The following is a 56503-nucleotide window of genomic DNA, read 5'->3' as shown; positions in this document are numbered from 1 at the left end:
CAGCGCCTGCGACAGGCGGGCATCGCCCTGCACAACATTGATGAGATCGAAAACCACCCGGCGCTCGGCACCCATGACCAAGTCGAGGTTCCGAAGCCCGACATCGAAATCAACCACAACCACATTCTGTCCGCTCTGAGCGAGAGCGGCGCCGAGCGCGGCGGTTGATGTCGTCTTGCCGACGCCACCCTTGCCGGAAGTGACAACCAGAACCTTGGACATGAATACTCCAGAAAAACGTCTCTTCGGTCTGCGCCTGCCCATAACAGGCCAACGCGGGCCGATATCTTATTCTATGAATGTTTTATGCGTCGCGGCAACCTGCGAATAGGGGTGCTTTCATGGCAACCCGCATCACGTGATTGCCCGGATCACACGGGGAGTGCCAGAACACGGACACGGTCTTCATCCAGAGCGGCCTGCGCGGCCTGTCCCAGAAGGGCGGGATCGATGTCTTCCGTCACGGCATAATAGCCATCGAGCGCCAGGAGTTCGGCCTGCATGCGGCTGGCGAAAATACGGCTCTGGGACTGTCCGCCCACGCCCGCAATCGCTCGTCCACGCAAGGTTCCGTAAACGTGGATGGAGCCCGCAGCCACGATTTCAGCACCAGAAGACACCGATCCGAGGATGATCACGTCACCTTGCATATGCTGAATGCTCTGGCCCGACCGCACGGTCTGATCGATAATGAGCGTCCCACCGCCCGAAACCGGCCCTGCGGCACTGGTGGACGGGTCTTCCGGAATTTCGACTTCCCCGGCAGGGCGGCCACCATCCAGCATTTCCGGCCAGTCCCAGTGCGCGACAGCCGGCCAGTGACGGCTTCCTCCTTCAAGACCGATGATCCGGACACCCCGGCCCCCAATATCGTCCAAAAGCGTCGCCAGACCCGGCGTGTTTTCATCAAGAAGACCCAGATCCAGAATGATCGGTTTTCCGGTGAAAAGCCCCCCGGACCGGGCAACCTGATAGTCTAGACCGTCCAGCCAGAGGGGGAGGGGGGCCTCGGGTGACAGGACAAGCGCGAGGAAGGAACGGCCACGGGCACGGATGCGCATGGGGGCGGTTGAGGAGGGTACGGAAACGGGATCGGGCATCGTGAAAATCGTCGGACCTGTGTAGGGCAGTCGGTGAGGCTCTTGTGAGCGGGTATCGGCTGACTTAGAAAGTGGCAATGCGTATCCTGCATCACCTTCCACTTTCTCCGCAATGCCGTCTCGTGAGGCTTGCCCTCACCGAGAAGCGACTCCCGTTCGAACCCGTCATTGAACGGGTGTGGGAGCAGCGCGAGGAATTTCTGCATCTCAACCCCGCAGGCGAAGTGCCTGTGCTGGTTGAGGAAAATGGTCTGGCCGTGCCTGGCGGACGTGTCATCTGCGAATATCTGGAAGACGCCTATCCCGATACGCCGCTTCTGGGGCGGACCTTTGCCGACCGTGTTGAAACGCGGCGGCTTGTGGACTGGTTCGATACCCGTTTTGCACAGGAGGTCACCCGGAACCTTCTGGGCGAGAAGGTGGACAAACGCCAGTTCGGGCGTGGCCATCCGGACGGTAATGCGCTGCGGGCCGGTTATGCGAACATGCGTTTTCATCTCGATTATATCGGCTGGCTGGCGGAAACGCGCTCCTGGTTGGCGGGGCCTGCGCTGTCGCTGGCGGATTTCGCGGCTGCGGCGCATCTGTCGGCGCTCGATTTCATCGGCGACGTGAACTGGTCCAAAGCGCCCGCGGCTAAGGACTGGTATGCCCGGGTGAAATCCCGGCCCTGTTTCCGGGGCCTGCTGTCTGACAAGGTCAGCGGCATCACGCCGCCCGCGCATTACGCCAATCTGGATTTCTGAGAACCGCTATGATGAACCCCGATGTGATTGTGCTCGGAGCCGGTGCAGCGGGGCTGATGGCGGCGGCTGTGGCCGGGCAGAACGGTGCGCGGGTTTCGGTTCTGGATCATGGGCCGGAACCGGGGCGCAAAATCCTGATCTCGGGCGGCGGGCGGTGCAATTTCACGCATCTTGAAACCGGCCCGAACTGTTTCATTTCCCAGAACCGACATTTCGCCCGCTCGGCGCTGGCGCGGTATACGCCGCAGGATTTCCTCAAGCTCGTGAACCGCTACGGCATTGCCTGGCACGAGAAGGCGCGCGGGCAGCTTTTCTGTGATGGCTCGGCTGGGCAGATCGTGGATATGCTGGTTTCGGAATGTCGGGCCGCTGGCTGCGAATTTAGGATGCAGACGCGGATTCTGGACGTGCGCCGGGCAGAGCACGGATTTATTGTCGTCACGGATGACGGCGAGATCCGCACGGGCTCTGTGATCCTTGCGACGGGTGGGCTGTCCATTCCCAAGCTCGGCGCTTCTGATCTGTCGTTGCGGCTGGCGCGGAAATTCGGACTGCGCGTGGTGCCGACGGCCCCGGCACTCGTGCCGCTGGTTCTGGCGGATGCTGATCCCGAGCTTGCAGGCGTTTCGCTGCCGATCGTGGCGCGAGTGGGCAAGAAAGGCCCGCGGTTTGAGGACGGGATGGTCTTCACGCATCGCGGCGTGTCAGGCCCGGCGATTTTGCAGATTTCGTCCTATCTGGAAAACGGTGATGCGGCGCAGATTGATCTGCTGCCGGGGCAGAATGCGCTTAACGTGCTGCTGAAGGTTAAAAAAGACCGTCCGAAAGCGCTCCCGCCGAGCCTGCTGGAAGCCCTGCCACAGCGGCTGGCGCGTGCTCTGGCGGTGGGAATGGGCGATACGATGCTGGCGAACCAGCCGGACCGTGCGATCAAGGCACTGGCCGAGCGGATTTCGAACTGGCAGCTCCGCCCCGCCGGGACGGAGGGTTATGCCAAGGCGGAAGTCATGCGCGGCGGGATCGACACGCGGGATCTGTCATCCCAGACGCTGGAGGTTCGGGAAATTCCCGGACTTTACGCGATCGGAGAAGCTGTGGATGTCACGGGCTGGCTTGGCGGACACAACTTCCAATGGGCTTGGGCGAGCGGTGTTGCAGCAGGGCAGGCGGCAGCCGCCGGGCATCGCTGAGGGCGCATTGCCACAGGATTGCCATGCTGCCGTTCAATCACGCGGAAACCGATGACGCGGCGATCCGTTTGCATCTCTCTGAGGGCCGGTTTTCAACCCGGCCAATTTAAGGACACATCGATTATGTCTCGTTCCGTTTTCCGTCACGTTCTGCGTACTGCGGCAGGTCTGTCTTTTCTGGGGCTGGGAGCATGTGTCGGGACAGCGGCGCCCGGGCCGATTGCGCCGGGAACGCCTATCGCCGGCTATGGCTACACCTGCAAGGCCGGGATCTATACCTGCAAGATGCCGACGCAGGTTCCGCTTGGCGCTCCGTGTTCCTGCCCGGGTCTGGGGGCAGCGTCTTACGGGAATATCCATCAGCCGTAAGACGCGCGGCATTGGCCGTATTGCGTTGAACGGCTAGGACTGCGCCATGCAGGAGAATATTTCCGGAATGGCGCAGTTTTTCCCCTGGATTGTTGCGGCGGTCGCGCTGGTGGTTGCTTTGCTGGCGATCCTGCGGAGCGGTAATGGCAGCGGACGGTTCGAGCGCCTTCTTGAGCGTGAGGCGCAAGAGCGCTCGCAGGACGTCGAATATCATCGGGCCCATCTGTCGGAAGTCGAACGCGTTCTGTCGGGGCGGCTGGATCAATTCCGGCTGGAAACCAGTGAACGGCTGAGTCTGTTGGCCCGTAATCTGGGGCAGGACCAGGCAGAAGGTCGCCTTCTGTTATCAGATGCGTTGCGTGAGATGGCGCAAAGCCAGAACGAGCAGATCGAGCGGATCCGGGCGACCGTGAATGAACAGCTTCACGGTGCTGTGGAAAAGCAGATGCAGACCAGTTTCCAGCGTGTGGTGGAGCAATTCAGCGCCATGCAGAAGGCGCTGGGCGAGGTCACGAGTGTGACGGCGCAGATCGGCGATCTGAAGCGGCTGTTTTCCAATGTGAAGACGCGTGGTGGCTGGGGCGAGGCGCAGTGCCGGTCCATTCTGGACGATATTCTTCCTGAGGGCAGCTACGATACGAATTTCCGGCTGGGAATGGCGGGTGAGAATGTCGAATTCGCAGTCAAGATGCCGGTGCGCGGCACGGAAACGCCGCCACGGCTGGCGATTGACAGCAAATTCCCAACCGAAGCCTATGAAAGGCTGTTGAACGCCTCGGATGCCGGGGATGCGTTGGCGGAACGTCAGGCGCGGCGCGAACTGGAAAACGTGATCCGGTTTGAGGCAAAGAAAATCGCGTCGAAATATATTCTTCCGCCTGTGACGGTTGAGTTTGCCGTTCTGTATCTGCCGACCGACGGGCTTTATGCCGAAATTGCCCGGATGCCCGGCGTGATTGACGAAATCGGGCGGCTGCATCGCGTGATGGTGATGGGACCCTCGCTGCTTCCGGCGATGCTCCGGACGGTGCATCTGGGATATGTCACGCTCACGCTTGAAGAACGCACCGAAGCGATTGCCGGGCTTCTGGGGGCGACGCGGCAGGAAATGCTGCGGATGGATCAGGTGCTGGAAAAACTGCACCGCAACGCCGGGACGATGGGCAATACGATCGAAGAAGCCCGTCGGCGGACACGTGTGCTCGGGAGACGTTTGCGGGCACTGGACGGAACAACTGACGAGATGGAAGAGGCGCTGGAAGATCCGTCCTCCCCCTGAAGGCCCGCCTTTAAGACCGATTTTAATTGGATGACATCGGGGGCTGCCCCATGTGAAGATCATGAACATGACGTCTGCACATGATTCCGGGGCGCCTGAGCGCCTTTCCGAACCTTCTCCCCGGCTTCTGCTGATCGAAGACGACGACAGCATTGCGGCCGAGGTCGTGGAGGAACTCACGACGCGCGGCTATGATGTCACGCGGGCCGCGACGGGGGTCGAGGGGCTGGATCAGGCTTGTACCGGGCAGTTCGATCTGATGATCGTGGACCGGATGTTGCCGGAACTCGACGGGCTGACGGTGATCGAGAGCGTGCGTGCGCAGCGCATCACCATTCCCGTCCTGGTGCTTTCGGCGCTTTCAGCCGTGGATGACCGTGTTAGCGGCCTCAAGGCGGGGGGCGATGACTATCTGACCAAGCCTTTCGCTATGGAAGAATTGGCCGCGCGTCTGGAGGCTCTGCTGAGGCGTCCGACGGACAGTCGTGTGACGGTGCTTCGGGTCGGTCCGCTTGAGATGGATCTGATCGATCGCCGGGTTTTTCGCAACGGGCAGGAAATCGAGCTGCTTCCGCGGGAATTTCGCCTTCTGGAATACATGATGCGTCGCCCGGATACGGTGCTGACGCGGACGATGCTGCTGGAAGACGTGTGGAATTACCGCTTCGTTCCGCAGACAAATCTGGTGGATGTGCATATCGGAAAACTGCGTCGCAAGATTGATCTGCCCGGCGAGCCGCCGCTCATTCACAGTATTCGTGGTGCCGGGTTCAGTCTGCGTGTCACGGGCTGAACTGCGCTTTTCCGATCTTTTCCGGGCCGATCTTTTCCGCACTGCGACGTTCCGTCTGACGCTGGCCTTTGTCGTGGCCATCATCGCCGCAATGGCATTGCAGTTCGGGCTCGTCTACGAGCAGATGAATGAATACGAGCAACAGCGCTCGACAGATCTGCTGCAGCGTGAAGCGGACCAACTCGTTCAGGAAAGTCCCGCCCAGCTTGAGTATGAGGTTCGGGAACGCAGCAAGACCGATCTGCGCGTGATCCTCAACGGGGCTGCGTTGTTTGACATGAACCGCAACCGGATTGCGGGTGACATCAAGAAATGGCCCGTGGGGCTGGAGGTTTCTCCCAAAACGCAGCGTCTGTGGGACGCGCCTCCCGGCGATACGCCCTATGAAATGCGCTATCTGGCCGTCGAGGTAGAAGGCGTGCATGGGAACCGGGACCGCATTCTCGTGCTGGCGCGCTCTCTGCATATGGCCAACGAACTGCGCTACATCACCAAACGTGCGGCGTTAATGTCTGTGGTGCCAATCGTGGTGTTTGCTCTGATGGCGGGGATTTTTCTGAGCCATCGGGCGCTGGGTCGCGTCAAAGATATGCATGAGGCGATCGACCGCATCATGGATGGAGACCTGCACGAACGCCTGCCGACCGGGCGCGAACGCGACGATATCGAGCGATTGGCCGTGTCGGTCAACCGGATGCTGGACCGGCTGGAGCATCTGCTCGACGAAATCCGGGACGTGGGCAACGACATTGCCCATGATCTGCGAACGCCTCTGGCGCGGGTGAAGGCCCGTCTGGAGCGGGTGTCGTCCGTTACCAATGACCCGGCAGCCCTTCAGGGGGCGATTGAGCGCGCTACTCTGGATCTGGAGCAATGCTTCTCCGTGATTACGGCCCTGCTGCGGATTGGCGAGATCGAGAACGGGCGCCGCCGGGCCGGGTTTGCGATGCTCGATCTGCGGGAACTGCTGGCCGGGGTAGTGGATCTGTATGAACCGATCGCCGAGACGGAAGGTATTCTGTTGGAGGTTGTGGACTCGGAGAAAGCGGTCCCGTTGTTCGGGGATATGGACCTGCTGAACGAGGTTCTGGCCAATCTTGTGGACAATGCGATCAAATTCACGCCCGCTCCCGGAACGGTCCGACTGAGCGCGGGGCAGGGGGCAGACGGATCGACCTGGCTGCGTGTCAGTGATACGGGAATCGGTATCGCCGAAGACGAGCGCAAGGCCGTCATGGGGCGCTTTTACCGCTCGGATAAAAGTCGCCATGTTCCGGGAAGTGGGCTGGGGCTGAGCCTCGTGTCGGCAATCCTGCGGCTGCATGGAGCAACGGTGGAGATCGTGTCCGCAAGGCCCGGTCATACGCTGCCTGGAGCGGTTTTCACCATTCATTTTGCGCCCGCGACATCTGCCTGAAAAGACACGGAATGTTGCGAAGGGTGTCAATGTTTGCCGTGTGTCTTGATATTTAAACAGAATTTTCCTTGTCGTCTGAGACTCGATGGATATGACTCGGATCAATTTGCAAGGGGACACCCGTTGAGAATGACCGGACCAGGAAGAGCCCCAAGGGGTTGTCTGATCGCATGAATGCTATCGTCGTTACCGCGCTGAAGCGGCCTTATACTTTCGTCGTCTTGTCGATCCTGATCCTGATCTTCGGGGTTCGGGCTATCGTTTCGACGCCGACGGACGTCTTTCCTTCGATCAAGATTCCGATCGTGGCTGTCATCTGGTCCTATACCGGCCTGATGCCCGAGGACATGTCGGGGCGTATCGTCTATTATTACGAACGCTCCTTAACGGCGACCGTCAGCAATATCGAACATATCGAAAGCTCGTCCTATTATGGACGTGGCATCGTGAAGGTCTTCTTCCAGCCGGGAACCAATACGGCGGTTGCGCAGACGCAGATCACATCGGTGTCCCAGACGGTCATCAAACAGTTGCCGAACGGCTCGACCCCACCGCTGATTCTGGCAATGGATGCGTCGTCGGTTCCGGTTCTGACGTTGCAGGTCAACAATCCGACTATGTCTGGGTCGGAAATCTACAACATGGCGTCCAACCTGATCCGACCGGAACTGATTTCCGTGCCCGGGGCGGCGATTCCCAATCCCTATGGTGGTCTGGCGCCGGACATCATGGTGGATATCGACCCGATCAAGCTGTTGGCGCACAGGCTGTCTCCAGAAGATGTGGCGACGGCGCTGAACCTACAAAATATCGTTCTACCGGCGGGCGACCAACGAATCGGTCAGCTCGACTGGATGGTGAAGACGAACTCAGCGCCTCTTGATCTAGCGAATTTTAATAACATGCCGATCAAACAGGTTGGCAATTCTGTGATTTATCTACGAGACGTCGCGTGGGTACATCGTGGAGGGCCCCCGCAGATCAACGCCGTCCTTGTGAAAGGCCAGCAGGCGGTGCTGATCGTCGTTCTTAAGAGCGGTGACGCCTCCACGCTTTCCGTTGTGAGCGGCATCAAGAAACTCCTGCCACAGGTCGAGGCGACGCTGCCGGCCGGAACGACTGTGAATGTCCTGACTGACGCTTCGAGCTTCGTGAAGGAATCAGTCGTGGACGTGGTGCGTGAAATGATCACGGCCGCAATCCTGACCAGCCTGACGGTTCTGCTGTTTCTCGGCTCGTGGCGCTCAACCATCATTGTGGCGACGTCCATTCCGCTGGCAATGCTGTGTTCGATCATCGGGCTGAGCATAGCGGGGCAGTCCATCAACGTTATGACGTTGGGCGGTCTGGCCCTGGCGGTTGGTATTCTCGTCGATGACGCGACAGTCATGATCGAAAACATCGACGCGCATCTCGAAACCGGGAAAGATCTCGAGGACGCCATCATTGATGCCGCCAACCAGATCGTCATCCCGACTTTCGTGTCCACGACCTGTATCTGCATCGTGTGGCTGCCGCTGTTCGAACTGACCGGGATTTCGGGCTGGCTGTTCATGCCGATGGCTGAGGCCATCATCTTTGCCATGATTGCCTCCTTCATCCTGTCGCGGACGCTGGTACCAACGATGGCGAACTGGATGCTGGCAGCTCAGGTGCGGATGCATCGTGACCCCGAGTGGCATAACCGCAAGCCAGGCTTTTTCGGGCGGTTCCAGCGGGGATTTGAGGCGGGGTTCACGAGCTTCCGCGAGAATTACAAGGTCATCCTTGAAAACCTGATTGCGATCCGTGGCCGCTTCGTCATGCTGTTTCTGCTGGCGGCAGTGTCATCCATGGCGCTAATTCTCTTCATCGGTCAGGACTTCTTCCCCGAGATCAAGTCCGGAACGATGCAGATGCATATGCGTGCGCCGATCGGTACCAGGCTTGACGAGACCGGCAAGATTGCGGGGCTTGCGGGACGCAAGATCCAGAGCCTCTTGCCTGGGCAGGTGGTCAATATCGTTAATAATTGTGGCCTGCCCTTCAGCCAGCTCAACCAGGCCATGATCCCATCCCCAACTGTGGGGTCGCAGGACTGCGACATCACCATCCAGCTTCGTAATTCTGAAAGTCCGATTCCGGAATATCGCCGCAAGCTTCGCGCGGGGCTGACAAATGCTTTCCCGGGAACAATATTTACCTTTCAGCCGGGCGATCTGACGGCCAAGATCTTGAATTTTGGCCTGCCGTCTCCGCTCGATGTTCAGATTGTAGGACGTAATCTGAACGAAAACTTCAAGTTCGCGACACAGATTGCCCAAAAACTGCGGCATATTCCTGGAATTGCGGATGTCTCAATTCAGGAGCCGATGACGCAGCCGACGATCCTGGTAAACAACCGTCGTAGTTTTGCGCTGGGCACAGGTATTACTGAGCGTGACGTAGCTTTGAATACGCTTGTGACTCTGTCTGGTAGCGGACAGGTCGGTCAGACCTACTACCTGAATGCACAGGGAACGTCGCAGCTCATTGATGTGCAGGCACCGGCAAACTATCTGCAAACTATGAACGCTCTGGAGATCCTTCCGATCGATAAGGGGGACGGTAACCCGACCAACCAGACGCCGCAGCTTCTGGGAGGGCTTAGCGCCCTGGTGCAAACCGGGACGCCGGCGGAAGTCGCGCATTACAACATCATGCCTGTGTTCGATATTTATGCCGCGCCGGAAGATATGGACCTAGGGACAGTTTCAAGAGCCGTGGAACGGGTCGTGGATGAAGAGCGCAAGTTACTGCCTCATGGTTCGAGCATGGTGGTTCGCGGACAGGCTGTGACAATGAATGATGCGTATATCCAGCTTTCAGGTGGCCTCGCGCTGTCGATCGTGCTGGTCTATTTGATCATCGTCGTGAATTTTCAGTCCTGGCTTGATCCGTTCGTCATCATCTCGGCGCTCCCCGGTGCTCTGGGTGGCATTGCGTGGAGTCTGTTCCTGACGCACACCCCGATGTCGGTTCCGGCATTGACGGGAGCGATCATGTGCATGGGAACGGCCACGGCCAATGCCATTCTCGTGGTGGCCTTCGCCCGTGAGCGGATGGAGGAGCACGGCGATGCTGTTCTTGCGGCTCTTGAGGCGGGATATGAGCGTATCCGGCCTGTCTTGATGACGGCGATGGCCATGATCATCGGTATGATCCCGATGTCCATCAGCAATTCCGACAATGCCCCGCTGGGCAAGGCAGTGATTGGTGGCCTGCTGGTTGCGACCGTTGCCACCCTGCTTTTTGTTCCCTGTGTTTTTGCCCTTATACACTACAAGCGGCCTGCTGGGCCTGAAGGAGACCGCGCGTGAGCCATTCTACGGATCAGGGGCACGTGCCTCCGACAAACCATCCGGTCCGCACGGGTTCAGGCGCGCGCGGCAAACTCATTCTGCTGGTGGTGATCCTGCTGGCGATTGCTTTGGCGGCCTGGGGAATCGTTCAGCGTGGAACGCATTACCACTCCTTAAAGGGTGTGACCGAAGAGGCGGCCATTCCGCCAGTCACGCTGATTACACCGCAGCCGGGACCGAAAACGCGGCAGGTCGATCTGCCAGCTAATCTTGCAGCATGGTACGAGGCACCGATCTACGCGCAGGTCTCGGGCTATGTGAAAATGTGGTACAAAGACTACGGCGCACATGTGAAGCGCGGCGAAGTGTTGGCAGAAATCAGCACGCCGAGCCTAGATGCCCAGTTTGAGGCTGCAAAAGCACATTATAATGTTGTTCTCGCGCGTTATAATCTGGCCGTGATCACGACCCAGCGCTGGACTGCACTCAAGGGAACGCAGGCTGTTTCACGCCAGGAGGTAGACGTGCAGGCAGCAAATGCCGCAGCTCAGAAAGCGGAGCTTGAGGCTGCACGTCATGACGTAGATCGCTTTCAGGCACTGGAGGATTTCAAGAAAATCGTCGCACCATTTGACGGAATTGTAACGTCCCGTTTGGTGAACGTAGGTGATTATGTGAATGCGGGTGGTGGTAATGTGAATTCTCGCGGATCGGCTTCCGAACTCTTTTCAGTAGCGGACGTGCACCGAATGCGTGTGTTTGTATCAGTGCCGCAGGATTTTTCGAATGTTATTTCACCTAAAATCGAAGCTGAACTGACGCTGCCGCAATATCCAGGTCGCCGCTTCCAAGCTAAGTTCCTTGCGACGGCCAATGCCTTCAATGCCGCAACTCGTACAGTGACAACTGAATTGACTCTGGACAATGACGATAATCTGCTCTGGCCCAATGCCTATGCGACAGCGCATATCTCGGCTCCTGGAAACCCGAATATCCTGATTCTGCCGGAAGGTGCGATTATCTACCGGGCTGAAGGGAATCAGGTGGCGAAAGTTATCAACAATCATGCGCATCTGGTGAATGTCACCGTCGGGATTAATTTCGGGACAACTGTTCAGGTGCTCAGCGGTATTACAAAAGACGACCGCGTGGTTGCCAACCCTACGGCTGATCTGCTGGAAGGGGACGAAGTCAGGATCGTCCCGACCACACCGGGATACAACACGCCAAGCAAGGCGGTGCAGGATGCGGATCAGCAGCCTGTCCGCCAGCATGACGCAAACCCCGAAGAGGCCGGATCGCGCTGATGAAACCGGAAAGTTCCCAGTCATCCCCCGCCCAGACGAATGTGACAGGCCGTAATCGTTCGATCTGGCGGATCACGACAGCGCTGGCCGGTGTTTTGTCGATCGGACTTGCGTCCTGTGATCTGGCCCCGGACTATCATCCCCAGAAATTCCTTTATCCTGAAGGATGGGAAGGGAAGGGGCTGATGGTCAACGCGCAGCCTGCGGATGGTGTCGTCCGAAGTGACTGGTGGACCATGTTCAACGATCCCATTCTCAATGGGCTTGAACAGCGTATGCTGGCCGTCAACCCAGACCTGCAGGCGGAGGCAGAGGCGTTCACGCAGGCCCGCGATGTTGCTCGTGAGACGGAAAGTCGCCTGTATCCGCAGGTGACTGGCTCCGCGCATATGAGTGACAACAAAGGCTCGATCGGGAGGCTGTACAACAATCCGGCTCGCAGCAGCAGCCTCGTCTATGAGTCCAATCAGGCTTATAGCGGCGCTGCCACGTGGGAGCCGGATTTCTGGAATTCCATTCGCAACACGACGCGGATGCAGAAAAACCTCGCTCAGGCTTCAGCCGGACAATATGCGCTGGCACGACTGAGTCTCGAAGCAGAGCTGGCATCGGATTACGTCGCCCTGCGCGGCCTCGATGCCCAGAACGCGGTCTATGATGACTCCATCCGTTACTTTCGTGCGGCCGTCGAGATCACGGAACTGCGTCAGGCCGGGTCGATCGGCGCGGGTCTGGACGTCTCGCGTGCAGAGACCCAGCTCTATTCGGCGCAGGCCGCAAAAAGCAATCTGATTGCCCGACGCAATGTCATGGAACATGCAATCGCCGTTCTGTTGAACACGGCTCCAGCAGGATTTCACATCGCGCCCGTCAAGGACGTGAAGATGCATTTCGGGGCTGTAAAGATCAACGCCGGGTTGCCCGCATCCCTGCTGGAACGTCGTCCAGACATCGCGATTGCCGAACGCCAGATGGCTGCGTCCGCACGGGCGATCGGTGTCTCGCGTGCGGCCTTTTATCCGCATATCACTTTCAGTGCGGAAGGTGGCTTCGAGGATGGTGGCTTCGATCTGGCCAGCATTTCCCGCGCCTTCTGGAAAATTGCCGTGCAGGCGGTCGAACCGGCTTTTACGGGTGGCCTGAGACGCGCCGCGTTGCAGCGCTCGTGGTCGCAGTACCGCGGAATGGTAGACAATTACCGTTCCGTCGTTCTGGCTGCGTTCCAGGACGTCGAGGATGGTCTGACGCAGACCCGGCAGTTCAAGACGGCTCAGGACCAACAGCAGAAAGCCGTGGAGGCTGCGCTGCGGACGCAAAACATGACGATGGCGCTCTATACGGGCGGGTTGTCCAATTATCTCGACGCACTTGTGGCGCAGCAGGATGCGCTTCAGGCGCGTCTGGCGGAAGTCGAAGCACAGACGGCGCAGGTGCAGTCTTCCGTGCGTCTGGTGCGCGCTCTGGGCGGCGGCTGGAGTGCCAGCGATCTGCCGGGCATCAAACAGATCGATCCGTTCGGTCCGCTTCAGTACAAGGATCTGCGGACTCCGAAGCCGGTCAGTGGCATCGACAACCATGCGTCGCCTCTGGACAACGATCTGCGGGGCGATCAGTCGTCGGTCAGTGCTTCACAAGGCTTGACGGGACGGCCCTAACTGGTCTAGGGGTCCGCCTCACTTCGAACGCGGGAGGAGGCGGCATGGCCGACTCCGTTGAACCGCGGTTCGGGAACGACAAACAGGGGAGTCCCGGATATGGCCAAAAAAATCGTTGGCTACATCAAGCTTCAGATCCCGGCTGGTAAAGCCAATCCTTCTCCGCCGGTTGGTCCGGCTCTGGGTCAGCGCGGCCTGAACATCATGCAGTTCTGCAAGGAGTTCAACGCCAAGACCCAGCAGCTCGAGCCCGGCATGCCGATCCCGGTGGTCATCACCGCCTATGCGGATCGCACCTTCTCCTTCGTGACGAAGACGCCGCCGAACACGTACTTCCTGCTGAAGGCTGCCAAGATTTCCAAGGGCAGCCAGACGGTCGGTAAGTCCGCCGCAGTCGGTTCCGTGACGACAACTCAGCTCCGCGAAATCGCAGCAGAGAAGTTCAAGGACATGAATGCCAACGACATTGATGGCGCCGTGCGTATGCTCGCCGGTTCCGCCAAGTCGATGGGCCTGAACGTGGTGGAGGGCTGATCCCATGGCCAAGAACAAGCGTCTGAACGCCGCGCAGGCAACTGTCGAGCGTAACAAGCCGTACGGCCTGACCGAGGCTGTGGCTCTGGTGAAGAGCAACGCTAAGGCAAAGTTCGACGAGACGATTGAAATCTCGCTGAACCTCGGCATCGATCCGCGTCACGCCGACCAGATGGTCCGTGGTCTGATCTCCCTGCCGAACGGCACGGGTAAAACTCTGCGCGTTGGCGTGTTCGCCCGTGGCCCGAAGGCTGAAGAAGCTCTTGCCGCTGGTGCGGAAGTCGTCGGTGCGGAAGATCTGGCTGAAAAGATCCAGGCTGGCGAAATCAACTTCGACCGCTGCATCGCAACACCGGACATGATGGCTCTCGTGGGTCGTCTGGGTAAGATCCTCGGCCCGCGTGGTCTGATGCCGAACCCGCGTCTCGGCACGGTGACCATGGACGTTAAGGGTGCCATCACGGCAGCCAAGTCCGGTCAGGTTGAATACCGCGCCGAGAAGGCCGGTATCATCCATGCAGGTGTTGGCAAGGCGTCTTTCGACGAAGCCAAGCTGGTTGAGAACATCAACGCTCTGGTCGATGCCGTTCAGAAGGCTCGCCCGACGGGTGCCAAGGGAACGTATCTGAAGAAGGCAGCTCTGTCTTCCACGATGGGTCCGGGCGTTCGCGTTGACGTTTCGAGCTTCGAAGCCTGATTGACATGAGGTCTTCCTTCTGGGAAAGACCTCCACGAAATGACGTCACGCTTTAGGGTGTGATGGCTGAGGGACGGCCTGTTCGCGGGTCGTTTCCAAACCTGTCCAAGACCGCACGTGGGCCTTCTGGTCCTTAAGGATTTTTCGAAATCGCGGGCGTCAGACGGGGCGACAGTATTCAGTGGCTCTGCTGCGATGTGCTGGGTTCGCTCACTTCTGTGGACAGGCGAGCGGAGAAGGTTTGGAAAAGCCAACTCCATGGGTAACCTGGTCCGGCGCAAGTCGGACTGACGAGGAGACAGGTTTTGGACCGTACGGAAAAACGGGCCTTTGTTGAGTTCCTCGCCGATGTGTTTGGCAGCACGTCCATGGTTGTCGTCACCCAGAACAAGGGTCTGACGGTTGCCGATGTGACGGAACTGCGTCGACGCATTCGTGCGGCAGGAGCGACATACAAGGTTGCGAAGAACCGGCTGGCCAGCCGCGCTCTGGATGGGACCCAATTCGACGGCATCGCGCCGCTGCTCAAGGGACCGACCGCGCTTGCGTGGTCCGAGGACCCGGCATCGGTGGCGAAGGTGATCGTCGAGTTCGCCAAGACGAATGACAAACTGGTGGTGCTTGGTGGCGCCTTGGGTTCCCAGACGCTTGGCGTCGACGGAGTCAAGGCCCTCGCCGAGCTGCCGTCGCTGGACGAGCTGCGTGCGAAGCTGGTGGGTATGATCAATACCCCCGCAACGCGTATCGCAGGCGTTGTCCAGGCGCCGGCTGGCCAGCTTGCTCGTGTTCTTGGTGCCTATGCCAAGGCCGGCGAAGCAGAAGCCGCCTGAGAATGATGGTCTGCGCTGCGGCGTAGGCCTGAACCTGATCAACAGTACATCTATTTAGGATAAGACCATGGCCGATCTGGCAAAGATTGTTGAAGAGCTGTCCGCTCTGACCGTTCTGGAAGCTGCAGAACTCTCCAAGCTGCTCGAAGAGAAGTGGGGCGTTTCCGCTGCTGCTCCGGTTGCAGTTGCTGCTGCTGCTGGCGGCGCTGCTGCTGCACCTGCTGAAGAGCAGACCGAATTCACGGTTGTCCTGGCTGACGCCGGCGACAAGAAGATCAACGTGATTAAGGAAGTCCGTGGCATCACGGGCCTCGGTCTGAAGGAAGCCAAGGACCTGGTCGAAGGCGCACCGAAGACCGTCAAGGAAGGCGCGTCCAAGGACGAAGCTGCCAAGATCAAGAAGGCTCTTGAAGACGCCGGTGCCAAGGTCGAAGTCAAGTAATCTACTGATTTCGGGCTGCGTCGTTCGCGTCGCAGCCACTGCCTGGCAGACAGATGGGGCGGGGATCGCATGCGGTTCCCGCCCGATTTGCCGTTGGAGCGGAAGAGGCGTATAGTGCGCGGCTCGCCACGTACTGAAAATTTCATAATGGCCGGTCGTTCCGGTCGTCCGCAATGCAGGAGCCAGTTCTCCAGCGCAGTTTACGGGCGACTCGAAGGTCTGGTGCAGAGGGCAGAAGAGATGAACGCGATCACCAAATCGTTCACGGGACGCAAAAGGATCCGCAAAAGTTTCGGGCGTATTCCCGAAATTGCGCCGATGCCCAATTTGATCGACGTGCAGCGCGCCTCCTATGAGGCATTCCTGCAAATGAACGTAAGCCCTGACAGCCGGCAGGATGCCGGCCTTCAGGAAGTCTTCCGTTCGGTGTTTCCGATCAACGATTTCGCGGGTCGCGGCCGTCTGGACTTCATGTCCTACGAATTCGAAGATCCGAAATATGATGTTGAAGAGTGCATCCAGCGTGGTCTGACCTATGCAGCGCCGCTGAAGGTCATTCTCCGTCTGACGACGTGGGATATCGACGAGGACACTGGTTCGCGCTCGATCCACGATATGAAGGAACAGCCGGTTTACATGGGCGACATGCCGCTCATGACCGATAACGGCACCTTCATCATCAATGGCACCGAGCGTGTCATTGTCTCCCAGATGCATCGTAGCCCGGGCGTGTTCTTCGATCACGACAAAGGCAAGACGCATTCTTCGGGTAAGTATCTCTTTGCCGCCCGCGTTATTCCGTATCGTGGCTCCTGGCTCGACTTTGAATTCGATGCCAAGGATCTGATCTATGTCCGTATCGACCGTAAGCGCAAGCTGCCGGTCACGACGCTTCTTTATGCGCTTGAAGGTGCAAACTACCTCGCGCAGCGTGAGCAGAAGATCGTCGAAGGCGGTGATGTCGAAGGGCTCGATATCCGTGGAATGGATCAGGATGAAATCCTGTCCTATTTCTACCAGACCGTTCCTTTCACCCGTCTGGGTGGCGAGTGGGCTCGTCCGTTTGATCCCGATGCTTTCCGCGGCCTGAAGCTGCTCAGCCCGCTGGTCGATGCCGATACGGGTGAGGTGGTTGCCGAAGCCGATGCGAAGCTGACCGCGCGCATGGTTCGCAAGATCGCCGAGAAGACCCGCGTTGTGCAGGTTGGTCGTCTCGATATTCTTGGCCGTTTCCTTGCCTATGATCTCGTGAACGAGAATACAGGCGAGATTTACGGCGAAGCGGGTGAAGAACTGACCGAAGACCGTCTGGCAGCGCTTGAAGAGATGGGCATTACGGAGCTTCCGCTCCTGTCCGTTGATGGTTCGCACGGCCCTTGGATCCGCAACACGCTGTCTGCTGACAAGAACAGTTGCCGTGATGAAGCCCTGATCGATATCTATCGTATCATGCGCCCCGGTGAGCCGCCGACCAAGGAAACGGCTGAAGCCATGTTCCGTGGACTGTTCTTCGATCAGGGCCGCTACGATCTTTCCGCGGTCGGTCGTGTGAAGATGAACATGCGTCTTGATGTGGATGCGCCTGACACCCTGCGTGTCCTGCGCAAGGAAGACATTCTGCGCACGATCAAGATCATGTGCGAGCTGAAGGATGGTCGCGGCCAGATCGACGATATCGACAATCTCGGTAACCGTCGTGTCCGCTCTGTCGGCGAACTGATGGAAAACCAGTATCGCGTTGGTCTGCTCCGCATGGAGCGTGCCATCCGCGAGCGTATGGGCTCCGTAGACATCGATACGGTCATGCCGCATGACCTCATCAACGCGAAGCCTGCTGCAGCTGCGGTGCGTGAGTTCTTCGGTTCCTCGCAGCTCAGCCAGTTCATGGATCAGACGAACCCGCTTTCCGAAGTGACGCACAAGCGTCGTCTTTCGGCACTTGGCCCGGGCGGTCTGACCCGCGAGCGCGCAGGCTTCGAAGTCCGTGACGTTCACCCGACGCATTATGGCCGTATCTGCCCGATCGAGACGCCTGAAGGCCCGAACATCGGTCTGATCAACTCGCTGTCGACCTATGCCAAGGTGAACAAGTACGGCTTCATCGAGACGCCGTATCGTCTGGTGGAAGAGGGCGTTCTTCAGGATGGTTGGAAATATCTTTCCGCCATGGAGGAAGAAAAGCTCGTTGTCGCTCAGGCCGATGCAAAGCAGGACGATCAGGGCCGCCTGACGGACGAACTGGTTTCTGTCCGTCGTTCGGGTGACTTCCGCGTTGTCCCGCCGGAGCAGGTCACGGCCTGTGACGTTTCGCCAAAGCAGCTTGTCTCTGTTGCCGCTGCGCTCATTCCGTTCCTTGAGAACGATGACGCCAACCGTGCACTGATGGGCGCGAACATGCAGCGTCAGGCTGTGCCGCTGGTGAAGGCTGACGCCCCGCTTGTCGGTACAGGCATGGAAGCCGCTGTTGCGCATGATTCCGGCGCCACCATCGTTGCCAAGCGTCGCGGTGTAATCGACCAGATCGATGGTGCACGTATCGTCGTTCGGGCAACGGACGAAGCAGGCGCTACGCAGGGTGTCGATATCTATCGTCTGCGCAAGTACATGCGTTCCAACCAGTCCACCTGCATCAACCAGCGCCCGCTGGTGAAGGTTGGTGATACGGTTCATGCTGGCGATATCATTGCCGATGGTCCGTCCACCGAGCTTGGTGAACTGGCTCTGGGTCGTAACGTGCTCGTCGCGTTCATGCCTTGGAACGGTTACAACTTTGAAGATTCCATTCTGATCTCCGAGCGTATCGCCCGTGATGACGTCTTCACTTCGATCCATATCGAAGAATTTGAAGTCATGGCCCGTGATACGAAGTTGGGTCAGGAAGAAATCACGCGCGACATTCCGAATGTCGGCGAGGAAGCTCTGCGCAACCTCGACGAAGCCGGTATTGTGTATGTCGGCGCCGAAGTGAATCCGGGTGATATTCTTGTCGGTAAGGTGACGCCGAAGGGCGAAAGCCCGATGACGCCGGAAGAAAAGCTTCTGCGCGCCATCTTTGGTGAAAAGGCTTCCGACGTTCGTGACACGTCCCTGAAGCTGCCGCCCGGTACGACCGGCACGATCGTTGACGTCCGCGTCTTCTCCCGCCGTGGCGTGGACAAGGACGAGCGCGCCATGGCGATCGAGCGTGCCGAGATCGAGCGCCTCACGAAGGACCGTGACGACGAGCGTGGTATTCAGGAACGCAGCTTCTACAATCGTCTGCGCGAACGTCTGGTTGGTCAGACGGCTGGTGCCGGCTTCAAGGGGCTCCGTTCGGGTACACCGATTACGGAAGAGGTTCTGGACGAGCATCATCGCGCGACCTGGGCCAGCATCACCGTCACGTCCGATGATGTCATGGCGGAGCTCGAGAAGCTGCGTGGTGAGTTCAAGGAAGCGACTCGCCGGATTGATGCACGTTTCGACAGTAAGGTCGAGAAGCTGCAGCGCGGTGACGAGCTGCCGCCTGGTGTGATGAAGATGGTCAAGGTCTTCGTTGCCGTGAAGCGCAAGCTTCAGCCGGGTGACAAGATGGCCGGTCGTCACGGTAACAAGGGTGTGGTCTCCCGCGTCGTTCCCGTCGAGGACATGCCGTTCCTTGAGAACGGGCAGGCCGTTGACATCGTTCTGAATCCGCTGGGTGTGCCGTCGCGCATGAACATCGGGCAGATCCTCGAAACCCATCTGGGCTGGGCCTGTGCCAATATCGGTGCAAGCATCGGCGACATGGTGGACGAGTATCAGCGTACTGGTGAGCGCAAGCAGGAGCTGCTCGACCGTCTGCGTGAGGTCTATGGCGATGTGGTCTATAATGACGACATCACGACCCTGCCGAACGAGCAGCTGATCGAGCTTGCGAACAACCTTCGCAAGGGCCTTCCGATCGCAACGCCGGTATTTGATGGTGCTTCCATTCCCGACATCGAAGAGATGCTCGAGAAGGCAGGTGTCAACAAGTCCGGGCAGTCGCAGCTGATTGACGGCCGTACGGGTGAGCTGTTCGAACGTCAGACGACGGTCGGCTACATTTACATGCTGAAGCTGCATCACCTTGTCGACGACAAGATCCATGCCCGTTCGATCGGTCCTTACTCACTCGTCACGCAGCAGCCGCTGGGTGGTAAAGCGCAGTTCGGTGGTCAGCGCTTTGGTGAAATGGAAGTGTGGGCCCTTGAAGCATATGGTGCAGCTTACACGCTGCAGGAAATGCTGACGGTGAAGTCGGATGACGTGTCCGGCCGTACCAAGGTCTACGAGGCAATCGTTCGCGAGCAGGACGATTTCGAAGCCGGTATTCCGGAGAGCTTCAACGTTCTGATCAAGGAACTGAAGTCTCTCGGCCTGAATGTCGAACTCGAGCAGAGTGGGCTTTAATTGTCCGCTCCCTCCTTCTCGCTACGGTTCATTTTTAAAGTGTCCGCGGTACGCCGCGGAACACATTGGGGTTTCGGCGCATGAACGAACTCATGAAGATCCTGGGTCAGACCGGCCAGTCGGTGACCTTCGACCAGATCAAGATCCAGCTTGCATCCAGCGAGCAGGTGCGGTCCTGGTCTTACGGCGAAATCAAGAAGCCGGAGACCATTAACTACCGGACGTTCAAACCCGAGCGTGACGGCCTGTTCTGTGCGCGTATCTTTGGCCCGATCAAGGATTACGAATGCCTCTGCGGCAAGTACAAGCGGATGAAGTTCCGTGGCATTGTCTGCGAAAAATGTGGCGTTGAAGTCACGCTGGCCAAAGTGCGTCGCGAGCGCATGGGCCATATCGAACTGGCTTCGCCTGTCGCCCATATCTGGTTCCTGAAGTCGCTGCCGAGTCGTATCGCGACCATGCTGGATCTGCCGCTCAAGGACGTCGAGCCGGTTCTGTATTTCGAGAAATTCCTAATTCTCGACAAGGGCGTCTGTGAATCCGATCAGATCGACTCTTATAAGAACGGCAAGAAGCGCGACCAGTATCTGCTGGACGAAATCCGCTGCGAAGACCTGCTGGATGAATATCCGGACGCCGGTATCGACGTCGGAATTGGTGCAGAAGCCATCAAGCGCGCGCTTTCCAGCTATGACTGGGGCATCCCGAATGATCAGGAACGCGACCTGAGCCTTGCGGCAAAGGAAAAAGGCCTGCCGGATCCGTTCGACTATGACGCTGAAGTCATGGAAGGCGATTCCGAAAAGACCATGATGCGCAAAAAGCTGCGCAAGGCCACGTCGGAAGCTGCTCGCAAGAAGCTGGTCAAGCGCCTGAAGCTGGTCGAAGCCTTCGTGGAAAGCGGTTCGCGTCCGGACTGGATGATCATGGACATCGTACCGGTTATTCCGCCGGAACTGCGTCCGCTGGTACCGCTCGATGGTGGTCGCTTCGCAACGTCCGATCTGAACGACCTGTACCGTCGCGTCATCAACCGTAACAACCGTCTGAAGCGGCTGATTGAACTGCGTGCGCCGGATATCATTGTCCGCAACGAAAAGCGCATGCTGCAGGAAGCTGTCGACGCCCTCTTCGATAACGGACGTCGTGGCCGCGCCATCACGGGCGCCAACAAGCGTCCGCTGAAGTCGCTGTCCGACATGCTGAAGGGCAAGCAGGGACGTTTCCGTCAGAACCTGCTCGGAAAGCGTGTCGATTACTCTGGTCGTTCGGTCATTGTGGTTGGTCCGGAACTGAAGCTGCATCAGTGCGGTCTTCCGAAGAAGATGGCGCTTGAGCTGTTCAAGCCGTTCATCTACTCGAAGCTTGAGAAGTATGGTCACGCCACCACCATCAAGGCTGCAAAGCGCATGGTGGAAAAAGAGCGTCCGGAAGTTTGGGATATCCTTGAAGAGGTGATCCGCGAGCATCCGGTCATGTTGAACCGCGCGCCGACGCTTCATCGTCTGGGTATTCAGGCGTTCGAGCCGACGCTGATCGAAGGCAAGGCCATCCAGCTTCATCCGCTGGTCTGCACCGCGTTCAATGCCGACTTCGACGGCGATCAGATGGCCGTTCACGTGCCGCTGTCGCTTGAAGCCCAGCTTGAAGCTCGCGTTCTGATGATGTCCACGAACAACATCCTTAGCCCCGCGAACGGCAAGCCGATCATCGTGCCGTCTCAGGATATCGTTCTGGGCCTGTATTACCTGAGCCTCGAGGTTCCGGAATACCGCGAGACGCCGGATGATGCCGTCATCAAGGATGGTAAGGTCGTCACGGCTGCTCCGCCGGCTTATTCGGATGTTGCCGAAATCGAAAGCGCCATGCTTTCCGGCTCGCTCAAGCTGCATGACAAGATCCGTCTGCGTCTGGCGACGATTGACGCTGACGGCAAGTCCGTTCGTCAGACGATCGTCACGACGCCGGGTCGCGCCCTGATCGCGCAGATCCTGCCGAAGCATCAGGCCATCCCGTTCAGCCTGATCAACAAGCAGCTGACGAAGAAGAACGTGTCCGACGTGATCGACACGGTCTATCGTCACTGTGGTCAGAAGGAAGCGGTGATTTTCTGCGACCGCCTGATGGGGCTTGGTTTCCGTCACGCTGCTCGCGCCGGTATTTCCTTCGGCAAGGATGACATGATCATTCCGGATGCCAAGGCAACGCTGGTCGGCAAGACGTCGGAAGAAGTCAAGGAGTTCGAACAGCAGTATCAGGACGGTCTGATCACGGCTGGCGAGCGCTACAACAAGGTGGTCGATGCCTGGTCACGCTGCACGGACGAAGTCCAGGCTGCGATGCTCAAGGAGATCTCCAAGCAGGTCATTGGCAAGCCGACGAACTCGGTCTGGATGATGAGCCACTCCGGTGCCCGTGGGTCGCCGGCCCAGATGAAGCAGCTCGCCGGTATGCGCGGCCTGATGGTGAAGCCTTCGGGCGAGATTATCGAGCAGCCGATTATCGCGAACTTCAAAGAAGGTCTCTCGGTTCTCGATTACTTTACGTCCAGCCACGGTGCCCGTAAGGGTCTTGCGGATACGGCGCTGAAGACGGCGAACTCGGGTTACCTGACCCGTCGTCTGGTTGACGTGGCACAGGACTGCATCATCGTCGAGCCGGATTGCGGTACGGAACGCGGTCTGACGGTTCGCGCTGTCATGGATAGCGGCGAGGTTGTTTCCTCACTGTCCGAGCGTATTCTGGGCCGTACCCTGTCCAAGGATGTGCTGCACCCGGTCACGCAGGATGTCATCCTGCCGCGTAACACGCTGATTGAGGAAGCTGAAGCTGAACTCATCGAGAAGGCGGGCGTGGAAAGCGTTGATATCCGCTCCGTTCTGACCTGCGACAGCCGCGTCGGAATCTGTGGCCACTGCTACGGTCGCGATCTGGCGCGCGGTACGCCGGTCAATATCGGTGAAGCTGTCGGCGTTATCGCTGCACAGTCCATCGGTGAGCCGGGCACCCAGCTGACGATGCGTACCTTCCATATTGGTGGTGCAGCAACGCGTGGCGCCGAGCAGTCGATGGTTGAAGCCTCGCGCGATGGTATCGTGACGATCAAGAACCGGAACGTCGTCGAGAACTCGCAGAAGGTTCTGGTTGTGATGTCGCGTAACTGCGAAATCCTGCTGACCGACGAGAACGGTGTGGAGCGTGCCCGCTATCGTGTACCTTACGGTGCGCGTCTGATGGTCTCTGAAGGTGAAGCGGTGACGCGGACCCAGAAGATGGCCGAGTGGGACCCGTACACCCTGCCGATCATCACCGAGCAGGCTGGTACGGTCGAATATCTCGACCTGATCGACAGTATCACGCTCGTCGAGCGTATGGATGAAGTCACGGGTCTGAGTTCTAAGGTCGTCGTTGACTACAAGCAGGCAGCAAAGGGTGTGGACCTGCGTCCGCGTCTGCAGCTCAAAGATGCTTCCGGAAACGTCGTCAAACTCGCCAACGGTAACGATGCCCGCTACTTCCTTTCGCCGGACAGTATTCTGTCGGTGGAGAACGGAGCAGAGGTCAATGCCGGTGACGTGCTGGCCCGTATTCCTCGCGAGGGGTCCAAGACGCGTGACATTACGGGTGGTCTGCCGCGTGTGGCCGAACTCTTCGAGGCGCGTCGTCCGAAGGATCATGCGATCATCGCCGAAGGCGAGGGGCGTATTGAATTCGGTAAGGACTACAAGTCCAAGCGCTGTGTCATCGTCAAGAACGACGACACAGGTGAGGAGACGCAGTACCTGATCCCGAAGGGTAAGCACGTTTCCGTTCAGGAAGGCGACTTCGTCCAGAAGGGCGATCCGCTGGTCGACGGTCCGCGCGTGCCGCATGACATTCTCAAGGTTATGGGTGTCGAGGCTCTGTCTGATTATCTCGTCAACGAAATCCAGGACGTCTATCGACTGCAGGGCGTGAAGATCAATGACAAGCATATCGAAGTCATTGTTCGTCAGATGCTGCAGAAGGTGGAAATCCTCGAGCCGGGTGATTCGACCTATCTGATCGGCGAGACGGTGGATCGTATCGAGTACGAGGGTGAAAACCAGCGTTTGCTTGAGAACGGGGATACGCCTGCGAAGGCCATGCCGGTTCTGCAAGGCATCACAAAGGCCTCGTTGCAGACGCAGTCCTTCATCTCTGCGGCCTCCTTCCAGGAGACGACACGCGTCCTCACGGATGCGGCAACGTCGGGTAAGGTCGACACCCTCAACGGTCTTAAGGAGAACGTGATTGTCGGACGTCTGATCCCGGCAGGAACGGGCAGTGTGATGAACCGTCTGCGGGGCATCGCGGCCACTCAGGACCGTCAGCGTGTTGGTGGAACGTCGCAGACAGCTGTCGAAGACGCGGCGGAATGAAAACGCGATCCCCGCTTTTAAAGAAAGCGGGGATCATCGCGTCCCGATTCTGGAAACTTTCAGTGCAGAATCGGGCCATTTCAGCTGAACCACTTGACTTGGCGTCGAACCCTTCGTAGGTTCCGCGCCCTCGGCACATGCCTTCTCGGAAGGCTGAAAGAGCCGACGAAGTTTAAAGAATCGCATGCGGTGCCGCTAATTTCCCTTTGGGAAAAATGCCAAGGCCGCACGCTGGAGAGAGAAGGGAACAGTTCAGGCTGTTTCCTTTTCACGATGTGGAAATGGCAGGCGGTCCTACCGCATGTCGGTTGGAACAAATGTCACGACAGGAACAGCAATGTTGCTGTCTGAAATAGGACAAGGATTGGGAAGGGCGCATGCCGACCATCAACCAGTTGATCGCGAACGGCCGTGAGCCGGCCGCAAAGCGGAACAAGGTCCCCGCACTGCAGGGCTGCCCGCAGAAGCGCGGCGTTTGCACGCGTGTGTATACCGTAACGCCGAAGAAGCCGAACTCCGCTCTGCGTAAGGTCGCCAAGGTGCGTCTGACCAACGGGTATGAGGTCGTGAGCTACATTCCGGGTGAAGGTCATAACCTTCAGGAACACAGTGTTGTTCTGATCCGTGGTGGCCGCGTGAAGGATCTTCCTGGCGTCCGTTATCACATCCTGCGTGGTGTGCTTGATACACAGGGTCTCGCCAAGCGTCGTCAGCGTCGTTCGCTGTATGGCGCGAAGCGTCCGAAGTAAGAGGTATTTGGAATGAGTCGCCGTCACCGCGCTGTAAAGCGCGAGATCCTTCCCGATCCGAAGTTCGGAGACGTCGTCATTACGCGCTTCATGAATGCGCTGATGTACGATGGTAAGAAATCCACTGCCGAGGGCATCGTTTACGGTGCGCTCGAAGTCATGCGCCGTCGCGGCGGCACGACTGCAGATCCGGTGGCCATGTTCCACTCGGCTCTGGACAACGTGAAGCCTGCGGTTGAAGTCCGTTCGCGTCGCGTCGGTGGCGCAACCTATCAGGTTCCGGTTGAAGTCCGCGCTGAGCGTCGTCAGGCCCTCGCGATCCGCTGGCTGATCGACGCCTCCCGCAAACGTGGCGAGAACACGATGCAGGAGCGTCTGTCCAACGAACTGATGGATGCGGTCAACAATCGTGGCTCCGCTGTCAAGAAGCGCGAAGACACGCACCGCATGGCTGAAGCCAACAAGGCATTCAGCCACTATCGCTGGTAATCAGAACCGGTTAAAGGGCTTCCGGCAGTGTCACGATCTCGGGATCGTACACTGACCGGTTTGAACTTTCAGTCTTACTCCCGTTCCAGGTGGAGCGGGGTTTTGGAGAAAGACGATGGCAAAGGCTAAATTTGAGCGGACGAAGCCGCACTGCAACATCGGCACCATCGGTCACGTCGATCACGGCAAGACCTCGCTGACTGCTGCAATCACCAAGGTGCTGGCAAAGTCCGGTGGCGCAACGTTCAGCGCCTACGACCAGATCGACAAGGCTCCTGAAGAGCGCGCTCGTGGCATCACCATTTCCACGGCTCACGTTGAGTACGAGACGGCCAACCGTCACTATGCTCACGTCGACTGCCCGGGCCATGCTGACTACGTGAAGAACATGATCACGGGTGCAGCTCAGATGGACGGCGCAATTCTCGTCGTTTCCGCTGCTGACGGTCCGATGCCCCAGACGCGTGAGCACATCCTGCTCGCTCGTCAGGTCGGTGTTCCGGCTCTGGTCGTGTTCCTGAACAAGGTTGACCAGGTTGATGACCCGGAGCTGCTTGAGCTCGTGGAAATGGAAGTTCGTGAACTTCTGTCTTCCTACCAGTTCCCGGGCGACGATATCCCCATCGTCAAGGGCTCCGCTCTTGTGACGCTGGAAGATGGCGATGCAGCAATCGGTGAAGACCGCGTTCTCGAACTGATGACGCAGGTTGACGCTTACATCCCGCAGCCGGAGCGTCCGGTTGACCGTCCGTTCCTGATGCCGATCGAAGACGTGTTCTCGATCTCGGGTCGTGGTACGGTTGTCACGGGTCGTGTTGAGCGCGGCGTTGTCAACGTGGGTGACGAAGTCGAAATCGTCGGCCTGAAGGACACCATCAAGACGACCGTTACGGGCGTTGAGATGTTCCGCAAGCTGCTCGATCGCGGTGAAGCCGGTGACAACATCGGTGCACTGGTTCGTGGCACGAAGCGTGAAGACGTCGAGCGTGGCCAGGTTCTGGCAAAGCCCGGCTCCATCACGCCGCACAAGAACTTCAAGGCTGAGGCTTATATCCTCACGAAGGAAGAGGGCGGTCGTCACACGCCGTTCTTCACGAACTATCGCCCGCAGTTCTATTTCCGTACGACTGACGTCACGGGCGTCGTGACGCTGCCGGAAGGCACGGAAATGGTCATGCCGGGTGATAACGTTGCCATGGACGTGGAGCTGATCGCTCCGATCGCCATGGACGAAGGCCTGCGCTTCGCGATCCGCGAAGGTGGCCGTACCGTGGGTGCCGGTGTGGTTTCTTCCATCACCGCCTAAAGTCCTGCGTTTAGCTGTTGGCTTTGACAGCCCCGGTCAGATTTTTTCTGACCGGGGTTCCCTTTCAGGGGCAATGGCAGTAGGACGACACCCGAATTTTTGAGTTGGACGAACAAGAACATGGACAACCAGAACATCCGCATTCGCCTTAAGGCGTACGATCATCGCGTGCTGGACAACAGCACCAAAGAGATCGTAAACACGGCGAAGCGTACGGGTGCGCGGGTTCGGGGTCCGATCCCGCTGCCGACGCATATCGAACGGTTCACGGTGAACCGCTCGCCACACGTGGATAAGAAAAGCCGCGAACAGTTCGAAATTCGGACTCACCGCCGGCTGCTCGACATTGTCGAGCCGACCCCGCAGACCGTGGACGCCCTCATGAAGCTCGACCTCGCCGCTGGCGTGGACGTCGAGATCAAACTCTAAGGTCCAGACGATGCGAACCGGATTGATTGCAAAGAAGCTGGGAATGACCCGGCTGTTTAAGGAAGATGGCACGCATGTGCCTGTGACGGTCCTTCACCTTGACAATGTCGAGGTTGTGGATGCCCGCACGAACGAGCGCGATGGCTACACCGCCATTCAGCTCGGACTTGGTAATGCCAAGGTGAAGAATGTCACCAAGGCGAACCGTGGCCATTTCGCTCGGACCAAGGTCGAGCCAAAGAAGCATCTGGCAGAGTTCCGCGTCTCAGAAGACGCCCTGCTGGAAGCTGGAACCAAGCTGTCCGCTGCTCACTTCGTTGTGGGGCAGAAAGTTGACGTCACGGGCCAGAGCAAGGGCAAGGGTTTTGCGGGTGTTATGAAGCGTCATAACTTCGCAGGTCTCGAAGCGTCCCACGGCGTCTCCATCAGCCACCGTTCCCATGGTTCTACAGGCCAGCGCCAGGATCCTGGCAAGGTCTTCAAGGGAAAGAAGATGGCAGGTCACATGGGTGACGAGCGTGTTACCACGCTGAACCTTGAGATCGCTGCCGTGGATGAAGAGCGCAACCTGATCATGGTCAGGGGGGCAATTCCTGGTGCGAAGAACGGCCTTGTGCTGATTCGCGATGCAATCAAGAAGGCTCGCCATGCTGATGCGCCGTACCCGGCAGCAACAGTGGCAGCCGCCGGTTGAGGACGAGGGGCATGGAATACGATATCAAGACCCTCGATAATGGTAGCGCAGGCTCTGTCGCGCTTCCGGAAGAGATTTTCGCAGTCACTCCGCGCTCTGACATTATGGCACGCGTCGTGCACTGGCAGCTGGCAAAGCGCCGCGCCGGTACGCACCGTACCAAGGGCATGGGTGAGATTTCTGGCACGACCAAGAAGCCTTTCCGTCAGAAGGGCACGGGTTCTGCCCGTCAGGGCTCCCTGCGTGCGCCGCAGTTCCGTACGGGTGGCGTTGTTCATGGTCCGGTCGTTCGCGATCACGGCTATGACCTTCCCAAGAAGGTCCGTCGTCTCGGCCTGATCTGCGCCCTGTCGCAGAAGGCTGCCGAGGGCAAGTTGATCGTTCTCGACGCAGCCAACGGTGTCACCAAGACCCGTGAAGCCGCAGCGAAGATCAAGGCTCTGGGCTGGACGTCCGCGCTGATCGTTGATGGCGCTGTTGACGAGCAATTCGCTCGCGCAATCGCTAATCTGCCGAAGATCGACGTTCTGCCGACCATTGGTGCAAACGTCTATGACATCCTCAACCACGACGTGCTGGTCATCACCCGCGCCGGTCTTGAGGGTCTTAAGGAGCGTCTGGCATGACCACCAATACCGTCATGAACGCACACAAGACTGCACAGAACATGTCTCAGGAAACCCTGTATGACGTGATCCGTGCACCGCTGATCACCGAAAAGGCCACGCTTCTTTCCGAGCGTAACCAGGTGGTGTTCAAGGTCGCTCCTAGTGCGACGAAGCCTCAGATCAAGGTCGCGGTTGAGAAGCTCTTCAACGTAAAGGTGACCGGCGTGAGCACGCTGGTCCAGAAGGGCAAGGTCAAGCGCGTCAAGGGTCGTCCCGGCCGTCGCTCGGACATCAAGAAGGCGTATGTACAGCTTGCTGAAGGTCAGTCCATTGACCTTACAGCCAAGCTGGGCTGACGCGGGGTAGGATACCATGGCACTCAAGCACTTTAATCCCACGACGCCGAGCACACGCGGCACCGTGCTGATTGATCGCAGCGAGCTCTTCAAGGGCAAGCCGATCAAGCAGCTCACGGAAGGCAAGAACAAGTCCGGCGGCCGTAACAACCACGGTCGTACCACAGTTCGTTTCCGTGGCGGCGGGCACAAGCAGTCCTATCGTTATGTCGACTTCAAGCGTCGCAAGTTCGATGTGGCTGCAACGGTCGAGCGTCTCGAATACGATCCGAACCGCACGGCATTCATTGCTCTGATCAAGTATGAAGACGGCGAACTCGCCTACATCCTTGCTCCGCAGCGCGTGAAGGTTGGCGATCGCGTCATCTCCGGCGCCCACACGGACGTCAAACCTGGCAACGCCATGCCGCTGGGTGCAATGCCGGTCGGAACGATCGTGCATAACATTGAGCTGAAGCAGGGCGCTGGCGGCAAGCTGGCCCGTTCCGCTGGAACCTATGCCCAGCTGGTCGGCAAGGACGCCGGTTACGCTCAGATCAAGCTGCAGTCCGGTGAGCTGCGTCTTGTTCGTGGTGAATGCATGGCAACCGTTGGTGCCGTGTCCAACCCGGACAACATGAATCAGCACATGGGCAAGGCTGGTCGTTCCCGCTGGCTCGGACGTCGTCCGCACAACCGTGGCGTTGTCATGAACCCGGTCGACCATCCGCATGGTGGTGGTGAAGGCCGGACCTCTGGTGGCCGTCACCCGGTTACGCCGTGGGGTGTTCCGACCAAGGGTTACAAGACGCGTGTTAACAAAAAGACGGATAGCCTGATCATCCGTCGCCGTAAGTCCGGCAAGTAAGAGGGGGCAAACAGAGATGGCACGTTCCGTCTGGAAGGGCCCGTTCGTTGACGGGTATCTGTTCGGCAAGGCCGAAGCGTCGCGCGCTTCGGGTCGTAATGAAGTGATCAAGATTTGGTCGCGTCGTTCGACGATCCTTCCGCAGTTCGTTGGACTTACGTTCGGCGTCTATAATGGTCACAAGTTCCTGCCAGTGCAGGTCACGGAGAACATGGTCGGTCACAAGTTCGGTGAGTTCTCGCCGACACGGACCTATACCGGTCATGGCTCTGACAAGAAGTCGAAGCGGGGCTGAAAATGAGCAAGCCAAAGCATATCCGCACGCTTGCTGACACGGAAGCGCAGGCTATCGCCCGCAATATCCGCGTCAGCCCGCAAAAGCTGAACCTGGTTGCGGCAATGATCCGCAATCAGCCGGCTGACAAGGCTATCGCAGCTCTTGCCTTCTCGCGTCGTCGTATCGCGCAGCAGGTCAAGAAGACTCTTGAGAGCGCCGTGGCCAACGCTGAGAACAACCATCAGCTCGATGTCGATCAACTGGTGGTCAAGACTGCAGAAGTCGGCAAGTCCATTGTCATGAAGCGTTTCCACGCTCGTGGCCGTGGCCGTTCTTCTCAGATCCAGAAGTTCTTCAGCCACCTGAAGATTGTTGTTGCCGAGCGTGCGGAAGCACCGGAAGAGACGAAGCCGTCTCGCGGAACCAACAAAGAGCAGAAGGCAGCCTGATCCATGGGACATAAGGTCAATCCGATCGGGCTTCGGCTCGGCGTCAACCGTACCTGGGACAGCCGCTGGTACGCTGGTCAAGACTATGCGCGTCTGCTGCATGAAGATCTGAAGCTTCGTGCGTTCCTGCGTCGCAAGCTGTCCGGCGCAGGCGTGTCCCGCGTTGTTATCGAGCGTCCGGCAAAGAAGCCCCGCGTGACGATCTACGCTGCCCGTCCGGGCGTCGTGATCGGCAAGAAGGGTCAGGACATCGACGCGCTCCGCAAAGAACTGAGCCGTATGGCGAAGACCGATGTGGCGCTGAACATCGTCGAGATCCGCAAGCCGGAAATCGACGCCACTCTCGTTGCCGAGAACATCGCTCAGCAGCTGGAGCGTCGCGTTGCATTCCGTCGTGCCATGAAGCGCGCAATCCAGTCCGCAATGCGTCTGGGGGCCCAGGGCATCCGGATCACCTGCGGTGGTCGTCTGGGTGGTGCTGAAATCGCCCGTGCCGAAAAGTATCGTGAGGGACGCGTTCCCCTGCATACGCTTCGCGCCGATATCGATTACGGTACGGCAACTGCCAAGACAACGTATGGTACCTGCGGTGTGAAGGTATGGATCTTCAAGGGTGAGATCCTGGCTCATGACCCGCTGGCACAGGATCGTCGTGCTGCGGAGCAGGCTCCCCAGCGCTAAGACTGTGAGCGAAAGCTCACAGTTCCTTTGCTGGTGCTGATTTGAGGATTTAACAACATGCTTTCCCCGAAGCGGACAAAGTTTCGTAAGGCCCACAAGGGCCGCATTCACGGTCTGGCGAAAAGCGGAACCCAGCTGAACTTCGGTGCCTTTGGCCTGAAGGCGCTGGAGCCGGAGCGGATTACCGCTCGCCAGATCGAAGCCTCCCGTCGTGCGATCACGCGTGCCATGAAGCGTGCCGGTCGCGTGTGGATTCGTATCTTTCCGGACACTCCGGTCTCGACAAAGCCTGCAGAAGTGCGTATGGGCTCCGGTAAGGGTAACCCCGAGTACTGGGCCGCACGTGTCAAGCCGGGTCGTATCCTGTTCGAGATCGAAGGCGTTCCGCCTGAGGTTGCCAAGCTGGCCCTGAGTCTGGGGGCTGCAAAGCTTCCGATCAAGACCAAGTTCGTTCAGCGTATCGGAGACGCGTAATGGCCGACACGTACAAGCCTGCCGATCTGCGCGCGAAAAGCGAAGATGAGCTGAATGCTCTTCTGCTCGACCTCAAGCGCGAACAGATCAACCATCGTTTTTCGGCTGCCACTGGGCAGTCGGAGAACACAAGCCGCGTCAAGGTCGTGCGCCGTGCAGTAGCACGTATCAAGACACTGGCTCACACATCGAAGAACCGTGCGGGCGCCAAAACGTCCGCCGCTAAGTCCTGAGAGGAGACGGACGATGCCAAGGCGCGTCCTGACGGGTCGGGTCACGAGCGACAAGATGGACAAGACGGTTACCGTTCTTGTCGATCGTCGCATCATGCACCCGCTCTACAAGAAGTTTATTCGCCGCTCCAAGAAGTACGCGGCTCATGACGAAGAGAACGTCTGCCAGACGGGTGATCTGGTTCGCATTGAAGAATGCGCACCGATCTCCAAGCGCAAGACGTGGTCTGTCGTGTCGCGCAACGGCGAGGAGCTGGCTTCAGCATCCTCTTCCGTCAGCGCATAAGGGGGTAGGCACATGATTCATCCCGAGACCAACCTTGACGTCGCCGATAACTCCGGCGCACGTCGGGTGCAGTGCATCAAGGTGCTGGGCGGCTCCAAGCGGAAGACTGCCTCGGTCGGCGACGTCATTGTCGTGTCCGTCAAGGAAGCAATTCCCCGCGGCAAGGTGAAGAAGGGTGACGTCCATCAGGCCGTTATCGTTCGCACCTCCTACCCGGTTCGTCGTGCAGATGGCTCCGCCATCCGTTTCGACAAGAACGCTGCTGTTCTGCTGAACAAGCAGCAGGAGCCGATCGGTACGCGTATCTTTGGCCCGGTGGTTCGTGAGCTGCGTGCGCGCAAGTTCATGAAGATCATCTCGCTGGCTCCGGAGGTGCTGTAATGGCTGCTCGTATCAAAAAGGGTGATCAGGTTCTGGTCCTCTCCGGCAAGTCCCGTGGTGTTCGCGGCGAAGTTCTCGCTGTGATGCCGAAGGCCGAAAAGGCTGTTGTGCGCGGCGTGGCAATTGCCAAGCGTCACACGAAGCCCAACCGCACAGGCGGAGAAGGTGGAATCATCGAGCGCGAAATGCCGATCCATCTCTCCAACCTGAAGCTGGTTGACCCGAAGAGCGGCAAGCCGACACGCGTTGGTTTCCGCATTCTGGAAGACGGTCGCAAGGTTCGTGTTGCCAAGGCAACCGGCGAAGTGATCGAAGGCTGAGGAACGCAACAATGAGCGAACAGAAGAACGCTTTGCCGCGTCTGCACCAGCGTTACGAAGATGTGCTGAAGAAGCAGCTTCGTGAGCAGTTTGGTTATGCCAATGAACTCCAGGTTCCTAAGCTCGAGAAGATCGTGCTGAACATGGGCGTTGGTGAAGCCGCCGGTGACCAGAAGAAGCTTGATGCCGCTTTTGCGGAAATGACCGTGATTTCGGGTCAGAAGCCTGTCAAGACCCTTGCTCGCAAGGCTATTGCTGGATTCAAGATCCGCGAAGGTCTCCCCATTGGCTGTAAGGTCACGCTTCGTCGTGCCCGCATGTATGAGTTTCTTGACCGTCTGGTGACGATCGCCATGCCACGTATCCGCGATTTCCGCGGCCTGCCGGCAAACAAGGGCTTTGATGGACACGGTAACTTTGCCATGGGCATCAAGGAACAGATCGTGTTTCCTGAGATCGAGTATGACAAGATCGATGCCGTTCGCGGTATGGACATCATTTTCGTGACCAGCGCCAAGTCTGATGCTGAAGCAAAGGCCCTGCTGAAGGCCTTTGATCTGCCGTTCAACGGCTGATCCATAATTTTTCAGACCGATCACGGTTAAAATCAGGATTCGGCCTTCCATTGGAAGGCCGCTTTCCTTTATAGACACGCTGATTGGAAAACCGTCGGGATAGGCCTGACAGGTTCCGGGAGAAAATTCGAGATGGCGAAGGTCTCAGCGGTAAACCGTAATAACCATCGCGCTGCCCTGGTGAAGCGCGACAAGGAAAAGCGGACCGCTCTCAAGAACATCATCAAGGATCGTACACTGTCGGTTGAAGACCGCTTTGATGCGACCCTTAAGCTGGCCCAGATGCCGCGCAATGGATCCGCGACCCGCGTCCGTCTGCGTTGCAAGCTTTCTGGTCGCCCCCGTGCCAACTATCGCAAGTTCGAACTGAGCCGTATTGCTCTGCGTGATCTTGCCTCCGCCGGCCAGATTCCTGGCATGGTCAAGTCGAGCTGGTAAAGGGTAGATCGAATGTCTTTGTCTGATCCACTGGGCGATATGCTGACCCGGATCCGCAATGCGCAGCGTGCCCGTCATGCTGTCTGCGTTGCGCCTGCATCCAAGCTGCGCGCAAGCGTTCTGGAAGCCCTGAAGCGTGAAGGCTACATCCGTGGCTTCGCTGCTGAAGAGCTCCGCAAGGGTGTTGCACAGCTCCGTATTGAGCTGAAGTATGTAGAAGGCCAGCCGGTCATCAAGGAAATCCATCGCGTTTCCAAGCCAGGCCGTCGCGTCTACTCGAAGATCAAGGAACTTCCGCGCGTTTATGCCGGCCTTGGTGTGTCGATCCTGTCCACCCCGCGTGGCGTCCTGTCGGACGTCGAGGCTCGCGCTGCCAACGTTGGCGGCGAGGTCCTCTGCCGCGTCTTCTAAGGAGGGTCGCATGTCTCGCGTAGGTAAATATCCCGTCGAAGTTCCGGCTGGCGTGCAGGTTTCCATTGCTGATGGCATCTTCAAAGCCAAGGGCAAGCTGGGTGAACTGACCGTTCCGGTTTCCCGTCATGTGGAAGTCAAGATTGAAGGCAGCAATGTTTCCGTTGCTCCTCTTGGTCGTCGTTCGCGTGAAAACTGGACCATGTGGGGAACCACCCGCGCTCTGATCGCCAATACGGTCAAGGGTGTGTCGGACGGCTTCACCAAGGGGCTTGAAATTCAGGGTACGGGTTTCCGTGCTGCTGTTCAGGGCTCGAACCTGGTGATGAACCTCGGCTTCTCGCACGATGTTGTCTATCCGATTCCGGAAGGCATCAAGATCACCACGCCGCGTCCGACCGCGATTGTCGTTGAAGGTAACGACAAGCAGCGTGTTGGTCAGGTTGCGCTCGATATCCGCAGCTTCCGCAAGCCTGAGCCTTACAAGGGCAAGGGTGTTCGGTATGAGACCGAGGTTCTGCGTCGCAAGGAAGGTAAGAAGAAGTAATGGCAACGCAGCAAGGATTGCAGGAACGCCGCCGTCAGCGGCTGCGCTTCCAGCTTCGTCGCAAGAGCGGCGGCCGGCCGCGTCTGTCGGTCTTCCGTTCCAGCAAGCACATTCATGCCCAGATCATCGACGATGCACAGGGCCGTACGCTCGCCAGCGCCTCTACGCTGGAAAAGACGCTTCGCGATGCTGGTAAGACCGGTGCCGACGTGTCTGCGGCCACGGCTATCGGTAAGCTGATTGCCGAACGCGGTGTTGCAGCTGGTGTGAAGACTGTCGTGTTCGATCGCGGCTCTTATCTGTATCATGGCCGGGTCAAGGCCCTGGCAGAGGCTGCCCGTGAGGGCGGACTCTCGTTCTAAGGAGATCACACATGGCACGTGAGCCAAGAGAAGGCGGCCGTGGTGGTCGTGAACGCGAGCAGGGCGATGATCTGATCGACAAGCTCGTCACCATCAACCGTGTTGCCAAAGTCGTAAAGGGTGGTCGCCGTTTTGCGTTCGCTGCCCTCGTTGTTGTCGGTGACCAGAAGGGTCGTGTTGGTTACGGTGCGGGCAAGGCTCGTGAAGTTCCCGAAGCGATCCGCAAGGCAACCGAGCGTGCAAAGCGCACGATGATCCGCGTGCCGATGAAGGAAGGTCGTACCCTTCATCACGACACGTTCGGTCATTACGGTGCTGGCAAGGTTGTTGTTCGTGCGGCTGAAGCCGGTACGGGTATCATTGCTGGTGGTCCAATGCGTGCAGTGTTCGAAAGTCTTGGCGTTAATGACGTCGTTGCCAAGAGCCTGGGAACACGGAACCCGCATAACATGATCAAGGCGACGTTTGCTGCGCTCGAAAAGGCCAGCAGCCCGCGTCATGTTGCGTCCCGTCGCGGCAAGAAAGCTGCTGAACTGTTTGGCAAGCGCGAGCAGGGCCAGACGGAAGCGGAGGTGACAAATGGCTGAGAATGGCAAGACCGTTCAGGTTACGCAGATCGCTTCGGTCATCGGTCGTAAACCGGGCCAGGCTGAGACCATCACCGGTCTTGGTCTGCGTGGAATTGGTTCCACGCGCACGCTGGAGGATACTCCCGCCGTGCGTGGAATGATCCGCAAGGTTGCCCACCTCATCAAGGTGGAGGGTTGAAATGAACCTCAACGAACTGCGTGACAACGAGGGTTCTCGTTATCGCAAGAAGCGTCTTGGACGTGGCATCGGGTCCGGTAAGGGCAAGACGTCAGGCCGTGGCGTCAAGGGTCAGAAGGCTCGTGAAGGCGTCTCGCTCAATGGCTTCGAGGGTGGTCAGCTTCCGCTGTACCGACGTATGCCGAAGCGCGGCTTCGTGAACATTTTCCGCAAGGAATATGCTCCGGTGAACCTCGGCGCGATCTCCAAGGCCATCGAAAGCGGAAAGCTGGACAAGGCTGCAACCGTCACTGAAGAGACCCTGCGTAAGGCTGGTCTCGTCAACGGAAGCAAGCTGGCCGGTGTCCGTCTTCTGGCCCATGGTGAACTGTCGCATGGCGTGACCATCGAAGTTGCTGGCGCTTCTGCTGCTGCTCTGGCAGCTGTCGAAAAAGCTGGCGGTACCGTCAAGGTGCTCGAGACCAAGAAGGACGCTCAGGCTGAGGCCTGAGTTCTCTTCTCCCGGGTTTTGTCCGGGTTAGGGTTGGATAGTGAACAGCGTCCCGTGCTTATGTGCGGCGACGCTGTTTTCATGAAAGGACAGGTGGATGGCTTCCGCAGCAGAGCAGCTCGCCGCCAATCTCAATATGAGTTCGTTTTCCAAGGCGACCGAACTCAAGAAGCGTATCTGGTTTACTCTCGGAGCGCTGATCGTCTATCGACTTGGCACCTATATTCCGGTTCCCGGCGTCGATGCGACCGTGATGGGGCAGCTTCTTGCCCAGCATCAGGGTGGTATTCTGGGGATGTTCGACATGTTCACGGGGGGTGCGCTTGGGCGTATGACCGTGTTCGCGCTGAACATCATGCCGTATATCAGTGCCTCGATCATCATCCAGCTTCTTTCCACCGCGCTTCCCTCCATGGAAGCGATGAAGAAAGAAGGTGAGGCGGGCCGTAAAAAGCTCAATCAGTATACGCGCTATCTTACTGTGTTTATCGCTCTTTTTCAGGCTTACGGCATCGCTGTCGGACTTGAGAACATGACGGCGCATGGTGCGAATGCTGTGGTGGCTCCCGGAGTCTTCTTCATCATTTCCTGTGTCGTAACGCTTGTCGGCGGCACGATGTTTTTGATGTGGCTGGGCGAGCAAATTACGTCCAGAGGTGTCGGAAATGGTATTTCCCTCATCATTTTTGCGGGCATTGTCGCTAATCTGCCGAATGCTCTGGCCAGTCTTTTCGAACTGGGACGCACAGGAGCACTCTCGCCAATTTTCGTGGTGATTTTCCTGGTTCTGGCGATTGCTGTCATTGGTTTCATCGTTTTCATGGAACAGGCACAACGTCGCGTTGTGATCCAGTATCCGAAGCGTCAGGTCGGAAACCGTATTTTCGGCGGTGACTCCACCCACATGCCGCTGAAGGTAAACACCGCAGGTGTTATTCCGCCAATTTTCGCATCATCCGTATTGCTGATTCCTGTGACTATTTCTGGTTTCATGAATGGCCATTCGATGCCGGGATGGCTCTCCATTCTGGGGCAGCAGCTTGGCCAGGGGCAGCCGCTCTACATGCTGTTCTATGCTGCGATGATCTTGTTCTTCTCCTATTTCTATGCGGCGATTACATTCAATCCCGAGGAAACGGCAGAGAACCTGCGGAAGCAGGGCGGATTCATTCCGGGCATTCGACCTGGTGTGAGCACGGCAACGTATTTTGACAAGATCCTGTCCCGTCTGACCGCGATCGGCGCTCTGTACCTGGTTGTGGTATGTTTGTTGCCGCAGATCCTGATCAGCAAATATAATGTCCCGTTCTATTTTGGTGGCACGAGTCTGATCATTATCGTCTCGGTCACGATTGATACGGTCACACAGATTCAGTCTCATCTGGTGGCGCATCAGTATTCGGGTCTGATCCGCAAGCAGCGCAGTCGCGGAAACCGTGGCGGAGTGCAGGGAGGCACGAGACGTCGATGAACATCATTCTTCTTGGACCGCCCGGAGCCGGCAAGGGAACACAGGCCAAACGGCTTGAGACCCTTTATGGCTTCAAGCAGATTTCCACTGGCGATATGCTGCGCGCCGAGGTCGCTGCGGGTTCGGCGATTGGTAACGAAGCCAAAGCGATCATGGAGAAGGGACAGTTCGTTCCAGACCCGATTATCGTTGCTATGATTCAGAACCGTATCGCACAACCAGATTGCCAGCGTGGATTCATCCTTGATGGCTTTCCCCGGACAGAAAGTCAGGCCGAGGCGCTCGATGCGATGCTGTTTCAGCGTGACCTGACAATCGGTGCGGTCATTCTGCTGGACGTCAACGAAGACGAACTTGTGGAGCGTATCGCCAGCCGCAAGGGCGAGGACGGAACGCGGCGTCCGGACGACAACCCCGAGGTTGTGCGTGCGCGTCTTGATGTCTATCGCAAACAGACCGCTCCTATCCTGCCTTATTATGAAAAGGCCGGACGTCTGCTTCACGTCGACGGCATGAAGGACGTTGAAAGCGTTGGCAAAGCACTTGATGCCATCGTGACAGGCGCGACAAAAAACTGAGTTTCAGTTGGATATCACGAAAAAGTGATCTCTATTATTTGACTCAGGTGGGGTGGGCAGTCTATTGCGCGCCCTCGACATAGGTGTAGCCAGACCGTTCGTGCGTCTGCCGGAATCGGTGGGCGGCAGGTTTGGCTGCAAGATCATCGACCTGGCTATGGCCGGGGATATAACAGTCTGAGGCGGCTCCGGGCCGTTTCAATGGGAGTAACAAGCGTGGCACGTATTGCCGGCGTAAACATTCCGACCAACAAGCGGGTCGTCATTGCCCTGCGTTATGTCTATGGCATTGGCCCGGCGACAGCGCAGTCCATCTGCACGAAGCTCGAGATTCCCGATGCCAAGCGCGTCAACGAGCTGTCTGACGATGAGATCGTCAAGATCCGCGAACTGATCGATTCCGAACTGCGCGTCGAAGGCGACCTTCGTCGTGAAACCGCAATGAACATCAAGCGTCTGATGGATCTTGGTTGCTACCGTGGCCTTCGTCACCGTCGTGGCCTGCCGGTCCGCGGTCAGCGTACGCACACCAACGCCCGTACCCGTAAGGGCAAGGCTGTGGCGATTGCAGGCAAGAAGAAGGTTACGCGCTAATTCGCGCCTGATTTTTTTTCATCGACGTTTTGCTTAAACTTTTAGGACGACCTCTCTCATGGCGAAGGCCGCTGCTCCGCGTATCCGTAAAAAGGAACGCAAGAATATCATTTCCGGTGTTGCTCACGTGCTCTCCACGTTCAACAACACCATGATCACCATTTCTGACGCACAGGGCAACGCGATTGCCTGGTCGTCGTCGGGTGCGCAGGGCTTTAAAGGCTCCCGTAAGTCCACGCCGTATGCTGCTCAGGTCGCTGCAGAAGATGCAGGCCGCAAGGCACGCGAGCATGGCATGGAAACGCTTGAGATCGAGGTCTCCGGCCCGGGTTCGGGGCGTGAAAGCGCGCTTCGTGCCCTTCAGGCCGTAGGGTTCAACATTACGTCCATCCGCGACATGACGCCCGTGCCGCACAATGGCTGCCGTCCCCGGAAGCGTCGTCGCGTCTGAGTGATGCTGTGCTGCGTATCGCGTGCGATACGCAGCATCTGTAAGTGATTGCATCTTTTACCGCACCGTTGGTGCGGGCCCAGGTGCCGCCAATTTCCCTTGGCGTGCTTCGTTGTTTGAAAGGCCACGACCTTGGTTCTCCAGAAAAACTGGCAGTCCCTCATCAAGCCGGAGAAGCTTGAAGTCGAGCCCGGACCGGTTGCCTCGCGCATCGCCACTGTCGTGGCCGAGCCTCTGGAACGCGGCTTCGGCATGACGCTCGGTAATGCGCTGCGTCGTATTCTCCTGTCGTCGCTTCAGGGCGCTGCCGTGACCGCCATCCAGATCGATGGCGTGCTGCATGAGTTCTCCGCCGTGCCGGGCGTGCGCGAAGACGTCACGGACATCGTCCTGAACGTCAAGCAGCTTGCTCTTCGCATGCATGGTGAAGGCCCTAAGCGCATGATCCTGACGGCCACTGGCCCGGGTGAAGTGACGGCTGGCCAGATCCAGGCAGGTCACGACATCGAGATCATGAATCCCGATCTGGTGATCTGCACGCTCGATGACGGCGTGAAGCTCGGCATGGAATTCACTGTCAATATGGGCAAGGGCTATGTTGCAGCAGCAGCAAACCGTCCGGAAGATGCTCCGATTGGCCTGATTCCTATCGATGCGATTTACTCGCCGGTGCGTCGGGTTTCTTACAAGATCGAGCAGACGCGTGTTGGTCAGGTCACTGACTATGACAAGCTGCTGTTGACGGTTGAGACCAACGGTGCGGTGACGCCCGAAGACAGTCTGGCTCTTGCAGCTCGGATTCTTCAGGACCAGCTGCAATTGTTCATCAACTTCGATGAGCCGCGTCCGGTCCAGCATGAAGAACCGCAGGATGATCTGCCGTTCAACCGCAATCTTCTCCGCAAGGTTGACGAGCTTGAGCTTTCGGTGCGTAGCGCCAACTGCCTCAAGAACGACAACATTGTTTACATTGGCGATCTGGTGCAGAAGTCCGAACAGGAAATGCTCCGTACGCCTAATTTCGGGCGCAAGTCGCTCAACGAGATCAAGGAAGTTCTCACCGGTATGGGGCTGTCGCTCGGCATGAGCGTCCCAGCCTGGCCGCCCGAGAACATCGAGGATCTGGCCAAGCGTCTCGACGAGACGTTCTGAGAACTTTCAAGGTAAGGAAAACTAGCAATGCGTCATGGTGTGAGCGGGCGTAAGCTCAATGTCACCTCTTCTCACCGCGCTGCCATGTTCCGCAACATGGCCGTGGCTCTCATCAAGCACGAGCAGATCACGACGACGCTCCCGAAGGCGAAAGAACTTCGCCCGGTCGTCGAAAAGCTGATCACGCTCGGCAAGCGTGGTGATCTGCACGCCCGTCGTCAGGCCTTCGCGCAGCTGCGTGACGATGCCGTCGTGACGAAGCTGTTCTCGGCTGTCGCCGAGCGTTACAAGGGACGTGCCGGTGGCTACTCCCGCGTTCTGAAGGCTGGCGTGCGTTATGGCGACAATGCCGATATGGCCGTGATTGAACTGGTCGATCGCGATGTCGCTGCGAAGGGCCAGGACAGCGGACCGAAGCAGAACGTTGCCGCGGAGCAGGAAGCCGCCTGAGGCTCCTGTTTTTGAAGCATTGAAAAAGGCCGGGGCAGGAATGTCCCGGCCTTTTTTGATTCGTGGTTTCTTGGTCACGCAAGTGTGTGATATGCAGTCAGCACTCTTTGCAGAATCTTTGCTGTCTCTTTCAGAGGCAGTCTGAATTTCCGCTCCTTCACAAGGAGCGGTTTCTCCCTTTTGAAGAATGTTCCGTCGTTCTTCCCATAAGGGTCTGCATTATTCTGAGAAACAGGCCCGAGCACTCTCGTAGGGCCTGCCACGACGCATCGAATATGTATCCCGGCAATGAGGCCTGGATGGGTTCGTGATGCGTCCAGCGTTTGGAGAGCGTTATAATGTCTGAATCTTCCCCTCCAAAACATGGGTTGGCGGAAACCCTTGGAATACCCAGAGCCCTGTTCTGGGCGTTCGTGGGACAGCTCCTGTTCATGGTCGGTGATGGTGTGGAGGCGGGGTATCTCGATACCTACATGCTCCATCATGGCCATACGCAGGGTTTCGTGAATGAAATGTTCACGTTTTATGGCATCACCGTGATGATCGCCGCCTGGTTCTCCGGGCCTTTGTCGGATCTCATGGGGCCGAAGAAAGTCATGTGGCTTGGTCTCATTCTGTGGAGCGTGCTTGAAGTCGGGTTCCTGGCTCTGGGACTTGGGCCAAACAGTGGGCCGATGATCCTGCTGTTCTATACGCTGCGAGGGTTTGCATATCCGCTGTTTGCGTATGGCTTCCTCGTCTGGATTGCTGCTGCAACGCCGACAGCCATGCTGGGCTCGGCCGCGGGCTGGTTCTGGTTTTCCTTTTCAGCAGGTCTGCCCACTCTGGGATCGCAGTTCGCACGCTTTGCCATTCCGGAAATTGGCGAGCTTCGCACCTTCTGGTGTTCCCTGGGGCTTGTGATTCTGGGCGGCCTTGTGGCTCTGCTGTTCACGCATGAACCGACGGGCAAGAAGCGCCTTCTACCGGAACATATTCCCACCAAGGATATTTTCTTCGGTTCTATGAGCATCATGTGGCGTGAACCGAAGACGTTGATTGCCGGTATCGTCCGCGTGATTGATACGTCTTCGGAATATGCCTTCCTTGCGATCATGCCTGCATTCTTTGTGGATCATCTCGGCTTTTCCCTTGCTCAGTGGTTGAACCTCCTGTCGTTGATTTTCCTGAGTAACATCCTGTTCAATCTCGTCTCGGGCATGGTGGCGGATACACTCGGGCACCGGTTTGTCGTGGCCGTTTTCGGCGGGATCGGTGGTTTCGTAGCCATTCCGCTGTTTTATTATGTGCCGCTCTGGTTCCCGGGGAATTTCTGGGCCGTGGCTGCTGCAGGGATTTTCTATGGCGCAACGGTCGCGGCTTTCGTACCGCTGTCGGGCCTGATGCCGCAGATCTGCCCGCGCGAGAAAGCGGCTGCACTGTCTATTCTTGGTCTGGGCGCCGGTGCGTCCACATGGGTCGGACCGGCTGTTGTTGCCGGGTGTGAAGCGGTCTTCGGACCGGGCATGCAGTATGTGATCTGGACGTTTGCGGTGATCTATCTGCTGTCAGCCGGGATGACGATGGCTCTGACCATCTCTCCTGAGGCGCAGCGCTATAACGAAGAAGCCGCACGTCGGGGCGAAGACACCCCTGCCGTCGGTCACTGAGTGGATGCCCTGATTCAGGGCATTCCGTGAGCGTTCTGACGATGTAAAAGAAAAGGCAGTCCGAGACCGGGCTGCCTTTTTCTGCGTTGGGGGAATGTCATGTCAGGGGGAAGATTGATGGATGCTGGTCTGGAGCATTTGCAGGAGGATGCCGATGCTTGTCCCAAGAAAAGCTTTCTGGGAACAAAATGCTCGCGCGCGGTAAGAGAAACGGAAGCACTTCTCAGTGATTTGATGGTGGACCAGCCACTTTTTTGGCTTCTGACGGCGTCTCTTGTTGGGTTTTTGTTGGGAAAACGTCTTTTAGGAAAAAATTAAACTTCCGCAGCCGCATGACGTTACGACATAACCGCGAATTGTTGCGCAAGGAACCACCGTCATGCTGCACTATGCGATTGTTTTCTTCATTATTTCCATCATTGCTGGTGTTTTCGGCTTTTCCGGCATTTCTGCGGCTACGGCAGGAATTGCCAAGCTGTTTTTCATCGTGTTCATCGTTTTGGCAGTGCTGGCCATTCTGGCGGGTGTCGCTGGACTGCATGCATTGTAAGAACACGAAAAAGACCTGAAATAAAAAGGGCGGGTGCCGATGGCCCCGCCCTTTTTTATGATCTTTAGTTCCCGTTCTTGTCTTTCTGAATGAAAGATGGAAGCAGTGGATTGTCCGTCTGAAGCGAGTTTTTGCTTGGAAGCTGTTGCGTCGTCCAACCGCCGCCCAGATCCGTCATGAGCTTGACCTCAGCAAGAAACTGCTGCTGGCGCACGCTGAGCTGGGTTTCCTGATACTGAAGGGCGTTCTGTTCGGCAGTGATGACCGTCGTGTAGATCTGTGTTCCGGCAAGATACTCGTTCATGGACACCTGAACGGCGCTTTCTGCGGTTTTCACGGCAGCATTTTGCAAGGCAAGCTGCTGATCGAGATAGCGCAGGCCGGACATCTGATCTTCGGTGTCCTGAAGAGCTGCCAGAACCGTCTGGCGGTAGGTGGCCACGGCATTGTCGTAATCGGCTTCTGCGCTGCGCACCGCAGCGGAGCGCGCCCCGCCCTGGAAAATGGTTTCGCTTGCAGCCGCACCGAGGCTCCAAGTGCGCGTAGCGGTCTGGATCAGCTGTTCGAGAGGATTGCCGCTATAGCCATAGGACGCGGAGAGCGTGACCTGTGGGAAGAACGCGCCGATCTCGTATCCGATTTCCGCATTATAGGCTTCCATGTTGCGCTCGGCCTGCGCCACGTCCGGACGACGCTGAAGCAGCATGGAGGGCACGGCGACGGGTGCGGCGGGGATCGTCTCGGGGAGGGGAGAGTCTGCCAGTGTGAGTTCTGCTGGAGCCCGGCCCGTCAGCATGGCGATGGCGTGTTCGTATTGCGCCCGGGCGATATGGGCGTTGGACAGGCTGGCCTGCGTCGATTGCAGCAGGTAGCGGGCCTGAAGGACGCTTGTTGGATCCGCGACACCAGCGTCGAGCTGGTTCTGGAGGATTTCCAGATTGTGGCGATAGAGATCCACGTTGCGGGCATAGAGCGCAATCAGGCTGTCCTGATAGCGCAGGTCGAAATAGTCCTGCGCGAGCTGAAGCTGATAGGACAGCCGCATGTTGGCGACGAGGGCAGCGTCGGCCTGAGTGGCGGCAACCTGCTGCTGAACCTGCCGGCGAATCATGCCCCAGACGTCGACGGTCCAGCTTGCGGATGGGCCGGTCGTCCATGTGTTGGATGTGTAGGACTGGCTGGAGGTATAGGTGAAGCCTCCGCTGGTATTTTCGGCGCTGCTTCCCTGTGAGTTGCGGTTGAAGCTGAACTTGCCGCTCAGGGTCGGGAAAAGCTGCGCGCGGATCGAATCAATCGTCGCGGCCGCCTTGCGATACTGCGCCTCATATTCCTTCAGGCTCTGGTTGGACGTGGCCACGCGTTCTTCAAGGTCGTTGAGAACGGGATCGTTGAAGATCGTCCACCAGTCTCCTTTGGGCATTTTCGCAAGATCGGGGGCAGCCATCTGCCAGCCCGGTGGCGGAGGTGCTTCCTTGAACTTGGCGGAGATGATGGCTTTCGGACGATGATAGTTCGGCCCGACCATGCCGCCGATACAGCCGCTCAGGAAAGGCAGGGTCGCCGCCCCCAGCAGGGCAGTGCGCAGGGTGGATTTACGGAGGGCGGGCATCAGGACTGTGTTCCCCGGGCTGAAAGATGGAAAAAGGAAGCGACGTGGGCACGCAGACGGCCCATGGCGCGTCCGAACCGGTCGAGATACAGGAAAATGACGGGCGTGCTGTAGAGCGTCAGCAACTGGCTGACCACGAGACCGCCGAGAATGGCGATCCCCAGCGGTCGGCGGAGTTCGCAGCCATATCCGTTGCCGATGATGAGGGGCACGGCACCGAATGCAGCGGCCAGAGACGTCATGAGGATCGGGCGGAAACGCAGATGGCTGGCCTGACGGATAGCCTCTCTGGCCGACAGCCCTTCACGCTGTGCCACGAGGGCGAAGTCGATCAGCATGATGGCGTTTTTCTTGACGATGCCGATGAGCAGGATCACGCCGATCATGGCCATGAGGGAGAATTCCTCGCCGCAGATCTGAAGTGCCAGAATGGCGCCAACGCCTGCGGATGGCAGCGTTGAAAGGATCGTCAGGGGATGGATCAGGCTTTCATACAGGACGCCCAGCACGATATAGACGGCGGCGAGGGCGGCGAGGATCAGCAGAACCTCACTCCCTGCGGATTTCTGGAAAGCGGCCGCATTGCCCGCAAACCCGCCGTGAATGTCTGACGGGACATGCAGCTTCACCATGGCGGCCTGGACGGCATCCACGGCCGTGCCAAGCGAGACGCCGGGTGCAAGGTTGAAGGATACGGTCGTCGCGACGGATTGTCCTTCGTGGCTGACGGTCAGGGCGGTGTTGGTGTTGCGTTGGCGTGAGAGGACGGACAGGGGGACCATGTTGTCCACGCTGGTGGCAACGGCTGCACCGCTTGATGCCGATTTTCCACCTGCCAGCGCGTTGGCGACCGAGTTCTGATAGGATTGCTCACTCTGCGACAGGGTCGTGACAGCCGTTGTGGCGCGGGCGCGGATATTGTTCGACGCCGTGCCGCCTGCTGCTGTTCCGCCGGAGGTGCTGATCCACATCTGTTGCAACATCGACGGATCCTGCCAGTAGCGGGGCGCGGCTTCCATGATGACGCGGTACTGGTTGAGGTTGCCGTAGATAATGGAGGCGGCGCGCTGGCCGAATGCGTCATAGAGCGTATTGGAAATGAGCTGTGGCGTGACGGAATAGCGCGCTTCCGTGTCGCGGTTGATCGCGATGTTGATCCCCTGACCGCCCTGTTCCACGTCCGATGTTACGTCCATGAGTTCCGGCAGTCTGGAAAGCGCGGTTACGATCTTGGGAGTCCATTCGAAGAGGTCTTCGGCGGAGGGGCCCTCAAGTGAATATTGATAGGCGGCGTCTCCGGGCCGCGCGCCCGTGCGAACACTGCCGGGGGCCATCAGGCGGAGCTGCGCGCCGGGAATATGGGAGAACCTGCGGGTCAGGCGTTGAATGGTGGTTGCAAGATCGTCCGTCCGCTCGGATTTGGGCTTGAGTGCGATGAACATGTTCGCCGAGTTGGCCGAACGTCCACCGACACCGCCCATGACGCCCACGACATCCCGGTCGGACGCGACGCTCTTCATGGCCTTGACCACGATTTTCTGAAGCGCCTGAAACGAGATCGACTGATCGGCAACCACACGCCCCATGATCTGCCCGGTGTCTTCGGAGGGGAAGAAACCTTTGGGCATTTTCACATACAGCACACCGGCCAGCACCAAAGTGGCGGGCAGGGACATTGCGATCAGGAACTGATGCCCCAAGGCCCAGTCCAGCGATTTGCCGTAACCCGACGTGGTGGCGCTGATCATGCGTTCGAGGAAACGGCCGGTCTTCTTCCACAGACCCGGACCGTTATCGTCCGTGTGGGTCAGAAGCTGGGCGCTGATCATGGGCGTCAGCGTCAGGGACAGGAGCAGCGAAATACAGAGCGTGATGACCATGGTCATCGCAAACTCGTGGAACAGCCGCCCCGCGATCCCGCCCATGAGCATGATCGGTGCAAACACCACGATCAGCGAGACTGTGATCGAAACGACCGTGAACGCGACTTCGGTCGTGCCTTTGATGGCGGCGTCCTGTCGGTTGTAACCCATCTCCATGTAGCGAGCGATGTTTTCCAGAACGACGATGGCGTCATCGACCACGAAGCCCGTCGAAATCGTCAGGGCCATCAGCGACATGTTGTCGAGCTGGTATCCCATCAGTGCCATGGCTCCGAAGGTTCCGATAATCGAAACCGGCACCACGATGGCCGGAACCATGATGGCAGAGAGGCTGCGCAGGAACAGCAGGACGACCACGACCACGAGCACGACGGCAATGACAAGCGTCTGTTTCGTATCGTCCAAAGAGGCCCGGATTGTTTTGGAGCGGTCGATCAGGATCGAAATATTGGTATTGCCGGGCAGGGCGGACTGAAGGGCTGGCAGGCGACCGCGGATGCCGTCAATCGTCTTGATGACGTTCGCGCCACCCTGCGAGAATACCGTACAGATGATGGCGGCATTTCCGTTCAGATACCCCGCCTGACGGAGATCTTCGACGCTGTTCCTGACGTCCGCCAGATCCGTCAGGCGGACCGGCTGGTTGTTGCGATAGGCGATGACCAGATCACGATATTCCTCCGCATCCGTCGCCTGATCGTTGGTGGAGAGCATCATCCGCTCGCCATTGGCATCCAGAAAACCTTTGGGCGTATGGGCGTTGGCGGAGGCGAGGGCGGCGCGCAGATCTTCGAAGCCGATCCCGTAATGGAACAGGCGCAGCGGATTGATTTCAACACGCACGGCAGGAAGGGACGCGCCGCGGATTTCCACATCACCGACGCCCTGGATCTGGCTGAGCTGAGGGATGAGGATGTTGCTTGCGAAATCGTAGAGTTCCTGCGGCGTCCGGGTGCTGGACGATAGCGTCAAAGCGAGAATGGGCGGGCCATTGGAGTTCGCCTTCATGTAAGTCGGATTGCTGCGAAGGCTGGTGGGCAGATCCTGCCGCGCGCCCTGCAGGGCCGCTTCCACGTCACGCGCAGCGCCGTTGATGTCGCGCGACAGGTCGAACTGAAGGGTGATGCGCGTCTGGTTGACCATGGATTCCGAGGTCATTTCCGTGACGCCGGAAATCGCCCCCAGATGCCGCTCCAGAGGCCCTGCGATCGTGCTTGCAATTTCGGACGGAGAGCCGCCGGGCTGGTTCGCGGTCACCATGATGACCGGAAAGTCCACGTCCGGCAGATCGGCGACGGGCAGGGCGAAATAGCCCATAACGCCGCCGATCACGAGAGCTACCGCCAGCAGCGTCGTGCCAACGGGCCTCAGGACAAAGAGGCGAACCAGATTCACGGAGCGCCTGTATGGGAGCTTGGGGTCTGGGGCTGCGACGGTGGGTTGTGGCGACGGTGACGCTGTATGAAGGCGCGCGTTTTCGTCCCCAGTTCATCCATGAACAGATAGATGACGGGCGTGGTGAACAGGGTCAGAAGCTGGGACATCATCAGGCCGAAAACGATGGCCACACCCAGTGGTCGGCGCAGTTCGGAACCGACGCCCGTGCCGATCAGCAGGGGCAGGGCACCGAACAGGGCGGCCAGCGTGGTCATCAGGATCGGACGGAAGCGGAGCATTGCCGCCTGCTTGATGGATTCAAGCGGCGTATGGCCCTCCAGACGTTCGGCTTCGAGCGCGAAGTCGATCATCATGATGGCGTTTTTCTTCACGATACCGATCAGCAGCACGATGCCGATGATGCCCATGATGTCGAGATCCATCCCGAACAGATAAAGCCCGATCAGCGCACCGATGGCGGCGGAAGGCAGGGTGGAGAGGATCGTGATCGGGTGGATATAGCTCTCATAGAGAATACCCAACACGATATAGACAGCGATCACAGCTGCCATAACCAGCCAGACCTCGTTCGATAGCGACGAGCGGAACGCTGCTGCCGTGCCCTGAAAGGCGGTCTGGAATTCCGGCGGCAGGCCGATCTGCTTTTCCACGCGCTCGATGGCGTTGGTCGCAGCCCCCAGCGAATAGCCGCTGGCGACGTTGAACGACACGGTCGTGGCCGGGAACTGACCGAAATGGCTGATGAGCAATGGGGCGAGGACATGCGTCATCGTCGTCACCTGCGACAGTGGGACGAGCCCCGATGTCGGCTGGCGCGTCGGGCCCGACGTGCTGCCACCGGCCTGTGAGGAAATACCCGGCAGGTAGAGCTGGCTCAGGGATGTCAGGTCAGTCTGGAGTTTCGGATCGGCTTCCAGAATGACGCGGTACTGGTTGGACTGCGTATAGATCGTCGTGATCTGGCGCTGGCCGTAGCTGTCATACAGCAGGTTATCGATCGTCTGCGGTGTGATGGAGTATCGCGCGCCGGTCGGGCGGTCGAGCGAAAGCTGGGCGACCAACCCCTCGGCCTGAAGATCGGACGTGACATCCCGCAGCGACGGTTCCTTGCGGAGGGCATCCACGAATTTCGGCACCCAGATTTTGAAGGTGTCGTAATCCGGATTTTCCAGCATGAACTGGTACTGCGTGGCGGAAATCGAAGAATCCAGCGAGAGGTCCTGAATCGGCTGGACGTAAAGCTGGGCGCCGATCACCTGATCTCCAGTGGAGGACAGGCGGCGCATGATGGCTTCAAGGCTGGACGTGCGCTGGTCCCGCGGTTTGAGGTTGATCAGGAAGCGGCCAACATTCAGCGTCATGTTCTGGCCGTCAATGCCCACAAAAGACGAGATGCTGGCGACATCCGGGTCTTTCAGGATCACGTCTCCAAGAGCGGCCTGACGGTTCTTCATGCCTTCAAAGGAGATGGCCTGCGACATCACGGAGATGCCCTGAATAACGCCAGTGTCCTGTGTCGGGAAAAAGCCCTTGGGAATGGTCCAGGCCAGAACGCCGGTCAGGACGATCGTACCGAGCGTCACCAGAAGGGTCGTGACCCGGAAGCGCAACACGACATCGAGCCAGCGCCCGTACCCTGCGATCAGGGCATTGATGCCGCGCTCGGTACTATTGGACAGGCGGCTCCAGACCGTGTTTTTCGTGGACGGCGCATGCGTGTCGGAGAGCAGACGGGCACACATCATCGGCACCAGCGTCAGGGCGACGACTGCGGAAATGATGATGGTGATGGAGAGCGTCATCGCGAATTCATGGAACAGACGCCCGACGACGTCCTTCATGAACAATAGCGGGATCAGCACAGCGATCAGCGAGACCGTCAGAGAGATGATGGTGAAGCCGATCTCCCCCGCACCTTTGAGCGCAGCGGTGTAGCGGTCTTCGCCAGCCTCGACGTAACGGGCGATGTTCTCGATCACGACGATGGCGTCATCGACGACGAAGCCGGTCGCAATCGTCAGGGACATCAGCGACAGATTGTCGAGCGAGAAGCCCAGCAGATACATCGCCGCCAGCGTGCCAATCAGAGACAGCGGAACGGACAGGCTGGGAATGATCGTCGCCGGAACATTCCGCAGGAACACGAAGATCACGCCCACGACGAGAAGCATGGCGAGCGCCAGTTCATATTCTACGTCGCTAACCGAGGCGCGGATGGTGGTGGTGCGGTCGGTCAGAGGTGTAACGTCGATGCCCGGCGGCAGGTCGAGCTTGAGCTGCGGCAGGATGCGCAGCACGTTGTCCACGACGCCAATAACGTTTGCGCCGGGCTGGCGCTGTACGTTCAGGATCAGCGCAGGCGTGCGGTTGGCCCAGGCGGCAAGCTGTGCGTTCTCCGCCCCTTCAACGACCGTCGCAATGTCGCGCACGCGGATCGGACCGTTGTTCTGATACGCGATCACCTGATTCATGAGCTGTTCGACAGACTGGATCTGACCGTCGATGCGCAGGGAGGTGGAGCGCTTGGGGCCGTCGAACGTTCCGGTCGGGGAATTGACGTTGACCGTGCTGATGATGGTGCGCAGCGTATCGATCGCGATGCCGTAAGAGGTCAGCTTCGGAATGTTGACCTGAATCCGGTACGCCTTGCGATTGCCGCCCGACAGGGTGACAAGACCAACGCCGGAAATCTGGCTGATCTTCTGCTCAAGCCGCGTGTTGACGTAATCTTCGACTTCAGGAAGCGGCAGCGTTTTCGACGTGATGCCGAGCGTCAGGACGGGAGTGTCCGCCGGATTGACCTTCGCATAGATCGGAGGGGCGGGCAGATCGCTCGGCAGCAGGGAAGTCGCGTTGTTGATCGCGGCCTGAACTTCCTGCTCCGCCACGTCCATCGACATGTCCAGCCCGAAGCGCAGTGTCAGGACCGAAGCGCCACCGGAGGACTGGGATGTCATCTGGTCCAGCCCGGCCATCTGGCCAAGCTGGGTTTCCAGAGGAGCGGTAACGGACGTGCTCATGACGTCCGGCCCGGCGCCCGGATAGAATGTCGAGACCGTGATCGTGGGATATTCGACCTGCGGCAGGGCTGAGACGGCCAGAAAATGGTAGCCGAGCAGGCCGCTCAGCAGGATGGCGAACATCAGAAGGCTGGTGGCAACCGGGCGCTCGATGAACAGGCGGGACGGATTCACGATCTTGATGTTCCCTGTTTGACTGTTCTGGATGGCGATCAGTGGTTGCCGGTGTCGGCGGACGAGGACGGGTCGTTCTTCTGCTGGGGCGCATCCGAACTCTGCTGCCCGTCACGATGATGACGGTGCTGGCTGGCGCTCTTGTGCTCGGCTTCCGTCGTCTGCGCTGCTGCTGACGAGGTATCGGGGATGGAGACCTTCTGGCCGGGGCGCAGATGGCTGACGCCATCCGTCACGATCCGGTCGCCGCTGCTCAGACCCTTTTCGATCACGGCGTTCGTGCCATCGGTCGTACCGACCGTCACGGGCACGACTTCCACGGTCATGTCAGGCTTGACGCGATAGACGAAGCGACCGTCCGGGCCGGTCTGAAGAGCATTGGCGGGCACGAGCAGGGCGTCATGTAGCGTCGTGACTAGCAGATGCGGGTTGACGAACTGGTTCGGGAAAAGGTGCTCGTCCTCATTCGGGAAGATGCCACGCATCCGCACCGTCCCGGTTGCTGTGTCGATCTGGCTGTCGAGCGCCTTGACGGTGCCATTGGCAATTTTGTGGGTATTGTCGCTGTCCCACGCTTCGACGGACAGCTCGCCGGTCTTGTCCAGATATTTCATGACCTCCTGAAGCTGGTTCTGCGGAACCGTGAAGATCACGGAAATGGGCTGCATCATCGTCAGGATGGTCAGACCGCCGGACTGGCCAGCCGTCACATAGTTGCCAATGTCGAGCACACGAATACCGACACGGCCTTCGACCGGCGCAATGATGTGACAGTACATCACGTTCAGTTCGGCATTGCGGACATTGGCCCGGTCGAATTCGACCTGACCTTCAAGCTGCTGCACCGTGAATTCCTGATCGCGCGCCGTCATGGCCGAGGTCGAGTTCTGTTTGATCAGGCGCTGGTAACGGGCGTTGTCCACACGGGCTTTTTCAAGCTGCGCCATATCGGCGGCCAGTGTGCCGCGATACTGGGCGAGCGTGGCCTCATAGGGGCGCGGGTCGATCAGTTCGAGTTCGTCACCCTTATGGACGTGCTGGCCTTCCTTGTAATAGACGGCCGAGATATGGCCGTTGACGCGCGGCGTGATCGTCACGTTTGTCACGGGGACGACCGTGCCGAGCTCCTGAAAGATCACGGGCATGTCGCCAGTATGGACGGTTGCGACGGCAACGGGCTGCACGCTTCCATCGGCTGCGGCACCACGACCATGTTTGTGTGTCGCGCCATGAGGGCGAAAAATCGCGAACAGGATCAGAAGAGCAATCAGAAGAACAACGCCCCACAGGATCCAGCGCCGACGGCGGGACCGCGCAGGAGGGGGAGAAGACTGGGCGGTGCTGTTCGTAAGGCGGTCGCTGGAGCTGGCCGTCTGCTGATCCATGGTGGTTCTGTCTTTCCGCATAGCAGAGCGCAGGGCTCTCAGGCGACGATGTTATGTGTTTTCATGCTTATACGGCAGGAGGCCAGCGCCTGCCATGACGCGACCTTAAATCCTGTTCAGTTTTGGTAATGAAAATCAAAATGACCGAAAATGATACGTTTCGTTACTATTCTGCCCAACACTCTTTTTCGGGGGCTTGTCTCTTCCCTGCCCAGAGATCATATCGGACTGGAACCGGATGCCTCCGTCATGCGTTTGAACTAAGGACAGGTTAATCCGGACAGAGGAGAATAAAATGGCTGATACAACTGAGACCAAAGTCGAAGGCCTCCTGGATGAAGCCAAGGGCAAGCTCAAGGACGGTTTTGGCGGCCTGACTGGCGATGCGAAACTCCAGGCTGAAGGCAAGTTCGACCAGCTTTCCGGTATGGCTCAGCAGGATTTCGCTGATCTGTACGATGAGGGCGAAACCAAGCTCGAAGCAGCAACAGCGTTCGTTCAGGATCGTCCGCTGATCTCGCTGGTGATTGCTACGGTCGTCGGAATGATCGTTGGTGGACTGTTCTTCGGCCGCAAAAGCGATTGAGGCGCAACAGGCGTTTCGACCGGACGGACGTCTTTGTGCTAGAAGCCTTCCGGAGTGATCCGGGAGGCTTTTTTTTATGGAATGGTTTTACGACAATAACGGGCAACAGGCCGGTCCAGTCTCCCGTGAGGAAATCCTGCGCCTGATCATGCAGCGGCAGATCAAGCCTGAAACGCTCGTCTGGACGTCTGAATTCGGAGAGACGTGGAGGCCCGCCAGTGCTGCGGGGCTTGTCTCTCCGTTGACGGGACTTCTGCGGATGTCTTCGGGGAGTGCGGAACACTGGGCCTGGGTGCTTCTGGTCGGACCATGGTTGATCCAGCGTCTGACGCTGTTGATTCTGGTTTGGCGCCAGATCCCGGAGCGTGATCGGATGGGACCGTTTTCGATCGTCGCGATGATGTCGCTGTTCCTGTTTTTCATTTCCTTCATGCTGGACCGCAACTCGATCCGGGAAAGCGGGAAGACGCCACCGGGCTTCTGGTGGTGGTTGTTTCTGCCGGGATATTTCTGGAAAAGGCGCCAGATTGTCGGCCGGGGAATGTCGTTGCTGATCGTCAGCTTTGTGCTTCTTGCGGTCAACGTGACGGAGAAAATCTACCAGCTCCCTCAGATCGAGAAGGAACTGCAGATGCAGCATGAACAAACGGGCCAGCCCGCCGCCTCCTCGCCGCCGACAACCTCCGGCCAGGAGAACCAGCAGGAAGACCTCTGACGCTCCTGGTAAAGAGTCTTTCCCACCACACTTGACATATTAAACTTAGAACTCCTGCATTTTTGGGCTTCCCTTTCGAGTCGCCATGATTCAAAACCGATTCGGTCACCTGATTTCGCGGTGATCTGTCGGGGAGACGCTCACAAATGCCGGATTACGCCCTGGAAGCTGCCCATGGGGGGCTGGTCGTCGGGATCGACGAAGTCGGGCGTGGTCCTCTGGCTGGGCCGGTCGTGGCAGCTGCCGTGGCTTTTACGGCGCAGCCGTCTGACACTCTGTCTGCCCTTCTCGATGATTCCAAGAAACTGACGGCCCGGCGCCGGATGCTCGCCTATGAGGCCTTGATGGCTGACGAACAGGCGTTGATCGGCATTGGCGCGGCATCGGTTCTGGAAATCGAGCAGATCAATATCGCTCAGGCCTGCTATCTGGCCATGCGCCGGGCTCTGTCCCGGCTCGGCCGAATGCCGGACCTTGCCCTCGTGGACGGCAAACACGCCCCGAAACTGCCCTGTCCCATCAAAATGGTGATCGGTGGCGACGGGATCAGCCTGTCCATTGCCGCAGCCTCCATCATCGCCAAGGTGACGCGGGACCGCCTGATGGCACGTCTGGCCATGCGTCATGATGCCTATGGCTGGGAGCGCAATGCGGGATACGGCACGGCCGCGCACATGCAGGGTCTGAAGCTCCGTGGGGTGACACCTCATCACAGGCGCGGTTTCGCGCCGATACGAAACATGATTGAAGCAGAGGCACACGCAGCATGAGCGGTGAATTTCCCGTCGACCAGATCCTGCGTGGAGAATGCATCGAAACGATGAAGACGCTGCCCGATGGGAGCGTGGACTGCATTTTCGCCGATCCGCCGTACAATCTCCAATTGCGTGGCGAACTGCGCCGTCCGGACGAGACTGTCGTGGATGGTGTGGACGACGACTGGGACAAGTTCGCGGATTACGCGACCTATGACAATTTCACGCGCGATTGGCTCAGAGAAGCGCGCCGGATTTTGCACAAGGACGGTACGATCTGGGTCATTGGCTCCTATCACAATGTCTTCCGTCTGGGCGCGATCATGCAGGATCTGGGGTTCTGGATCCTCAACGATATCGTCTGGCGCAAATCCAACCCGATGCCGAATTTCCGCGGGCGGCGCTTTACGAACGCGCATGAGACGCTGATCTGGGCCGCGCGTGGTCCGCAGAGCAAGTATCGGTTCAACTATCAGGCCATGAAGGCCCTGAACGACGACCTTCAGATGCGTTCGGACTGGTATCTGCCGCTGTGCACGGGCAATGAACGTCTGAAGAACGAACATGGCCTGAAACTGCATCCGACGCAGAAGCCGGAAAGTCTGCTGCATCGCGTTCTGGTGGCGTCGACCAACGCCAATGATGTGGTGCTGGACCCGTTCTGCGGAAGTGGCACGACCCCGGCAATGGCCAAGCGTCTGGGCCGTCATTACATCGCCATCGAGCGGCACCCGGATTATGTCAAGGCAGCGCGTGAGCGTGTGGCGCGTGAAGAGCGTCTGACCTCCGAACAACTGGCGACGACGCCCGCCCGGCGCGAAATGCCGCGTATTCCGTTCGGAAGTTTTGTGGAAACGGGAGTCCTGCCAGCAGGAACGGTGCTTTATGACCGGCAGAAGCGTCTGAAAGCGACCGTGACACCCGATGGTACGCTTGTATCGGGCAACCAGCGCGGCTCCATCCATAAACTCGGTGCGGGTCTGACGGGCGCGCCGTCCTGCAATGGCTGGACGTTCTGGTATTTCGAGCGTGACGGCCAGTTCGTTCAGATCGACGTCCTGCGTCAGGAAAGTCAGGCGCTGCGTAACGTCGGCTGACGCAAGAACTTACGCCTATAAAAAAAGCCGGAGAAACTTCTCCGGCTTTTTTTGCGTCTGGATCAGGAGCGTTTAGTGCCCCGCAAAGCCGAGGAAGCCGATGGAAGGATCGGCTTTGCCGCCGCTTGCGTCGAAATGTGGGGACGCTGCGACGGCGGCGCGTTTGGGCGTGACGGATTTCCCGCCGATCGTCAGATGGCCGCTGCCGTTCTTCATCTCCACACCCTGATCAGACACGCTGTTCTCGATCTTTCCGTCCGGGTTATAGGTCCGCATCGACAGAAGCAGGAACATGATGTCCTTACGGTTCAGATCGATGGCCAT

General features: G+C 58.5%; 59 protein-coding genes (2 of these 59 only partly in view). 52 read left to right on the top strand and 7 right to left on the bottom strand.

Annotated elements, in window-relative coordinates; all coding sequences use genetic code 11:
• A protein-coding gene (gene minD / locus GKO01_RS09900) for a septum site-determining protein MinD (protein ID WP_062027254.1) crosses the window boundary here: on the bottom strand, positions 1–222 show its 5' portion. The gene continues 591 nt to the left of window position 1, outside the view; 222 of the gene's 813 nt are visible here — the first part of the coding sequence; it begins with the start codon at positions 220–222; its stop codon lies beyond the left edge, outside the window.
• 149 nt (positions 223–371) lie between these two features.
• Complete coding sequence (gene minC, locus GKO01_RS09895) at positions 372–1100, bottom strand: septum site-determining protein MinC (RefSeq protein WP_099286978.1); 729 nt, start codon at positions 1098–1100, stop codon at positions 372–374.
• Positions 1101–1177: 77 nt separating this feature from the next.
• On the opposite strand from minC, the gene fzlA reads away from it, so the two are divergent.
• From fzlA to GKO01_RS09655, 48 genes are all read left to right on the top strand, one after another.
• Complete coding sequence (gene fzlA, locus GKO01_RS09890) at positions 1178–1846, top strand: FtsZ-binding protein FzlA (RefSeq protein WP_099286929.1); 669 nt, start codon at positions 1178–1180, stop codon at positions 1844–1846.
• A gap of 11 nt (positions 1847–1857) precedes the next feature.
• The gene (locus GKO01_RS09885; RefSeq protein ID WP_099286977.1) at positions 1858–3036 is read left to right on the top strand and encodes a BaiN/RdsA family NAD(P)/FAD-dependent oxidoreductase; all 1179 of its coding nucleotides are present in this window, start codon (positions 1858–1860) and stop codon (positions 3034–3036) included.
• A gap of 123 nt (positions 3037–3159) precedes the next feature.
• Positions 3160–3405, top strand: coding sequence for a hypothetical protein (locus tag GKO01_RS09880; RefSeq protein WP_099286928.1), 246 nt, complete (start codon positions 3160–3162; stop codon positions 3403–3405).
• 46 nt (positions 3406–3451) lie between these two features.
• On the top strand, positions 3452–4684 hold the full coding sequence (locus GKO01_RS09875) for a DNA recombination protein RmuC (RefSeq protein ID WP_099286927.1): 1233 nt from the start codon (positions 3452–3454) through the stop codon (positions 4682–4684).
• Positions 4685–4745: 61 nt separating this feature from the next.
• A complete protein-coding gene (locus GKO01_RS09870; RefSeq protein ID WP_099286926.1) occupies positions 4746–5477 on the top strand; it encodes a response regulator transcription factor in 732 nt (243 codons plus the stop codon).
• On the top strand, positions 5464–6894 hold the full coding sequence (locus GKO01_RS09865) for a sensor histidine kinase (RefSeq protein WP_099286925.1): 1431 nt from the start codon (positions 5464–5466) through the stop codon (positions 6892–6894). Before GKO01_RS09870 ends, GKO01_RS09865 begins: the two co-directional genes overlap by 14 nt.
• Positions 6895–7064: 170 nt before the next feature.
• Positions 7065–10232 (top strand): efflux RND transporter permease subunit, encoded by a 3168-nt coding sequence (locus GKO01_RS09860; protein ID WP_099286924.1) that lies wholly within the window; start codon positions 7065–7067, stop codon positions 10230–10232.
• Positions 10229–11521 carry an efflux RND transporter periplasmic adaptor subunit gene (locus tag GKO01_RS09855; RefSeq protein WP_174694278.1) on the top strand — a complete coding sequence of 431 codons (1293 nt, stop codon included), beginning with the start codon at positions 10229–10231 and terminating at the stop codon, positions 11519–11521. The genes GKO01_RS09860 and GKO01_RS09855 overlap by 4 nt, the downstream gene beginning before the upstream one ends.
• On the top strand, positions 11521–13176 hold the full coding sequence (locus tag GKO01_RS09850) for an efflux transporter outer membrane subunit (protein WP_244901406.1): 1656 nt from the start codon (positions 11521–11523) through the stop codon (positions 13174–13176). The genes GKO01_RS09855 and GKO01_RS09850 overlap by 1 nt, the downstream gene beginning before the upstream one ends.
• Before the next feature lie 99 nt (positions 13177–13275).
• On the top strand, positions 13276–13710 hold the full coding sequence (rplK, locus tag GKO01_RS09845) for a 50S ribosomal protein L11 (protein ID WP_099286923.1): 435 nt from the start codon (positions 13276–13278) through the stop codon (positions 13708–13710).
• Positions 13711–13714: 4 nt separating this feature from the next.
• A complete protein-coding gene (rplA, locus tag GKO01_RS09840; RefSeq protein ID WP_062110027.1) occupies positions 13715–14407 on the top strand; it encodes a 50S ribosomal protein L1 in 693 nt (230 codons plus the stop codon).
• Positions 14408–14712: 305 nt separating this feature from the next.
• Entirely contained in the window at positions 14713–15237 is a 525-nt protein-coding gene (gene rplJ, locus GKO01_RS09835; RefSeq protein WP_099286922.1) for a 50S ribosomal protein L10, read from the top strand.
• 67 nt (positions 15238–15304) lie between these two features.
• The gene (gene rplL / locus GKO01_RS09830) at positions 15305–15679 is read left to right on the top strand and encodes a 50S ribosomal protein L7/L12 (RefSeq protein WP_099286921.1); all 375 of its coding nucleotides are present in this window, start codon (positions 15305–15307) and stop codon (positions 15677–15679) included.
• A 240-nt stretch (positions 15680–15919) separates the two neighbouring features.
• Positions 15920–20092, top strand: coding sequence for a DNA-directed RNA polymerase subunit beta (gene rpoB, locus GKO01_RS09825; protein WP_099286974.1), 4173 nt, complete (start codon positions 15920–15922; stop codon positions 20090–20092).
• Positions 20093–20172: 80 nt separating this feature from the next.
• Positions 20173–24492, top strand: coding sequence for a DNA-directed RNA polymerase subunit beta' (gene rpoC / locus GKO01_RS09820; RefSeq protein ID WP_218017431.1), 4320 nt, complete (start codon positions 20173–20175; stop codon positions 24490–24492).
• 377 nt (positions 24493–24869) lie between these two features.
• A complete protein-coding gene (gene rpsL, locus GKO01_RS09815) occupies positions 24870–25241 on the top strand; it encodes a 30S ribosomal protein S12 (RefSeq protein ID WP_011251969.1) in 372 nt (123 codons plus the stop codon).
• A gap of 12 nt (positions 25242–25253) precedes the next feature.
• Complete coding sequence (rpsG, locus tag GKO01_RS09810) at positions 25254–25730, top strand: 30S ribosomal protein S7 (RefSeq protein ID WP_011251968.1); 477 nt, start codon at positions 25254–25256, stop codon at positions 25728–25730.
• Positions 25731–25845: 115 nt separating this feature from the next.
• On the top strand, positions 25846–27036 hold the full coding sequence (gene tuf, locus GKO01_RS09805) for an elongation factor Tu (RefSeq protein ID WP_099286920.1): 1191 nt from the start codon (positions 25846–25848) through the stop codon (positions 27034–27036).
• Positions 27037–27156: 120 nt separating this feature from the next.
• The gene (gene rpsJ / locus GKO01_RS09800) at positions 27157–27465 is read left to right on the top strand and encodes a 30S ribosomal protein S10 (protein WP_007282720.1); all 309 of its coding nucleotides are present in this window, start codon (positions 27157–27159) and stop codon (positions 27463–27465) included.
• 10 nt (positions 27466–27475) lie between these two features.
• A complete protein-coding gene (gene rplC, locus GKO01_RS09795; protein WP_041110841.1) occupies positions 27476–28159 on the top strand; it encodes a 50S ribosomal protein L3 in 684 nt (227 codons plus the stop codon).
• 11 nt (positions 28160–28170) lie between these two features.
• Positions 28171–28785, top strand: a complete 615-nt coding sequence (gene rplD / locus GKO01_RS09790; protein ID WP_099286919.1) for a 50S ribosomal protein L4 — start codon at positions 28171–28173, stop codon at positions 28783–28785.
• Between the two features lie 41 nt (positions 28786–28826).
• Positions 28827–29123 (top strand): 50S ribosomal protein L23, encoded by a 297-nt coding sequence (locus tag GKO01_RS09785; protein ID WP_174694284.1) that lies wholly within the window; start codon positions 28827–28829, stop codon positions 29121–29123.
• A 16-nt stretch (positions 29124–29139) separates the two neighbouring features.
• Positions 29140–29970 (top strand): 50S ribosomal protein L2, encoded by an 831-nt coding sequence (gene rplB, locus GKO01_RS09780; RefSeq protein ID WP_099286917.1) that lies wholly within the window; start codon positions 29140–29142, stop codon positions 29968–29970.
• A gap of 16 nt (positions 29971–29986) precedes the next feature.
• Positions 29987–30265 (top strand): 30S ribosomal protein S19, encoded by a 279-nt coding sequence (rpsS, locus tag GKO01_RS09775; protein WP_011251962.1) that lies wholly within the window; start codon positions 29987–29989, stop codon positions 30263–30265.
• Positions 30266–30267: 2 nt separating this feature from the next.
• Positions 30268–30696 (top strand): 50S ribosomal protein L22, encoded by a 429-nt coding sequence (gene rplV / locus GKO01_RS09770; protein ID WP_062029303.1) that lies wholly within the window; start codon positions 30268–30270, stop codon positions 30694–30696.
• A 3-nt stretch (positions 30697–30699) separates the two neighbouring features.
• The gene (gene rpsC / locus GKO01_RS09765) at positions 30700–31377 is read left to right on the top strand and encodes a 30S ribosomal protein S3 (RefSeq protein ID WP_011251960.1); all 678 of its coding nucleotides are present in this window, start codon (positions 30700–30702) and stop codon (positions 31375–31377) included.
• Positions 31378–31434: 57 nt separating this feature from the next.
• On the top strand, positions 31435–31851 hold the full coding sequence (rplP, locus tag GKO01_RS09760; protein WP_011251959.1) for a 50S ribosomal protein L16: 417 nt from the start codon (positions 31435–31437) through the stop codon (positions 31849–31851).
• Entirely contained in the window at positions 31851–32084 is a 234-nt protein-coding gene (rpmC, locus tag GKO01_RS09755; protein WP_062029304.1) for a 50S ribosomal protein L29, read from the top strand. The genes rplP and rpmC overlap by 1 nt, the downstream gene beginning before the upstream one ends.
• A 13-nt stretch (positions 32085–32097) precedes the next feature.
• Positions 32098–32370: a 30S ribosomal protein S17 gene (gene rpsQ / locus GKO01_RS09750; protein ID WP_062029305.1), complete on the top strand. Its 273-nt coding sequence runs from the start codon at positions 32098–32100 to the stop codon at positions 32368–32370.
• Between the two features lie 12 nt (positions 32371–32382).
• Positions 32383–32751, top strand: a complete 369-nt coding sequence (gene rplN, locus GKO01_RS09745) for a 50S ribosomal protein L14 (RefSeq protein ID WP_011251956.1) — start codon at positions 32383–32385, stop codon at positions 32749–32751.
• Positions 32751–33071: a 50S ribosomal protein L24 gene (gene rplX / locus GKO01_RS09740; protein WP_086648726.1), complete on the top strand. Its 321-nt coding sequence runs from the start codon at positions 32751–32753 to the stop codon at positions 33069–33071. Before rplN ends, rplX begins: the two co-directional genes overlap by 1 nt.
• An 11-nt stretch (positions 33072–33082) precedes the next feature.
• On the top strand, positions 33083–33646 hold the full coding sequence (rplE, locus tag GKO01_RS09735) for a 50S ribosomal protein L5 (protein ID WP_099286916.1): 564 nt from the start codon (positions 33083–33085) through the stop codon (positions 33644–33646).
• Between the two features lie 132 nt (positions 33647–33778).
• Positions 33779–34084, top strand: coding sequence for a 30S ribosomal protein S14 (gene rpsN / locus GKO01_RS09730; protein WP_011251953.1), 306 nt, complete (start codon positions 33779–33781; stop codon positions 34082–34084).
• A 12-nt stretch (positions 34085–34096) separates the two neighbouring features.
• Positions 34097–34495, top strand: coding sequence for a 30S ribosomal protein S8 (gene rpsH, locus GKO01_RS09725; protein WP_011251952.1), 399 nt, complete (start codon positions 34097–34099; stop codon positions 34493–34495).
• Positions 34496–34505: 10 nt separating this feature from the next.
• Complete coding sequence (gene rplF, locus GKO01_RS09720; RefSeq protein ID WP_099286915.1) at positions 34506–35042, top strand: 50S ribosomal protein L6; 537 nt, start codon at positions 34506–34508, stop codon at positions 35040–35042.
• Positions 35042–35404 (top strand): 50S ribosomal protein L18, encoded by a 363-nt coding sequence (gene rplR / locus GKO01_RS09715; RefSeq protein ID WP_099286914.1) that lies wholly within the window; start codon positions 35042–35044, stop codon positions 35402–35404. The genes rplF and rplR overlap by 1 nt, the downstream gene beginning before the upstream one ends.
• Before the next feature lie 11 nt (positions 35405–35415).
• Positions 35416–35991 carry a 30S ribosomal protein S5 gene (gene rpsE / locus GKO01_RS09710; protein ID WP_099286913.1) on the top strand — a complete coding sequence of 192 codons (576 nt, stop codon included), beginning with the start codon at positions 35416–35418 and terminating at the stop codon, positions 35989–35991.
• Positions 35984–36172, top strand: coding sequence for a 50S ribosomal protein L30 (rpmD, locus tag GKO01_RS09705; RefSeq protein WP_011251948.1), 189 nt, complete (start codon positions 35984–35986; stop codon positions 36170–36172). Before rpsE ends, rpmD begins: the two co-directional genes overlap by 8 nt.
• Before the next feature lies 1 nt (position 36173).
• Positions 36174–36662 carry a 50S ribosomal protein L15 gene (rplO, locus tag GKO01_RS09700; RefSeq protein WP_099286912.1) on the top strand — a complete coding sequence of 163 codons (489 nt, stop codon included), beginning with the start codon at positions 36174–36176 and terminating at the stop codon, positions 36660–36662.
• A gap of 97 nt (positions 36663–36759) precedes the next feature.
• The gene (secY, locus tag GKO01_RS09695) at positions 36760–38133 is read left to right on the top strand and encodes a preprotein translocase subunit SecY (RefSeq protein WP_099286911.1); all 1374 of its coding nucleotides are present in this window, start codon (positions 36760–36762) and stop codon (positions 38131–38133) included.
• On the top strand, positions 38130–38711 hold the full coding sequence (locus GKO01_RS09690; protein ID WP_099286910.1) for an adenylate kinase: 582 nt from the start codon (positions 38130–38132) through the stop codon (positions 38709–38711). The genes secY and GKO01_RS09690 overlap by 4 nt, the downstream gene beginning before the upstream one ends.
• A gap of 216 nt (positions 38712–38927) precedes the next feature.
• Positions 38928–39305, top strand: coding sequence for a 30S ribosomal protein S13 (gene rpsM / locus GKO01_RS09685; protein ID WP_099286973.1), 378 nt, complete (start codon positions 38928–38930; stop codon positions 39303–39305).
• 58 nt (positions 39306–39363) lie between these two features.
• On the top strand, positions 39364–39756 hold the full coding sequence (rpsK, locus tag GKO01_RS09680) for a 30S ribosomal protein S11 (protein ID WP_011251943.1): 393 nt from the start codon (positions 39364–39366) through the stop codon (positions 39754–39756).
• Between the two features lie 132 nt (positions 39757–39888).
• Positions 39889–40908, top strand: coding sequence for a DNA-directed RNA polymerase subunit alpha (locus GKO01_RS09675; protein WP_011251942.1), 1020 nt, complete (start codon positions 39889–39891; stop codon positions 40906–40908).
• 27 nt (positions 40909–40935) lie between these two features.
• On the top strand, positions 40936–41358 hold the full coding sequence (rplQ, locus tag GKO01_RS09670; RefSeq protein WP_099286909.1) for a 50S ribosomal protein L17: 423 nt from the start codon (positions 40936–40938) through the stop codon (positions 41356–41358).
• A 338-nt stretch (positions 41359–41696) separates the two neighbouring features.
• Positions 41697–43007, top strand: a complete 1311-nt coding sequence (locus tag GKO01_RS09665; RefSeq protein WP_099286908.1) for an MFS transporter — start codon at positions 41697–41699, stop codon at positions 43005–43007.
• 117 nt (positions 43008–43124) lie between these two features.
• Complete coding sequence (locus GKO01_RS09660) at positions 43125–43325, top strand: hypothetical protein (protein ID WP_099286907.1); 201 nt, start codon at positions 43125–43127, stop codon at positions 43323–43325.
• A gap of 61 nt (positions 43326–43386) precedes the next feature.
• A complete protein-coding gene (locus GKO01_RS09655) occupies positions 43387–43557 on the top strand; it encodes a DUF1328 domain-containing protein (protein ID WP_099286906.1) in 171 nt (56 codons plus the stop codon).
• 64 nt (positions 43558–43621) lie between these two features.
• Here the strand turns inward: GKO01_RS09655 and GKO01_RS09650 are convergent, their stop codons facing one another.
• The 4 genes from GKO01_RS09650 to GKO01_RS09635 are packed head-to-tail and all read right to left on the bottom strand — an operon-like array spanning position 43622 to position 53026.
• Positions 43622–45166: an efflux transporter outer membrane subunit gene (locus GKO01_RS09650; RefSeq protein ID WP_099286905.1), complete on the bottom strand. Its 1545-nt coding sequence runs from the start codon at positions 45164–45166 to the stop codon at positions 43622–43624.
• A complete protein-coding gene (locus GKO01_RS09645; RefSeq protein WP_099286904.1) occupies positions 45166–48444 on the bottom strand; it encodes an efflux RND transporter permease subunit in 3279 nt (1092 codons plus the stop codon). The genes GKO01_RS09650 and GKO01_RS09645 overlap by 1 nt, the downstream gene beginning before the upstream one ends.
• A complete protein-coding gene (locus GKO01_RS09640; RefSeq protein ID WP_099286903.1) occupies positions 48441–51641 on the bottom strand; it encodes an efflux RND transporter permease subunit in 3201 nt (1066 codons plus the stop codon). Before GKO01_RS09640 ends, GKO01_RS09645 begins: the two co-directional genes overlap by 4 nt.
• A 38-nt stretch (positions 51642–51679) precedes the next feature.
• The gene (locus tag GKO01_RS09635) at positions 51680–53026 is read right to left on the bottom strand and encodes an efflux RND transporter periplasmic adaptor subunit (RefSeq protein WP_099286902.1); all 1347 of its coding nucleotides are present in this window, start codon (positions 53024–53026) and stop codon (positions 51680–51682) included.
• A 295-nt stretch (positions 53027–53321) separates the two neighbouring features.
• Between GKO01_RS09635 and GKO01_RS09630 the strand changes: the two genes are divergently transcribed.
• The 4 genes from GKO01_RS09630 (at position 53322) to GKO01_RS09615 (ending at position 56179) form a co-directional block, all read left to right on the top strand.
• Entirely contained in the window at positions 53322–53612 is a 291-nt protein-coding gene (locus GKO01_RS09630) for a CsbD family protein (protein WP_099286901.1), read from the top strand.
• Positions 53613–53688: 76 nt separating this feature from the next.
• Positions 53689–54327, top strand: a complete 639-nt coding sequence (locus GKO01_RS09625) for a DUF4339 domain-containing protein (RefSeq protein WP_099286900.1) — start codon at positions 53689–53691, stop codon at positions 54325–54327.
• 146 nt (positions 54328–54473) lie between these two features.
• Positions 54474–55097: a ribonuclease HII gene (locus GKO01_RS09620; protein ID WP_099286899.1), complete on the top strand. Its 624-nt coding sequence runs from the start codon at positions 54474–54476 to the stop codon at positions 55095–55097.
• Entirely contained in the window at positions 55094–56179 is a 1086-nt protein-coding gene (locus GKO01_RS09615) for a site-specific DNA-methyltransferase (RefSeq protein ID WP_099286898.1), read from the top strand. Before GKO01_RS09620 ends, GKO01_RS09615 begins: the two co-directional genes overlap by 4 nt.
• 72 nt (positions 56180–56251) lie before the next feature.
• Here GKO01_RS09615 and GKO01_RS09610 read toward each other — a convergent pair whose 3' ends face one another.
• Positions 56252–56503, bottom strand: partial view of an ankyrin repeat domain-containing protein gene (locus GKO01_RS09610; protein WP_099286897.1) — the final stretch only. 366 nt of this gene lie beyond the right edge of the window; only the last 252 of its 618 coding nucleotides appear in the window; its start codon lies beyond the right edge, outside the window; the stop codon is at positions 56252–56254.

The organism is Gluconobacter kondonii (genome assembly GCF_002723995.1).
GTDB classification, from domain to species: Bacteria; Pseudomonadota; Alphaproteobacteria; order Acetobacterales; family Acetobacteraceae; genus Gluconobacter; species Gluconobacter kondonii.
The sequence above is the reverse complement of the archived record's forward strand: the minus strand, read 5'-3'. Positions and strand labels throughout refer to the sequence as shown.

Excerpts from the sequence above, each read along its gene's own strand:
- minC (WP_099286978.1), bottom strand. The coding sequence starts at position 1,100 with ATGCCCGATCCCGTTTCCGTACCCTCCTCAACCGCCCCCATGCGCATC.
- fzlA (WP_099286929.1), top strand. The coding sequence starts at position 1,178 with ATGCGTATCCTGCATCACCTTCCACTTTCTCCGCAATGCCGTCTCGTG.
- GKO01_RS09885 (WP_099286977.1), top strand. The coding sequence starts at position 1,858 with ATGAACCCCGATGTGATTGTGCTCGGAGCCGGTGCAGCGGGGCTGATG.
- GKO01_RS09880 (WP_099286928.1), top strand. The coding sequence starts at position 3,160 with ATGTCTCGTTCCGTTTTCCGTCACGTTCTGCGTACTGCGGCAGGTCTG.
- GKO01_RS09875 (WP_099286927.1), top strand. The coding sequence starts at position 3,452 with ATGCAGGAGAATATTTCCGGAATGGCGCAGTTTTTCCCCTGGATTGTT.
- GKO01_RS09870 (WP_099286926.1), top strand. The coding sequence starts at position 4,746 with ATGAACATGACGTCTGCACATGATTCCGGGGCGCCTGAGCGCCTTTCC.
- GKO01_RS09860 (WP_099286924.1), top strand. The coding sequence starts at position 7,065 with ATGAATGCTATCGTCGTTACCGCGCTGAAGCGGCCTTATACTTTCGTC.
- GKO01_RS09850 (WP_244901406.1), top strand. The coding sequence starts at position 11,521 with ATGAAACCGGAAAGTTCCCAGTCATCCCCCGCCCAGACGAATGTGACA.
- rplK (WP_099286923.1), top strand. The coding sequence starts at position 13,276 with ATGGCCAAAAAAATCGTTGGCTACATCAAGCTTCAGATCCCGGCTGGT.
- rplA (WP_062110027.1), top strand. The coding sequence starts at position 13,715 with ATGGCCAAGAACAAGCGTCTGAACGCCGCGCAGGCAACTGTCGAGCGT.
- rplL (WP_099286921.1), top strand. The coding sequence starts at position 15,305 with ATGGCCGATCTGGCAAAGATTGTTGAAGAGCTGTCCGCTCTGACCGTT.
- rpoB (WP_099286974.1), top strand. The coding sequence starts at position 15,920 with ATGAACGCGATCACCAAATCGTTCACGGGACGCAAAAGGATCCGCAAA.
- rpoC (WP_218017431.1), top strand. The coding sequence starts at position 20,173 with ATGAACGAACTCATGAAGATCCTGGGTCAGACCGGCCAGTCGGTGACC.
- rpsL (WP_011251969.1), top strand. The coding sequence starts at position 24,870 with ATGCCGACCATCAACCAGTTGATCGCGAACGGCCGTGAGCCGGCCGCA.
- rpsG (WP_011251968.1), top strand. The coding sequence starts at position 25,254 with ATGAGTCGCCGTCACCGCGCTGTAAAGCGCGAGATCCTTCCCGATCCG.
- tuf (WP_099286920.1), top strand. The coding sequence starts at position 25,846 with ATGGCAAAGGCTAAATTTGAGCGGACGAAGCCGCACTGCAACATCGGC.
- rpsJ (WP_007282720.1), top strand. The coding sequence starts at position 27,157 with ATGGACAACCAGAACATCCGCATTCGCCTTAAGGCGTACGATCATCGC.
- rplC (WP_041110841.1), top strand. The coding sequence starts at position 27,476 with ATGCGAACCGGATTGATTGCAAAGAAGCTGGGAATGACCCGGCTGTTT.
- rplD (WP_099286919.1), top strand. The coding sequence starts at position 28,171 with ATGGAATACGATATCAAGACCCTCGATAATGGTAGCGCAGGCTCTGTC.
- GKO01_RS09785 (WP_174694284.1), top strand. The coding sequence starts at position 28,827 with ATGTCTCAGGAAACCCTGTATGACGTGATCCGTGCACCGCTGATCACC.
- rplB (WP_099286917.1), top strand. The coding sequence starts at position 29,140 with ATGGCACTCAAGCACTTTAATCCCACGACGCCGAGCACACGCGGCACC.
- rpsS (WP_011251962.1), top strand. The coding sequence starts at position 29,987 with ATGGCACGTTCCGTCTGGAAGGGCCCGTTCGTTGACGGGTATCTGTTC.
- rplV (WP_062029303.1), top strand. The coding sequence starts at position 30,268 with ATGAGCAAGCCAAAGCATATCCGCACGCTTGCTGACACGGAAGCGCAG.
- rpsC (WP_011251960.1), top strand. The coding sequence starts at position 30,700 with ATGGGACATAAGGTCAATCCGATCGGGCTTCGGCTCGGCGTCAACCGT.
- rplP (WP_011251959.1), top strand. The coding sequence starts at position 31,435 with ATGCTTTCCCCGAAGCGGACAAAGTTTCGTAAGGCCCACAAGGGCCGC.
- rpmC (WP_062029304.1), top strand. The coding sequence starts at position 31,851 with ATGGCCGACACGTACAAGCCTGCCGATCTGCGCGCGAAAAGCGAAGAT.
- rpsQ (WP_062029305.1), top strand. The coding sequence starts at position 32,098 with ATGCCAAGGCGCGTCCTGACGGGTCGGGTCACGAGCGACAAGATGGAC.
- rplN (WP_011251956.1), top strand. The coding sequence starts at position 32,383 with ATGATTCATCCCGAGACCAACCTTGACGTCGCCGATAACTCCGGCGCA.
- rplX (WP_086648726.1), top strand. The coding sequence starts at position 32,751 with ATGGCTGCTCGTATCAAAAAGGGTGATCAGGTTCTGGTCCTCTCCGGC.
- rplE (WP_099286916.1), top strand. The coding sequence starts at position 33,083 with ATGAGCGAACAGAAGAACGCTTTGCCGCGTCTGCACCAGCGTTACGAA.
- rpsN (WP_011251953.1), top strand. The coding sequence starts at position 33,779 with ATGGCGAAGGTCTCAGCGGTAAACCGTAATAACCATCGCGCTGCCCTG.
- rpsH (WP_011251952.1), top strand. The coding sequence starts at position 34,097 with ATGTCTTTGTCTGATCCACTGGGCGATATGCTGACCCGGATCCGCAAT.
- rplF (WP_099286915.1), top strand. The coding sequence starts at position 34,506 with ATGTCTCGCGTAGGTAAATATCCCGTCGAAGTTCCGGCTGGCGTGCAG.
- rplR (WP_099286914.1), top strand. The coding sequence starts at position 35,042 with ATGGCAACGCAGCAAGGATTGCAGGAACGCCGCCGTCAGCGGCTGCGC.
- rpsE (WP_099286913.1), top strand. The coding sequence starts at position 35,416 with ATGGCACGTGAGCCAAGAGAAGGCGGCCGTGGTGGTCGTGAACGCGAG.
- rpmD (WP_011251948.1), top strand. The coding sequence starts at position 35,984 with ATGGCTGAGAATGGCAAGACCGTTCAGGTTACGCAGATCGCTTCGGTC.
- rplO (WP_099286912.1), top strand. The coding sequence starts at position 36,174 with ATGAACCTCAACGAACTGCGTGACAACGAGGGTTCTCGTTATCGCAAG.
- secY (WP_099286911.1), top strand. The coding sequence starts at position 36,760 with ATGGCTTCCGCAGCAGAGCAGCTCGCCGCCAATCTCAATATGAGTTCG.
- GKO01_RS09690 (WP_099286910.1), top strand. The coding sequence starts at position 38,130 with ATGAACATCATTCTTCTTGGACCGCCCGGAGCCGGCAAGGGAACACAG.
- rpsK (WP_011251943.1), top strand. The coding sequence starts at position 39,364 with ATGGCGAAGGCCGCTGCTCCGCGTATCCGTAAAAAGGAACGCAAGAAT.
- rplQ (WP_099286909.1), top strand. The coding sequence starts at position 40,936 with ATGCGTCATGGTGTGAGCGGGCGTAAGCTCAATGTCACCTCTTCTCAC.
- GKO01_RS09665 (WP_099286908.1), top strand. The coding sequence starts at position 41,697 with ATGTCTGAATCTTCCCCTCCAAAACATGGGTTGGCGGAAACCCTTGGA.
- GKO01_RS09660 (WP_099286907.1), top strand. The coding sequence starts at position 43,125 with ATGGATGCTGGTCTGGAGCATTTGCAGGAGGATGCCGATGCTTGTCCC.
- GKO01_RS09655 (WP_099286906.1), top strand. The coding sequence starts at position 43,387 with ATGCTGCACTATGCGATTGTTTTCTTCATTATTTCCATCATTGCTGGT.
- GKO01_RS09650 (WP_099286905.1), bottom strand. The coding sequence starts at position 45,166 with ATGCCCGCCCTCCGTAAATCCACCCTGCGCACTGCCCTGCTGGGGGCG.
- GKO01_RS09635 (WP_099286902.1), bottom strand. The coding sequence starts at position 53,026 with ATGGATCAGCAGACGGCCAGCTCCAGCGACCGCCTTACGAACAGCACC.
- GKO01_RS09630 (WP_099286901.1), top strand. The coding sequence starts at position 53,322 with ATGGCTGATACAACTGAGACCAAAGTCGAAGGCCTCCTGGATGAAGCC.
- GKO01_RS09625 (WP_099286900.1), top strand. The coding sequence starts at position 53,689 with ATGGAATGGTTTTACGACAATAACGGGCAACAGGCCGGTCCAGTCTCC.
- GKO01_RS09620 (WP_099286899.1), top strand. The coding sequence starts at position 54,474 with ATGCCGGATTACGCCCTGGAAGCTGCCCATGGGGGGCTGGTCGTCGGG.
- GKO01_RS09615 (WP_099286898.1), top strand. The coding sequence starts at position 55,094 with ATGAGCGGTGAATTTCCCGTCGACCAGATCCTGCGTGGAGAATGCATC.